This is a genomic window from Methylobacterium sp. Leaf108, from assembly GCF_001423265.1.
Lineage (GTDB): Bacteria > Pseudomonadota > Alphaproteobacteria > Rhizobiales > Beijerinckiaceae > Methylobacterium.
This window is the reverse complement of the sequence record NZ_LMND01000005.1, coordinates 1-56142: the sequence shown is the minus strand read 5'-3', so window position 1 is coordinate 56142 and position 56142 is coordinate 1. Positions and strand designations below refer to the sequence as shown.

Genomic DNA, 56142 nt, shown 5'->3' with positions numbered 1-56142 from the left:
TCTCGGAATGGAACCGCTCTATCGCAAGTTTAAAGGCTTGTCGACTGGGCGGGTTCGTCGAACGCACCGGAGCCGGGATCTGGTCGGATCATCCCGTGTGGTGGTCGACGCGGCACGTGACGGTGCCGAACTGGCAGGAGTGGAGGGACTCGAACCCGCAACCTCCGGTTTTGGAGACCGGCGCTCTGACCAGTTGAGCTACACTCCTACGCGGCACGCTCCATGCCTCAACATCGCGCCCGACGCAAGGGAGCCGGGCCCCGCTCGTGCAGATTCACCGCCCGATGCGCGTTCGAGTTTGCGCCTGACGATCCGCTCGACGGTCGCAGGATGGCGGCGTGGCGCTGTGCATCCTTCTGACCGGCGACGCTCCGGCGGATGTTGCCGAGGAGGTCCGCGAACCGACCGAGGACGATGTGCTCGGGATCGTCATCGTCGAATGTGACGGCGGCGGCCGGTACGTCGCTGCACAGGATCGAGAGGACGTCCTCCCGAAACGCCGGAACGGTCGCGCGACCCTGGGACGAGCGCGCGTTGCCCGATGAGCTTTGCGCGCCCGCCGGTGCTGCCAGGGTCGATAAGGCTGCCGCCGGGATGGCGCGCCCGGAGGGCCCATCGGCCACCGGTCGCGACGAGATCGACGCCATGAGACGGCCTCGCGGCCTGCAATCCAGGGTCCGAGAACAACGACGCCGACGACCCGTCAAGGCGGGTCGCCGGCGCGATCGTGGACAACCGAAGGTGGATCCGGTTGGCTCCGGCCTCAGTCGTTGATGGCGGCGACGACGCCGGCGCCGACGGTGCGACCGCCCTCGCGGATGGCGAAGCGCAGCTTCTCTTCCATGGCCACCGGCACGATCAGGGTGACGTCCATGGTCACGCTGTCACCCGGCATCACCATCTCAGGGTGCGGGACGCGGATTCANGCGGGTCGCCGGCGCGATCGTGGACAACCGAAGGTGGATCCGGTTGGCTCCGGCCTTAGTCGTTGATGGCGGCGACGACGCCGGCGCCGACGGTGCGACCGCCCTCGCGGATGGCGAAGCGCAGCTTCTCTTCCATGGCCACCGGCACGATCAGGGTGACGTCCATGGTCACGCTGTCACCCGGCATCACCATCTCGGTGCCCTCGGGCAGCTCGCACACGCCGGTCACGTCCGTGGTGCGGAAGTAGAACTGCGGACGGTAGTTGGTGAAGAACGGCGTGTGGCGGCCGCCCTCCTCCTTAGTCAGGATGTAGGCCTCGGCCTTGAACTTGGTGTGGGGCTTGACCGAGCCCGGCTTGCACACGACCTGGCCGCGCTCGACGTCCTCGCGCTTGGTGCCGCGCAGGAGCACGCCGACGTTGTCGCCGGCCTGGCCCTGGTCGAGCAGCTTGCGGAACATCTCGACGCCCGTGACCGTGGTGGTCTGGGTGTCGCGGATCCCGACGATCTCCACGGTCTCGCCGACCTTGACGATGCCGCGCTCGACGCGACCGGTCACCACCGTGCCGCGGCCCGAGATCGAGAACACGTCCTCGATCGGCATCAGGAACGGCTTGTCGATCGGACGCTCCGGCTGCGGGATGTACTCGTCGACCGTCTTCATCAGCGCGATGACGGCGTCGTGGCCGACGGCCTTGTCGCCGTTGTCGAGCGCCACCTTGGCCGAACCCTTGGTGATCGGGATGTCGTCGCCGGGGAAGTCGTACTTCGAGAGGAGCTCGCGCACCTCCATCTCSACGAGCTCGAGGAGCTCGGCGTCGTCGACRAGGTCGACCTTGTTGAGGAACACCACGAGTGCGGGCACGCCGACCTGGCGGGCGAGCAGGATGTGCTCGCGGGTCTGGGGCATCGGGCCGTCGGCCGCCGAYACMACCAGGATSGCGCCGTCCATCTGCGCCGCACCCGTGATCATGTTCTTCACGTAATCCGCGTGGCCGGGGCAATCGACGTGGGCGTAGTGCCGGTTGGCGGTCTCGTACTCGACGTGGGCCGTCGAGATCGTGATRCCGCGCGCCTTCTCCTCGGGCGCCTTGTCGATCTGGTCGTAGGCCGTGAACGTCGCCCCGCCCGACTCGGCCAGGACCTTCGTGATCGCCGCCGTCAGCGACGTCTTGCCGTGGTCCACGTGACCGATCGTGCCGATGTTGCAATGCGGCTTCGTGCGAGCAAACTNGGGCGCCTTGTCGATCTGGTCGTAGGCCGTGAACGTCGCCCCGCCCGACTCGGCCAGGACCTTCGTGATCGCCGCCGTCAGCGACGTCTTGCCGTGGTCGACGTGACCGATCGTGCCGATGTTGCAATGCGGCTTCGTGCGAGCAAACTTCTCTTTGGCCATTGCCGAGATACACCTGTTCCAGGTCGAAATTCGGCGCCCGCTTACGATTCTTCGCCCGGTTCCGCAAGGGCCACGTCGGCGGGTCGCTCGACCGGAGCGATGTCGGACCGCCGCGGTCGCTACGATCGCGCGTGACGGTGGTATCGTGTCGGGGTTCGACGAGCGGTTCGGCCCGGTGGTCGCGCCGCGTCGAACGTCCGGGGACCGAGACCTGCCGATGGAGACCCTCACCTACGCCGTCGGCGACATCCACGGCTGCCGCGATGCCCTCGACCGGCTCCTGGCCGCGATCGGGCGACACGCCGCCGGGCGTTGCCGCCGGCTCGTCTTTCTCGGCGACTACGTCGATCGCGGGCCCGATAGCGCCGGGGTGGTCTCGGCCCTGAGAGCCCTGCAGGCGCGCGAGCCCGGTGCCGTCACCTGCCTCATGGGCAACCACGAGGCCCTGATGGCCGAAGCCTACCGCACCGGGCTGGGGACCACGACGTGGCTCGAGAATGGCGGCATCGCCACCCTCGCCTCGTTCGGCATCGACGATCCGGAGGCGTTGCCTCACGACGTCCTCGGTTGGATCGCCCGGTTGCCCACCGTCCACGAGGATGCCCGGCGTTATTTCGTTCACGCCGGCTTCCGGCCGGAGCGCCCCGGCATCGACCCCGACGTCCGCACCCGCCTCTGGATCCGCGAGCCCTTCCTCGGGACCGATTTCGACTTCGGCAAGCACGTGGTCCACGGCCACAGCCCGCAGAAGTCCGGCCGACCGGATTTGCGCCGCAACCGCAGCAACCTCGACACCGCCTGCGTGTTCGGGCGGACCCTGACGGCGGCGGTCTTCACCGATGCCGAGCCGGCGCCGGTGGACATCCTGCAGGTCGACGCGCGGCTTTGACCGCCCGTCCCGATCGACCCCGCATGGCGCCTGTGCCGGCCGTTCCGCGAACCGTTGCCGGCGGTCGCGATCACGACGGCCCTCGGAACAGTTCCTCTCATCCCGAGGTAACCCTTTCACGGGACCAGTCTCGTTGTGAAAGGTCATAACCTATGTTTATGCGCGTCGATCGCCTACAGGCCGAGCTACCCGAGCCGAAGAGAGCCGATCCCAATGCGGCCGCAGCCTTGCAGGAACTGCTCGGAGGCAAGTACGGGGAGATGTCGACACTTGGGAACTACATGTTCCAGAGTTTCAACTTCCGCAACAAGACCAAGCTGCGCCCATTCTATAGCCTCGTATCGAGCATCTTCGCCGAGGAGCTGGGGCACGTCGAACTCGTGTCGACCGGCGTGTCGATGCTCAATTGCGGGCCTGGCGACGATACCAAGGACGTCGATATCTCCAAGGCGCCGTTCAAGGACATGCAGGACATCCGGCTGGCCGGAAGCTTCCTCAGCAACGGCGGCGGCGCGATGCCGATGAACAGCAACGCCGCGTCCTGGAACATGGACATGGTCACCACCACCGGTAACCTGATCATCGACCTGCTGCACAACTTCCATCTCGAATGCGGCGCCCGCCTCCACAAGCTGCGCGTCTACGAGACGCTGACCGATCCCACCGGCCGCGAGGTCTGCGGCTATCTCCTCGTCCGTGGCGGTGTCCACGCCCACGCCTACGCGCTGGCCATCAAGAAGCTCACCGGCGTCGAGATCGAGAAGATGTTGCCGACGCCCAACATCAACCTCAGCCGCATTCCCGAGTGCCAGAAGTATCTCGACGAGGGCAGCCACCGTCGGCTCTACCATTTCAGCCCCGACGACTACCGCGAGGCCGCCGGCGTTTGGTCCAACGACGAGGTGGCGCTTCCGGGCGATCCGCCGGGCAACCTCGAGATCGTCGACGGCCACCCCGAGGGCGGCAAGATCCCGGAACTGGACGGCAACTACGGTGCCTTCGCACCCGATTACGCGCCCGAGGAAATCTTCGAGATCGCGAGCAAGCTCTACAAGAAGGGCCGCTGAGGCGGCGCACCGACGATTTGGCGCAGGCTGAGAAGCCCGCGTGACCACATCCCGGCGTATCGGACCCGATCCGATGCGCCGGCATTTCGTCTGGCAGGATCGAGGATCGGTTGAGGCGCTTGGTGGGGGAAGTAGGACTCGAACCTACGAAGCTTACGCAGCGGATTTACAGTCCGCCCCCTTTGCCGCTCGGGACATTCCCCCAAACGCGTGTCCTGGTGTCTGTCGAGACCCCGGTCCGCGGCGGTCCTTATGGTGAGGGCACGGGCGGGTGTCAACCGTATCGGTTGGCGTCCGCGGCAGGCGAGAGATCGCAGATCCGGACCTGGGCCCGCTCCGTGCCACGCCAACGGTCGCAGCTCAGCGTGCCGGCGACGTGGAATTCCTGGCCGATCCCCTGGAGGATCGCCTGCCCCAGGGGGCCCTGCGCCGCCCGGAACGAGATGGCGCCGATGGTCTGGCCGTCGCGGCTGCGCAGGCGCGACCGGACATGGCCGGTGCCGACGATGCCGGCGTCGACGATCCTGTGCCGGGGCAGCGCGAAGACCGGCTCGGGCGCACCCTGCCCGAACGGCCCGGCCCGCTGGATCGTTCGGACCATCTCGGCGGTGGCGCCCCCGGCACTGACGGTCCCGTCGAGGAGCAGCGCGTCCACGGTCCGCGCCTGCGCCACGGCCGTGCCGAGGCGGTCGCGGAGATGGTCGCGCAGCCGCGCGAGATCCGTCCCGGCCATGGTAACCCCCGCCGCCATGGCGTGGCCGCCGCCCTTCACGGCGATCTCCGCCGCCACCGCCGTGCGCACCGCCTCGCCGAGGTCGGCCCCGGCGATCGAACGGCCGGACCCGACCGCGCTGCCGTCGGGCCTGAAGGCGAAGGCGAAGGCCGGCCGCCCGAAACGCTCCTTCAGCCGGGCGGCGATGAGGCCAACGATGCCCGGATGCCAATCGGCCGAGCCGGTCACCAGCACCGGCTGGTCGGGATCGAGGCCGAGCGCGCGGTCCATCTCGGCCTCTGCCTCGTCCACGGCCTGCGCCTCGACGACCTGGCGCTCGCGGTTGAGCCGGTCGAGTTCGGCGGCGATGCGCGTCGCCTCGGCGCCATCCCGCGTCAGGAGGAGGCGCGCCCCGAGGGAGGCGTCCCCGATGCGTCCCCCGGCATTAATGCGCGGACCGAGGAGATAGCCGAGATGCCAGGCTTCCGGCGGCTCGGTCAGGGCCGCCGCGTCGAGGAGGGCGGCGAGCCCGAGCCGCCCCCGCGCCCGCATGACGGTGAGCCCCTGCACCACGAAGGCGCGGTTGAGCCCGTGCAGCGGCACCACGTCGGCGACGGTGGCCAAGGCCACGAGGTCGAGCCCGTCCTGGAGGTCGGGCAGCCGGGTCGCCGGCATGCCGGCGCCGCGGAGGAACCGGTTCAGGGCGACCAGGGTCAGGAAGACGACGCCCGCCGCGCAGAGGTGGCCGAGGCCCGAGAGGTCGTCGAGGCGATTGGGGTTCACGATGGCGCGGGCCTGCGGCAGATGCTCGGGCGCGCCGTGGTGGTCGAGCACGACGACGTCGAGGCCGAGCCTCGCCGCGGCCTCGAACGGCGCGTGGCCCGCCGTCCCGCAATCCACGGTGACGAGCAGCGTGGCGCCCGCCTGCGCTAGATCGGTGACGGCGCCGACATTGGGGCCGTAGCCCTCGGTGATCCGGTCGGGGATGTGGATGCGGGCCTCGACGCCGAGATGGCGCAGGTAGCCGGCCAACAGGCTGGCGCTCGCGGCCCCGTCGACATCGTAGTCGCCGAAGATCGCCACGGTCTCGCCGGTCCGGCAGGCCCGGGCGAGGCGCTCGACGGCCGGGCCCATGTCCACGAGGCAGGAGGGGTCGGGCATCAGATCGCGCAGGCGCGGCTGCAGGTGCGCCTGAGCCTGCGCCGGCCGGATGCCGCGACCGGCCAGGACCCTGGCCAGGAGGTCAGGCAGGCCGTGGGCCTGCGTCATGGTGGCGGCATCGGCCTGAAGGGCGGCATCGGCGCAGCGGTCGCGCCAAGTCCGCCCCAGGACCGATGCGGAGACGTCGAGGAAGGCGCGGGGCGGGGCGAGGACGGATGCGGCTGACACGGGCGCCACCCTACCCGCTCGGACCCGTCCGGCGCCACCCGGCCGGTTCCTGTCGCCCATGGCCGGCGGTCGCTCGACACGGTGGGCCGCATCGGCGACCGACGCGGCACCCGAGCCAAGGCCCTATCCGCATCGCGGAGTGACCGACGGCAGACGGCCTGAGCCGTCGACCCCGCCGAACGACGAAGGGGCCGGCATCGGTTGCCGGCCCCTTCTCGTGTTGGAGTCGTCGGGGAGGCCTTCCCCTGGGATCGCTCAGAGGTTCTTGAGGATCGAATCCACGACCTTCTTGGCGTCGCCGAACAGCATCATGGTGTTGTCGCGGAAGAACACCTCGTTCTCGACGCCGGCATAGCCCGAGCCCATGCCGCGCTTGATGAACAGCACGGTCTTGGCCTTCTCCACGTCGAGGATCGGCATGCCGTAGATCGGCGAGGCCTTGTCGGTCTTGGCGGCGGGGTTGGTGACGTCGTTGGCGCCGATCACGAAGGCCACGTCGGCCTGCGGGAACTCGCCGTTGATGTCCTCGAGTTCGAACACCTCGTCGTAGGGCACGTTGGCTTCGGCGAGCAGCACGTTCATGTGGCCGGGCATGCGGCCGGCGACGGGGTGGATCGCGTATTTCACGTCCACGCCCTCTTTCTTGAGCATGTCCGCCATCTCGCGCAGGCTGTGCTGGGCCTGGGCCACCGCCATGCCGTAGCCCGGGACGATGATGACCCGCTCGGCGTTCTTCATGATGTAGGCGGCGTCGTCCGCCGAACCCTGCTTGACCGGGCGCGTCTCGACGGCGCCACCGGCGCCGGCCGCCACGGCGTCACCGCCGAAGCCGCCGAGGATCACCGAGATGAACGACCGGTTCATCGCCTTGCACATGATGTAGGACAGGATCGCACCCGAGGAGCCCACCAGCGCGCCGGTGATGATCAGCGCGAGGTTGCCCAGCGTGAAGCCGATGCCGGCCGCCGCCCAACCCGAGTAGGAGTTGAGCATCGACACGACCACCGGCATGTCGGCGCCGCCGATCGGGATGATCAGGAGTCCGCCGAGCACGAAGGACACCATCACGATGAGCCAGAACAGGAGCTTGCTCTCGGTGCCGATGAACATCGCGATCATCGCCACCAGGACGATCGCCAGCACGATGTTGATGGCATGGCGCTGGGGCAGGATGATCGGCTTGCCCGACATCCGCCCGGAGAGCTTGGCGAAGGCGATGACCGAGCCCGTGAAGGTGATGGCGCCGATGGCGACACCGAGCGCCATCTCGAACAGCGACTCCTTGTGGATGTGGCCGTTCTCGAGGATGCCGACCGCCTGGGGCGCGTAGAGGGTGCCCGCCGCGCCGGCCACCGCCGCGAGGCCGACCAGGGAGTGGAAGGCCGCCACGAGCTCGGGCATCGCCGTCATCGGCACGCGCTTGGCGATGAGGGCGCCCGCACCGCCACCGATGGCGAGGCCGAGGAGCACGATCAGCCAGGCACCCGCACCCGAGGGCGGATGGCCGACGAGGGTGGTGAGCACGGCGAGGCCCATGCCCACCATGCCGTAGAGGTTGCCTTGCCGGGAGGTGGTCGGGTGCGAGAGCCCCCGCAGCGCCATGATGAACAGGATGCCGGCGACGATGTAGAGCAGGCTGGAGACGTTCTGGGACATCGTCTCAGGCCTTCTTCTTGTACATGGCGAGCATGCGTTGGGTGACGAGGAACCCGCCGAAGATGTTCACGCTGGCGAAGACGATGCCGAGAAACCCGAAGAAGCGGGCCCAGCCGGTTCCATGCTCGATGAGCGGCACGCCGGCGGCCAGGATGGCGCCGACGATGATCACGGAGGAGATGGCGTTGGTCACCGACATCAGCGGCGTATGCAGGGCCGGGGTCACCGACCAGACCACGTAGTAGCCGACGAAGATCGCCAACACGAAGGTCGCCAGCTGGAAGACGAAGGGGTCGACGGCCCCGTGGGTCACGGCTGAGAGGCCGTGGCCGATGCTGTCGGCGATGCTCTGCGCCTGATCGGCGTTCTGGCGGGCGATGTCGGCGGCGGTGCGCGCGGCGGCGGCGGCGGCGCGCGCCTGTTCGGCCGCCAGGTCTGGTGGAAGCGTGGCCATCTAGGGTCCTCCGACGGGATCAGGCTTTGGGCTGGAAGGCGGCGTGGACCACCTGGCCGTCGCGGGTCAGGTTCGTGGCCTTGACGAGTTCATCGTCCCACTTGACGGCCAGGGTCTTGGCTTCCTTGTCCACCAGCGTCTCGACGAAGGCGTAGAGGTTGCGCGCGTAGAGGCTCGAAGCGGTGGCCGCGAGCCGGCCGGGCACGTTGAGGTGACCGACGATCTTGGCGCCGTTGCCCGTCACCACGATCTCGCCCGCCTTGGCGCCCTCGACGTTGCCGCCGCGCTCCACCGCGAGATCGATCAGGACCGAGCCCGGCTTCATCGAGGCGACCATCGCCTCGGAGACGAGTTTGGGGGCGGGCCGACCCGGGATGAGTGCGGTGGTGATGACGATGTCCTGCTTGGCGATGTGGGTCGCCACGAGGTCGGCCTGCTTCTTCTGGTATTCGGCCGACATCTCCTTGGCGTAGCCGCCCGACGTCTCGGCCTGCTTGAACTCGTCGTCCTCGACGGCGACGAACTTGGCGCCCAGCGACTCGACCTGCTCCTTGGTGGCCGGACGCACGTCGGTGGCGGTGACGACGGCACCCATGCGGCGGGCGGTGGCGATGGCCTGCAGGCCGGCGACGCCGACGCCCATCACGAAGACGCGGGCGGCGGGCACGGTGCCGGCGGCCGTCATCATCATCGGCATCGCGCGGCCGTATTCCGAGGCACCGTCGACCACGGCGCGGTAGCCGGCGAGGTTGGCCTGGCTCGACAGGACGTCCATCACCTGGGCGCGGGTGATGCGGGGCATCAGCTCCATCGCGAAGGTGGACAGACCGGTCTCGGCCATCGCCTTGAGGGCGTCCTCGTTGCCGTAGGGGTCCATGATCGCCACGACGGTGGTGCCGCTCTTGTAGAGCGCCAGCTCGTCGGTGGCTGGGCGGCGCACCTTCAGGACGAGGTCGGCGTCGCGGGCGGCGTCTTCGGCCGAACCGGCGATGCTGGCGCCGGCCGCCTCGTAGTCGCCGTCGGGAACGCCGGCTTTGGTGCCGGCCCCCGACTGGACCACGACGGTAGCACCGAGGGCCGTGAATTTCTTCACCGTTTCGGGGACCGCCGCGACCCGCGGCTCCGCGGGATCCGTCTCACACAGGACAGCGACGCGCATTCAACGATTCCCTCGGGATGAAGACCGTGATCGTGGCCGGGTAGCGGCGGCGTCAGGCGAAGGCGAGATACAGGGCGAGCAGGATGCCGACCGCGAGGGGTCCCTTCCAGCCGACCGCCGGGGACAGGGCGCCCAAAGCACCGGCCGCGCCCGACAGGAAGACGCCGAAGATGGCCATCAGCCAGGCTTCACGGATGCCGCCGACGGCCAGGGCGAGGACCCAGCAGAGTACGACGCCGGTGCCGATTTCCACGAAGCGGACGAAGCCACGATAGGTCTGTTCGTGCGTTTTGTCGTCCATCGCCGGGCTGTAGGTGAAACCGGACGTGGTCTTCGTATCGGCCATCTGATGGTCGTCCCCGTGGCGTCGTCTTGATTGGTTCCAAGGGGATTTAGCGCAAGCCTAGGCGGCCCGCAATCGAGTTGCGGACGGCTTGGAATACCAGGCCGCGGTTTTTGTGGGGATTCGCAGTGAGCGGGTCGGGTCTCAGAGTGGGTCGGGCAGGCCGGCGACGGCCAGGGCCTCGCTCTGGCGGACCGCCAGCTCGTCGAGGCTGAAGCGGTCGATCTCCGCCTCGAACAGCCTGTGGTAGTTCAGTTCCGAGCGCAGGTGCAGGAAGACCGCGCCGAGGCCGACGGCGGCCCGGTCCATGAAGACGAATTCCTGCGGGACCGTGACCGGGCCGCGCTCCTTGAGCGCCTGGTGCACGGCGAAGGCCTGGCGGCGGCCGTATTCGCCGGGCTTGACGCCATCGGCCACCGTGCGCGTCCGGTCTTCCAGGAGCGGGCCGTAGATGAAACGGGCCCAGATGTTGAGGATGTCGATGAGTTCGCGGTTGAGGTTCTTGAATCCCCAGGTCTCGTAGGCGTGGACGATGCGGGAATGGTCGTCGGTGAGGAGGCCGCGATAGAGGTCGACCACGCCGCCGACGAAGCGGGGGTGGAAGATCCGTACGCAACCGTAGTCGAGCAGGTTGATGCCGCCGGGCCGTCCGTCCTCGGAGAAGACGGTGTAATTGCCCAGATGCGGGTCGCCGTGGATGACGGCGGCCCGGCTGAAGGGATGCCACCACGCTTTGAACATCGACTGGGCGAGGTGATTACGCGTCTCGATCGGCCCATCGGCGAAGTTGAGGATCTTCTCGCCCTCCAGCCAACCGAGGGTGAGAAGCCGCTTGGTGGAGAGGTCGTGGTGGATGGCGGGCACCCGCACCACCTCGATGTCGCGCAGCACGTTGCCGTAGAGGACCGCGTGCTTGGCCTCGCGCTCGTAGTCGAGCTCCTCGCGCACCCGGGCACCGATTTCCTTGGCGATCTCGCGGGTGTCGAGCCACGAACTCAGGCGGCGATGCAGGGCGAAGGCGACCTCCAGCTGCTTGAGGTCGGCCTCCACCGCCGACTGCATGTCGGGATACTGGAGCTTGCAGGCGAAGGGCGTGCCGTCGAGGCCGACCGCCTTGTGGACCTGGCCCAGGGAGGCCGCCGCGGCGGGCTTGAGGTCGAAGCTGGCGAACCGCTTCTGCCAGTCGGGGCCGAGCTCGGCCATCATCCGGCGCTTGACGAAGGCCGCGCCCATGGGCGGCGCATCGGCCTGCAGCTTCTGCAATTCGGCGGCGTATTCGGGGGGCAGGAGGTCGGGCACGGTGGCCAGCAGCTGCGCCACCTTCATGATCGGCCCCTTGAGCCCGCCCAGGGCCTGGGCCAGGGCGGCGGCGTTGCTCGGCGTCTCGCCGCCCTTCGCACCGAACAGCTTGGCCCCGGCCATGCGCGCGGCGACGCCGCCGACATTGGCGCCGACGCGGGCATAGCGGCTGGCGCGGGCGGAGAAGCGATTGGCTTCGCTGTCGTGGTCGGCCATCGACGGGTGTCCGCTCTAAGGAATGACGCTTCGCACATAAGCCGTCCGCCCGCCGATGTCAGGGCGCTGAGGCGGCGGGTCGCGGCCGTTCAGGCGGCGGGCCAGTTGTCCCTGATCCAGCGCGTGAGGCCGGTTTCGTCGACGTCGCCGGCGGCGAGGCCACGGATCATCAACACCGCCTCGGCCTCATCGGCCAGAAAGTCGATACCGTTGAGGCCAAGGAAGGTGACGAGGGAGAGGAGCGCCGCCCGCTTGTTGCCGTCGACGGAGGGATGGTTCTTGGCGATGCCGAAGGCGTAGGCCGCCGCAAGTTCGGCGAGATCCACCTCGCCATAGGCGGCTCGGTTGAGCGGACGACCGAGGGCGGATTCCAAGGCTCCGATATCCCGTAGGCCAGCAGGCCCGCCGAACATCTTAAGCTGCCGCGCATGTATGGCTTGGACCAGATCGCTCGTCAGCCAGACAACTTCGCTCATTTCGCAAGCTCGGACAGAGCGTTGCGATAGGTCTTCATCGCCTTCTCGGCGATCTCCATCCCCTGCTCGAAAGTCGGGTCGAGGGGTGAAAGCCGCACGGAGCCGTCCGCGTTCTCGGTGACGTAGAGCCAATCCCCCTGCGCGAGATTGAGCTTTCCCATCAATTCGCGCGGCAGGATGAGTCCGGTGGAATTGCCGATCTTCTTGACTTCGAGCTTCATGGCCGGGACCCTTTCCGTTGTACGCGATGTACAACGGAAAGGGTCGGCGGCACAATCGAAGCCTCAGCCCTCCATCGCCTCAAGCTCCGCGATCATCCCCTCGATCATCCCCAGGCCGATCTGCCAGAAGCCCGGGTCGCGGGCGTCGAGGCCGAAGGGAGCCAGCAATTCGCCGTAGGGTTTCGAGCCGCCCGCCGAGAGCAGGCTGAAATACCGGTCCACGAAACCGCCCTCGGCCCTGGCGTAGACGCCGTAGAGCGAGTTCACGAGGCAGTCGCCGAAGGCGTAGGCGTAGACGTAGAACGGCGAGTGGATGAAGTGCGGGATGTAGGCCCAGAACGGCTCGTAGCCCACGTCGAGGGCGATGGCCGGTCCGAGGCTCTCCGCCTGCACCGACATCCACAGGGCGTTGATGGCTTCCGCGGTGAGCTCGCCCTGGCTCCGAGCAAGGTGGACCTTGCGCTCGAAGGCGTAGAACGCGATCTGGCGCACCACCGTGTTGATCATGTCCTCGACCTTGGCCGCCAGCATCGCGCGGCGTTGCGCCGGTGCGGTGATGCCCGAGAGCAGGCGACGGAAGGTCAGCATCTCGCCGAACACGCTCGCGGTCTCGGCCAGCGTCAGGGGCGTCGGCGCCATCAGGGCGCCGTTGGGCGAGGCCAGCACCTGGTGGACGCCGTGGCCGAGCTCGTGCGCCAACGTCATCACGTCGCGCGGCTTACCCTGGTAGTTCACCAGCACATAGGGATGCGCCGAAGGCACGGTGGGATGGGCGAAAGCGCCCGGCGCCTTGCCCGGCCGGGTCGGCGCGTCGATCCAGCGCCGGTCGAAGAACGTCCTGGCGATGTCGGCCATGCGCGGCGAGAACGCGCCGTAGGCGTCGAGCACCGTGTCGCGGGCCTCCGCCCAGGGAATGGTGCGCTGCTCGACCCGCGGCAGCGGCGCGTTGCGGTCCCAGTAGGGGAGCGCGTCGACGCCGAACCACTTGGCCTTCAGGCGATAGTAGCGGTGCGACAGGCGCGGATAGGCGGCCTGCACCGCCTCGACCATGGCCGCCACCACCTCCGGCTCGACGCGGTTGGCGAGGTGGCGCGCGTCGGCGACGTCCGAGAACCCGCGCCAGCGATCGGCGATCTCCTTGTCCTTGGCCAGGGTGTTGGTGATCAGCGTGAAGGTGCGCAGGTTCGCCCGGAACACCTCGCTGAGGGCCCCGGCGGCGGCCTTGCGGACGGAGCCGTCCGAATCCTGGAGCTTGTTGAGCGTCGGTTCGAGGGTGAGCTGCTCGCCCTGCACCGTGAACCGCAGGGAGGCGATGGTGCCGTCGAACAGCCGGTTCCAGGCGGCCCGGCCGGTGACGGATTTCTCGAGGAACAGCTTTTCGAGGCGGTCGTCGAGCTGGAACGGCTTTTCGCGGCGGAGGTCCTCGACCCACGGGCGGTAATGCGCGAGCGGCCCCGCCGCCATCGCTCCATCCATCACCGCGTCCTCGACCCGGTTGAGTTCGAGGGTGAAGAACAGGAGGTCGCCGGCGGCCTTGGTCAGGCGCTCCTGGGTGTCGCCGTAGAACTTTTCCCGGCGCTCGTCGGTGGTGTCGCCGGAATAGACGAGGCCGGCGAACGACATCAGGCGGCCGAGCAGATCCTCGACCCCCTCGTATTCGGCCACCGCCTCGCCCAGCAGAACCGAGGCATCCGGAGTGCCCGCCAGGACCGCGATCTTGCCGGCATAGCGCTCCAAAAAGGCCTTGCACCGCGCCTCGGCCCTGGCGAGGTCGGCCCGGAAATCGTCCGACTCGATGCCCGCGTAGAGATCGGACAGGTCCCATTCCGGCAGGGCGCCCAGGTCCACCGCCAGGGCGGCCGCCCGCGCGGCGTGCGCTCCCTCGGATTGCCGCACCGGGGCCGGCGGCGTGGCGTTGGCGACGGATCGGCTCGACATGCTGACCTACTTTTCCCTGGCGGCACCCGGGCGCCGCGACGTCGTTCCGGCGATCGAGCGCCGCGCGCGATCATATCGAACGCCGGCGGTCCGCGATCAACCGATCGGGCAGCCCCAATCGCCAGGGGCAACCGGTCGCAGGCATCGGCGAGGGTCGGCGAGGGGCGGGCACGACCGCCATTCGTCGTTAAGGCCAGCTTTACGGTCTTGCGCCACGGTACGCTTCGAAACGAAACAGCGGCCGGCCGGTGTCACGCGGAGGTTCCTCCTCGCGCTCACCGCTGCGCCCGAGCGGACCCGGGGCTTCACCGCATGTCGACAACCGTCCTCATCGTCGACGACGACCCGGTGCAGCGGCGCCTCGCCGAGGCGATGGTGCGCCGCCTCGGTTTCGAGGCCAGGGTCGCCGAGGGCGGCGAGCAGGCCATCGAGATGCTGAAGACCGGCGAGCCCATCGACGTGGTGCTGCTCGACCTCGTGATGCCCGGCGGCCTCGACGGCCTCGGCGTCATGGCCGAGCTGCGCAAGTCCGGAATCGACACCCCGGTCATCGTCCAGACCGCCAACGGCTCCATCGATGCCGTGGTCACGGCGATGCGCGCCGGTGCCATCGACTTCGTCGTCAAGCCGGCGGGCGCCGAGCGCCTCCAGGTCTCGATCAAGAACGCGCTGAAGGTCGATCAGCTCGAAGAGGAGGTGCGGCGCATGCGCCGGCGGGCCTCCGGCTCGCTGACCTTCAAGGACCTCGCCTCCAAGAGCCCCGACATGGATCGGGTCATGCGGCTGGCCGAGCGGTCCGCCAAGTCCAACATCCCGGTGCTGATCGAGGGCGAATCCGGCGTCGGCAAGGAGGTGCTGGCGCGCGCGATCCAGGGCTCGGGCGACCGGCGCGGCAAGGCCTTCGTCACCGTCAACTGCGGCGCCATCCCCGACAACCTCGTGGAATCGACCCTGTTCGGCCACGAGAAGGGGGCCTTCACCGGCGCCACCGAGCGCCACACCGGCAAGTTCGTGGAGGCCTCGGGCGGCACGCTGTTCCTCGACGAGATCGGCGAGCTTCCCCTCGACGCACAGGTCAAGCTCCTGCGCGCCCTGCAGGAGGGCGAGGTCGATCCGGTCGGCGCCAAGCGCAGCGTGCGGGTCGACATCCGCCTGATCTCGGCGACGAACCGCTCCCTCCTCGACCTCGTCAAGCAGGGGCGCTTTCGCGAAGACCTCTACTACCGCCTCAACGTCTTCCCGATGACCCTGCCGCCCCTGCGGGCCCGGCGCGAGGACATCCCGGATCTCGTGCGCTCGTTCTGCGCGCGCTTCGCCGCCGAGGAAGGCAAGCGGGTGCGGGCGGTGACCCCCGAGGCGATGGCGCTCCTGACCCGGTACGGCTGGCCCGGCAACGTCCGTCAGCTCGAGAACGCCCTGTTCCGTGCGGTGGTGCTCGCCGACAGCGACGAACTGACGGTGGCCGAATTCCCGCAGATCGCGGCGCAGGTGGCAGGGTTCGACGTGCGCATCCCGGCCGCACCCAGCCAGCCGATGGTGCAGCCCGGCATGCCCGACCCCGTCCGCGAGATCGTCCGGGTGGAGGTGCGCGATCCCCACGCCCTCTCGCTGGTGGTCGAGGAGACCGGCGAGATGAAGACGATGGACGTCGTCGAGAGCGAGACCATCCGTTTCGCGTTGCAATTCTATCGCGGTCGCATGTCGGAGGTGTCGAGGCGGCTCGGCATCGGGCGCTCGACGCTGTATCGCAAGCTCAAGGACCTCGGCCTCGACGCCGAGGACAAGCCCGACGAGGCCGCGGCCTGAGGACTCCCGCGATGGTCGGACCCGCGAGGGCCTGCCGCTGCCGTGCCGCGGTCGTGCGTTTAACGTGTGGTTGCGCACGGCCGAGATTGATATGATGGTCTCTAACCTGGAACGGGCCGGCTGGCCGGATTCCGAGGAGCTTTGGTCATGGGCGCATCCGTCACCGGCGCTTCGCGTCCCGCCGCCGTGGTTCTGGCCGTTGCCCTGAGCGCCTGCATCGGTCAGGCGGTGATCGCCCAGGTCGCCCAAGCCCAGGTCGCCCAAGCCCAGATCACCCAAGCCCAGATCACCGGGACCCAATCGACCGATCCTCAGCCGGTCGGGGTTTCGCAGGGCACAGCGCCCGCCGAGCCCTCGACGGAGCCGCTGCGCCCGTCCCTCCCCCTCCCGGCCGATGGCGCGGCGTCCGCCTCGCCGCCGGCGCCCGACGCGCCCGCCCAGGTGACGGCCGTTCCGCCGCCGCCCTCGGATCCCCTCGCCGCCGCTGTCGCCGCCCGCCTCGCCGATCCGGCGCCGCTCCTCGCACGCCTGACCACCAAGGAGCGCGAGGCGATCCAGGCGTTCTATGCGCTCGGCGCCTTCAAGCCGGCCTGGATCGTCGACGGCGCCTTCTCGGCGGCGGCCAAGGCGGTCATGGGGCGCCTGGCGCAGGCCGGCGAGGACGGCCTCGACCCCCTCGCCTATCCGGCCCCGGTGCTCGGCACCGCCAAGCTCACCGAGGCCGAGGTGGCCCAGGCCGACCTGAAGCTGTCCTCGGCCGTCGTCCTCTACGCCCGCGACGCCCGCGGCGGCCGCATCTCCCTTACCAACCTGTCCCGCCTCATCACGCCGACCCTCGACCTGCCCGCGCCCGACGCTGTGCTGGGGCGCCTCGCCACCGCCGGCACCGAGGCCGGGGCGCTGCTGCAGCGGTTCAATCCCGACCAGCCGGGTTACCGTGCCCTCAAGGCTCGCCTCGCCGCGGGCCGCGGCCACAGCCAGCCGCCCGTCTCCGGGACGCTGCGGCTGCCGGCGGGGCCGGTGCTCAAGCTCGGCATGCGCGATCCGCGGGTGCCGGCCATCCGCACGCATTTCGACCTGGAGACCCGGACCGCCGGAACCCTCGATGCCGCTCCGGGCGAGCCCGATGCCTACGACCAGGCCGTGGTCGCCGCCGTCGGCGCGTTCCAGAAGCGCCGCGGCCTGCCGGCCAACGGGCACCTCACCGCCCAGACGGTGGCCGCCCTGGCGTCGTCAGAGGGGGCAGCCCCCACCGGAACCGCCGACGAGGCCGCGCTCATCGTCAACATGGAACGCTGGCGCTGGCTGCCGTCGGACCTCGGTCCCGACTACGTCATGGTCAACATCCCCGAGTTCCGCCTGCGCGTGGTGCGCGACGGGCGCCAGCGCGACGAGGCGCGGGTGATCGTCGGCAAGACCGAGTCGCCGACCCCGATCTTCTCGGGCGCGATGGAATACGCGGTGGTCAATCCGTCCTGGCACGTGCCGCCCTCGATCCTCAAGAACGAGTTCCTGCCCGGTCTCGCCCGCGACCCCAACTACGCCGCCCGGCGCGGCTATCAGGTCGTCTACAGCGGCAAGACCGTGTCGGTGCGCCAGCCTCCGGGCGAGCGCAACGCGCTGGGCTTCATCAAGTTCATGTTCCCCAACAATCATGCCGTCTACCTGCACGACACGCCCAACCGCTCCCTGTTCGCCGCCTCGCAGCGGGCGTTGAGCCACGGCTGCGTGCGGGTCGACGATCCCTTCCGGTTCGCCGATTCCGTACTGCCGGAGGAATGGTCGAGTTCGCGGCTGAAGGGCCTGATCGGCAAGGGCGAGCGCACGATCCGGCTGACGCAGAAGCTGCCGGTCCACCTGGCGTATTTCACCGCCTACGTCGACGACGGCGGCGCCTACCGCACCCTGCCCGACCTCTACGGCCACGATGCCCGCATGAAGGCCGCCCTCGGCCTCGGCGGTGCCGGGCCGGCGATGGTCAAGCTCTCGCCCGAGCCGCGCCGACGCCCGGCCCAGGTGGCTCCTACTCAGGTCGCTCCTACTCAGGTGGCGCGGCCGGTCGCCGACCCGGCTCCCGCCTCCGTCCCGCGCCGCTCGACCCGGGCCGCCACCGCCGAGCGCCCGTCCAACGACCTCGGCGAGCCCGGCCTGTGGACGCCGGCACCGAGCCGTCCGCGCTCCTGGTGGTGACTGGCACACGGAGGGGTCCCCCCCCTCCGGTCCGTATGTATGGTCTGCATCTCGGTCGGAAGCGTGCGACAGGGCCTTCTCCGCCCGCTCGCATGTCCCGACAGACGGAAGTCTGGAGTTGAGGGCAACTTCTGTCGTCTACAGGGATGGGCGTCGAGGCTTGGGGTCCGCTCCGGCGCATTCTGGCAACGACAACGACCGGCCATGGCAACGGCCGCTATCCCTCGCGGCGGCCGGCGATTCCCGTCCTGACAACCCTTCGCCCGCCCCATCGGGGCGGGCGAAGGGCCGCCCGGCCCAATCGGCCTCAGTTGTCGAGGAAGCTGCGCAGCTTCCGGCTACGGCTCGGGTGCTTGAGCTTGCGCAACGCCTTCGCCTCGATCTGCCGGATGCGCTCGCGGGTCACGGAGAACTGCTGGCCGACCTCTTCGAGGGTGTGGTCGGTGTTCATCCCGATGCCGAAGCGCATCCGCAGCACCCGCTCTTCGCGGGGCGTGAGCGAGGCGAGCACGCGGGTCGTGGTCTCGCGCAGGTTCGACTGGATCGCCGCGTCGATGGGGAGGACGACGTTCTTGTCCTCGATGAAGTCGCCGAGATGCGAGTCTTCCTCGTCGCCGATGGGCGTCTCCAGGGAGATCGGCTCCTTGGCGATCTTGAGAACCTTGCGGACCTTCTCCAGGGGCATGGCCAGCTTCTCGGCCAATTCCTCCGGGGTCGGCTCGCGGCCGATCTCGTGCAGCATCTGGCGCGAGGTCCGGACGATCTTGTTGATCGTCTCGATCATGTGCACCGGGATGCGGATCGTCCTGGCCTGGTCCGCGATCGAGCGGGTGATGGCCTGCCGGATCCACCAGGTGGCGTAGGTCGAGAACTTGTAGCCGCGGCGGTACTCGAACTTGTCGACCGCCTTCATCAGGCCGATGTTGCCCTCCTGGATCAGGTCCAGGAACTGCAGGCCGCGGTTGGTGTACTTCTTGGCGATGGAGATCACGAGGCGCAGGTTCGCCTCGATCATCTCCTTCTTGGCCTGGCGGGCTTCGCGCTCGCCCTTCTGGACCATGTTGACGATCTTGCGGTACTCGCCGATCTCGAGGCCGGTCTCGGAGGCCAGGGTCAGGATCTGCTCGCGTAGGTCGCCGACCTGCTTAGCGCCCTTCTCGACGAGGTTCTTCCAGCCCTTGCCGCCGAGTTTGCCGACCCGCTCCATCCAGTTCGGGTCGAGCTCCCAGCCCTGGTAGTGGCGCAGGAACTCGTCGCGGGCGACGCCGTGGGTCTCGGCGTAGCGCATCAGGCGGCCCTCATGGCTGATGAGGCGCTTGTTGATGTCGTAGAGCTGCTCGACCAGGGCCTCGATGCGGTTGGCATTGAGGGACAGGGACTTCACGTCGGCGACGACGGTGTCCTTGAGCTCGGACTGCTTCTTGCCCTGGGCCGCCGTCTGGGTTCCGCCGCCGGCCTTGATCTCGCCGTGCTCGTTCTGGAGCTTGCGCAGCTTCTTGTAGTTGTTGGCGATGTTGTCGAACGTCTCGAGCACGCGCGGCTTGATCTCGGCTTCCATCGCCGCGAGCGAGACGTTGTTCTCCATGTCGTCGTCGTCGTCGCTGCCCTCGGCGGGGATCGGCGCCTCGGCCTCGGCTTCCTCGCCCTCCTCACCCTCGGCGATCTGCGGCGCGTTCTTGGCGTCCGGCCCGGCGTAGGTGGCCTCGAGGTCGATGATGTCGCGCAGGAGCACCCGGCCGTCGACGAGTTCGTCGCGCCAGATGATGATCGCCTGGAACGTCAGCGGGCTTTCGCACAGGCCCGCGATCATCGCCTCGCGACCGGCCTCGATCCGCTTGGCGATGGCGATTTCGCCCTCGCGGGAGAGCAGCTCCACCGAGCCCATCTCGCGCAGGTACATGCGCACGGGATCGTCCGTGCGGTCGGTGGGCTCCTTGGTGGTGGTCTCGCGCAGGGCCACGGCCTTGGCCGGCGCGATCTCGGCGACCTCGGTCCCCTCGGCGGCCTCCTCGTCGTCGGAAGCCTCGCCGTTGGCGGGCTTCTCGGTCGCGGCGTCCTCGGTCTCCTCGGCCTCGACGACGTTGATGCCCATCTCGGAGAGCTGGGACAGGACATCCTCGATCTGGTCGGGGTCGGATTGCCCGTCGGGCAAGACCTCGTTGATCTCCTCATAGGTGATGTAGCCGCGCTTCTTGGCGAGCTTCACCATCCGCTTGACGGAGGCATCCGTCAGGTCGAGGAGCGGTCCGTCGGTCTGTTGCTCGGGGGCAGCATCCGTCTCGTCCCGTTCCGTTGCCTTGGTTGCCATGATCAGCCTATTGTTGCCGCACGTACATCGAGCGGGAGCGAGAACGCCCCACGCGGTCGATGCCGCACTTTCATATTGGTCTGCGGAGGCTCGGATGCGACCGCGTCGATGTCAGATCCCGGTATGCAAGCAAGACGCTTGACCGATTGTTAACTATGGCCCGCGATCGGGCGGCCGCCACGGCGTTCGCCGAAGGCTCAAAGCCTGGGCGGATCGCCCTCCTCCGGCACATCCGCTTCCGCCTCGGCCCCGGCGATCACCGCCAGACGGTCCTTCACGTCGCATAGCCAAGCAAAATTGGCCTCGGTCGGGTCTTCGGCCAGGGCCCGCTCGGCTTGGCGGAGTTCGCTATTTAGCGCGCCTGACTTGCAGTGCAAGATCACGGCCTGACGCAATGCGTCTTCGAGCCGCACGGAATCCGCGTGCGGATCGAGGGCCCAGCGGTCTCCGGGCCTGACGTGGGAGGATAGCCGGGTCACGGCGGCCTGCAAACCCGCCCGCTCGATGCGGTTGGCCAGAACCTCCACCTCCGGTTGGTGCGCCTCGGCATGGGCGTCGAGCAGGAGCGAGCGCAGGGCCTGGGCGTCCGGATCGTCGAGGACCAGTGCGGAGAGGTCCTCGGCCTCGATGCCGAGCAGTTCCGGGTGGACGAGCAGGCTCGCCACGATCATGGCCTCGCGGTCGCGGAAGGCGGCATGGCCCGAGGCGCCGGTGGCCCCGGCAAAGAGCGGGTTGAAGGTGGTGGTGATCCGCGGCGAGGGCGCGGGCTCGTCCATGCGCCCGCGCCGCGGGCCGCCGCGCGGCTGATACGGCGCCCGCCCGTCGTCGCGGCGCCGGGCCGGGCCGCCCTGCGGCGAGAGACTGCGCAGGCGATCCTCGATCTCGTCGCGATAGAACCGCCGCACGGTCTCGTCGCGGATGCCGGCCACCATCGCCCGCACCGCCTTGGCGAGGCCCGCCCGGCGCTCGGGCGTGTCGACGGGGCCGGCTTCGAGGGCGCGCGACCACAGCACCTCGACGAGGGGGCGGGCGCCGGCGAGCACCGTGTCGATCGCGGACGGGCCGCCCGACCGCAACAGGTCGTCGGGGTCCTGGCCCTCGGGCAGGAGCGCGAACCGCAGCGACTTGCCCGGCTCCAGGGACGGCAGGGCGGTCTCGATCGCCCTGAGCGCGGCGCGCTGGCCGGCGGCATCGCCGTCGAAGCACAGGATCGGCTCGTCGGCATGGCGCCAGAGCAGGGCGAGCTGCTCCTCGGTCAGGGCCGTCCCCATCGGGGCCACGGCGTTGGCGTGGCCGGCCATGGTCATGGCGATGACGTCGACATAGCCCTCCACGGCGACGATGGTGCCGCGGTCGTGGGCGCTCTTGCGGGCGCCGTGCAGGTTGTAGAGCACCTGCCCCTTGTGGAAGAGCGGCGTCTCCGGCGAGTTCAGGTACTTGGCCTTGGCCTCGGCCTGCATCGCCCGGCCGCCGAAGGCGATGACCCGGCCGCGGCTGTCGGTGATCGGGAAGATGATGCGGTCGCGGAACTTGTCGAAGGGGACGGCGATGTCGTCGCCCGAGACCAGCAGCCCGAGTTCGGCCATCAGCTCCTTCTCGACGTCCTTGGCCGCGAGGTGGTCGCGCAGGCCGTAGCGGTCACCGGTGGCGTAGCCGAGCCGGAAGCGGGCGCGGATCTCGGGCGTGAGGCCGCGGCCGTCGAGGTAGGCGCGGGCCGAGGCGCCGGGGCGCCCGCGCAGTTGCTCCTCGAAGAAGGCGGCGGCGAGTTCCATCACCTCGAAGGCGCCCTTGCGCTTGGTCTCCATCGCCCGGGTGTCGGCGCTGGGGCTGGGCAGTGCGACGCCGGCCTCCGAGGCCAGCCGCTCCACCGCTTCGGGGAAGCTCAGGCCTTCCGTCTCCATCAGGAAGGTGAACACGTCGCCGTGCTTGCCCGACGAGAAGCAATGGTAGAACTGCTTCTGGTCGTTGACGTAGAAGGACGGCGACTTTTCCGCGTTGAACGGCGACAGCCCGCGCCACTCGCGCCCGGCCTTCTTCAGCCGCACCCGCCGCCCGACCACGTCGGAGGCGGGCAACCGCGCTCGGATCTCTTCGAGGATGTGGGGCGGGTAGCGCATGGGCCTTCGAGATGGTCGACGGTGGGCGTCCACCGACCCAACCCTTATCGCATGGACCGTTCCCAAGTCGTAAGCTGGCCCTCCAGATCGGTCCACGATCGCGGGTCGGTGCGACCCCGTCGGACGTCTTGCTCTCCGAACTCAACCGGTGTATATACGTTTGTATTGATTGTCTCGGCCTTGTGAGAGATCGAGCATCATACAGTTTGGTGTCGATTGATCGCGTAATCAAACTCTATTTTTATGAAACAATTGCGAGTTTTTCCATGGTATACTGATTTCATCATCGATCGAACGGCATCGGGAAATTCTTAAATGGAAGATATTTCCTACGAATGGAATGAAGAAAAACGAAACGGTAACCTCATAAAGCACGGTATCGATTTTAGAGATGTGATCTCTGTATTCAGCCGCCCGCATTTGACCTTTCCCTCGATGCGTGGCGACGGGAATAGGAATGTCACCCTTGGGGTGCTTGGGCTTGGCGCACCCGGGTCGGGCGTCATCGCCGTGGTCTGGACGGATCGCGGCGGTGTGAAGCGAATCATCTCTGCGAGAAGGGCAAGGCGAAATGAGCGAGACATCTATCACGCGGGTCGGTCCGCTTGACGAGCGCCCCGTGGGCCTGACCGACCTGGCACGGTTGGAGGCCTTGTCGGACGAGGATATCGCGGCTGCGGTCGCGTCCGATCCCGACGCGGCGCCCCTCGACATCGACTGGTCGCGGGCGCAGCTGGTGATCCCGCAGCGCAAGGCTCCGATCTCGATCCGGCTGGACGAGGACGTGCTCGATTTTTTCAAACGCGGCGGAGCCGGCTACCAGAGCCGGATCAACGCCGTGTTGCGCAGCTACATGCGTGCGAAGGAAAGCGAGCCCGGCCCGGCGGCATGAGGACGATCCTCACCCCTTGGCGTTCAACGCCTCCTTCACCAGCCCGCTCGCCCGCCCGAAATCCATCCGGCCGGCGAACTGGCCCTTCAGGGCGGCGATGACCTTGCCCATGTCCTTGGGGCCGGCGGCACCGGTCTCGGCGATGGCCGCGTCGATGGCGGCCCTGGTCTCGGCCTCGTCCATCTGCTGGGGCAGGTAGGCGGCGATGATCGCGGCCTCGGCCCGCTCGGCCTCGGCGAGTTCGGGGCGGCCGCCCTGGTCGTAGACGCCGGCCGATTCGTTGCGCTGCTTGATCATCTTCTGGAGCAGCGCCAGGATCTCCTCCTCCGAGGCCGGCTCCTTGCCGAGCCCGCGCGCCTCGATGTCCTTGTCCTTGAGGGCGGCCTGGATCATCCGCACGGTGGCGAGCTTGGCCTTGTCGCCGGCCTTCATGGCCTCCTTCATCTCGGTGGTCAGGCGGGCACGCAGCATGGTCGTCTCCTGTCGGGCGTCGACATCGGGGGTGGTGTGCGAATCGGGGCGGTTGAGCCGGGCGGCGGCCGGGGCCACATTGACCCCGTCGACGCCCGCTCGGTATGAGCACGGCACGACGATGCCACCCGCACGCGCCGTCTTCGACGGCGCCGGGAATGGCCGGACATAAGCGAGATCGAGCCGATGCTGCAAGACGACGGCGCCACCGCCCGCGCACCCGCTCCCTGGGCCGAGCCGGTGCCCACCGCCCTCCTCGTCCTCGCCGACGGGATGGTGATCGAGGGCTTCGGCATCGGCCAGACCGGGATCGCCGATGGCGAGGTCTGCTTCAACACCGCCATGACGGGCTACCAGGAGATCCTGACCGACCCGTCCTATTCCGGGCAGATCGTCACCTTCACCTTCCCGCACATCGGCAACACCGGCACCAACGACGAGGACCTCGAGAGCCTGGCCGATGCCCCGGCCTCCGGGGTGCGCGGCACCGTGGTGGCCTCGGCGGTGACCAACCCGTCGAACTGGCGTTCGTCGCGCCATCTCGACGCCTGGCTGAAGGCCCGCGGCATCGTCGGCATCACCGGCGTCGACACCCGGGCCCTGACCGCGCTGATCCGCGACAACGGCATGATCAACGCCGTGATCGCCAACGACCCGGACGGGTCGTTCGACCGCGATGCGCTCAAGGCCCGTGCCGCCGCCCTCGCCCCGATGGAGGGCCTCGACCTCGTGCCGCCGGTCACCAGCACGCAGGCGAGCGACTGGTCGCAGACCGCATGGGACGTGAAAGCCGGCTACGGCAGCCGCGCCGCCGGGCGGGGCCTGAAGGTCGTGGCCATCGACTACGGCGTGAAGCGCAACATCCTGCGCCTGCTCGCCGAGGCCGGCTGCGACGTCACCGTGGTCCCGGCCACCACCTCCGCCGAAGCGATCATGGCGATGAAGCCGGACGGCGTGTTCCTGTCCAACGGCCCGGGCGACCCGGCCGCGACCGGGCACTACGCGGTGCCGGTGATCCGCGCGCTCCTCGACGAGAGGGTGCCGACCTTCGGCATCTGCCTCGGGCACCAGCTCATGGGCCTGGCGCTCGGCGGTCGCACCGTGAAGATGGCGCAGGGCCACCACGGCGCGAACCACCCGGTGAAGGACAAGACCACCGGCAAGGTCGAGATCGTCTCGATGAACCACGGCTTCGCGGTCGATCCCGCGAGCCTGCCGGCCACGGCGGTGGAGACCCACGTCTCCCTGTTCGACGGCTCGAACTGCGGCCTCACCCTCACCGATCGGCCCGCCTTCTCGGTGCAGCACCACCCCGAGGCCTCGCCCGGCCCGCGCGACAGCCACTACCTGTTCGAGCGGTTCGTGGCGCTGATGCGGGCGGGCAAGCCGGAAACCGTCTCGCCCCCCTCCCCGTGAGCGCGGCGAGTCACAAAAAATCCCGTTTTTCCCGCCATTAGGCGGCCCGTTAACGAAGCGATAACGGTGTCGGACGAAAGCTCCCACACCACGCTCGGACGGTGCCGCTCAGGGGTTGACGATGACGGTGGATGACGTGCGCGACGACTTCTCGCGCCTGCATGGGATCTTCACGTTCCATTTCGGGGTCGCGGTCGGCCTCTCCTGGATGACGTCGCTGTATTCGGCCTGCTACGCACCGTGGGTCCGCAACATCCGCGCCCTGATCGATCCGACGGCGGGCCTCGACCGGATCGAGAGCACCTGGTCGTTCCTGTTCGCGATGCCGGTGGTCCTCACCGTCGCCTGGGTCAGCTTCCACTTCGGGCGCGAGATCATGCGCCGGTCGCAGGCGCTGCCGAACGTCGCCGTGGAGTTCGCGGCCGCCGCCCTCGTCGCCTTCGGCGTGTTCTACCTGTCCATCGACCGGGCCGTCTCCGCCCTCTACCTCGGCCTCTGACGGGCGACCGCGCGCAGCCGCCCCCGCAAAGACCGGGATCGGATCGCGCGGCGGGCGCCATCGCCCGGACGGCACTCCCGCCCCTTCCCGGGTCGCGCGCCCTTCCAAACCGCGCGTCCGCCGTGTAAGGCCAAATTCCAACGACAATCCCGGCCGCCAGCGCCCCTTTGCCCGTGCCGCGTATCGGCGCCCGGCGAGGTCGGGTGCGCGCGCCCGCATCCAAGGCGTCCGATGCCGAAGCGCACCGACCTCTCCACGATCCTGATCATCGGCGCCGGGCCCATCGTGATCGGGCAGGCCTGCGAGTTCGACTACTCCGGCACCCAGGCCTGCAAGGCCCTGCGCGAAGAGGGCTACCGGATCGTCCTGGTCAATTCGAACCCGGCCACGATCATGACCGACCCGGACATGGCCGACGCCACCTACGTCGAGCCGATCACGCCGGAGATCGTCGCCAAGATCATCGAGAAGGAGCGCAACGTGCTCCCCGGGGGCTTCGCGCTGCTGCCGACCATGGGCGGCCAGACCGCACTCAATTGCGCGCTCTCGCTCAAGAAGATGGGCACCCTCGAGAAATACGACGTCCAGATGATCGGTGCCACCGCCGAGGCCATCGACAAGGCCGAGGACCGCCACCTCTTCCGCGACGCCATGACGAAGATCGGGCTGGAGACGCCGAAGTCGGCGCTCGCCAACGCCTCCGCCGCCAAGAAGGCCGACCGCGAGCGCTACCTCGGCGAGATCGCCAGGATCGAGGCGACCACCCCCGAGGACGAGCGCGCGGGTGCCCTTAGCGCCTTCGAGAAGAAATGGCGGTCCACCGAATCAGAACGGCGCAAGCGCTACGGCGAACACGCCATCGGCCAGGCGTTGATCGCGCTGGCCGAGGTCGGCCTGCCGGCCATCATCCGGCCGTCCTTCACCATGGGCGGCACCGGCGGCGGAATCGCCTACAACCGGGAGGAATTCCTCGACATCGTCGAGCGCGGCATCGACGCCTCGCCCACCAACGAGGTCCTGATCGAGGAATCGGTCCTCGGCTGGAAGGAATACGAGATGGAGGTCGTCCGCGACAGGAACGACAACTGCATCATCGTCTGCTCCATCGAGAACATCGACCCGATGGGCGTCCACACCGGCGATTCCATCACCGTCGCGCCGGCCCTGACGCTGACCGACAAGGAATACCAGGTGATGCGCGACGCATCCCTCGCTGTCCTGCGCGAGATCGGCGTCGAGACCGGCGGCTCGAACGTGCAGTTCGCCATCGACCCGGCCACCGGCCGGATGATCGTCATCGAGATGAACCCGCGCGTCTCGCGCTCGTCGGCGCTGGCGTCCAAGGCCACCGGCTTTCCCATCGCCAAGGTCGCGGCCAAGCTCGCGGTCGGCTACACGCTGGACGAGATCGCCAACGACATCACCGGCGGCGCGACCCCGGCTTCCTTCGAGCCCACGATCGATTACGTGGTGACGAAGATTCCCCGCTTCGCCTTCGAGAAATTCCCCGGCGCCGAGCCGACGCTCACCACCGCCATGAAGTCGGTGGGCGAGGCCATGGCCATCGGCCGCTGCTTCGCCGAATCCCTGCAGAAGGCCCTGCGCTCCCTGGAGACGGGTCTCACCGGCCTCGACGACATCGAGATCGAGGGGCTGGGCAAGGGTGACGACCACAACGCCATCAAGGCCGCCCTCGGCACGCCGACGCCCGACCGGCTGCTCAAGGTCGCCCAGGCCCTGCGCCTCGGCGTCAGCCAGGAGGAGGTCTACGCCTCCTGCAAGATCGATCCGTGGTTCCTCGAACAGCTCCAGGGCATCATCGATCTCGAGAACCGGGTGCGGGCGCACGGCATCCCGACGACGCCGGGCGCCCTGCGCCAGCTCAAGGCCGCAGGTTTCTCCGACGCCCGCCTCGCGGTGCTCGCCAGGACCGACGAGGACGAGGTCCGCCGCCAGCGCCGCGCCCTGGACGTCCGTCCCGTCTTCAAGCGCATCGACACCTGCGCGGCCGAGTTCAAGGCGCCCACCGCCTACATGTACTCGACCTACGTCGCCCCCTTCGCCGGCGCCGTGGCCGACGAGGCGCGCCCTACCGACGCGAAAAAGGTCATCATCCTCGGCGGCGGCCCCAACCGGATCGGCCAGGGCATCGAGTTCGACTACTGCTGCTGCCATGCCTGCTTCGCGCTGACGGAGGCCGGCTACGAGACCATTATGGTCAACTGCAACCCCGAGACCGTCTCCACCGACTACGACACCTCCGACCGGCTGTACTTCGAGCCGCTGACCGAGGAGGACGTCCTCGAGATCATCGCGACCGAGCGCCAGGCCGGCACGCTGCACGGGGTCATCGTGCAGTTCGGTGGCCAGACGCCGCTCAAGCTCGCGCGCGCCCTGGAAGCCGCCGGGGTCCCGATCCTGGGTACCTCGCCGGACGCCATCGACCTCGCCGAGGATCGCGACCAGTTCAAGCGCCTGCTCGACAAGCTCGGGATGAAGCAACCCAAGAACGGCATCGCCTATTCCGTCGAGCAGAGCCGGCTGGTGGCGGCCGACCTCGGCCTGCCCTTCGTGGTGCGCCCGAGCTACGTCCTCGGCGGGCGCGCCATGGCGATCATCCGCGACGAGGCCCAGTTCGCCGACTACCTCCTCGACACCCTGCCGAGCCTGATCCCGTCCGACGTCAAGTCGCGCTATCCCAACGACAAGACCGGACAGATCAACACGGTGCTGGGCAAGAACCCGCTTCTGTTCGACCGCTACCTGTCGGACGCCACCGAGATCGACGTCGACGCCATCTGCGACGGCACCGACGTGTTCATCGCCGGCATCATGGAGCACATCGAGGAGGCGGGCATCCACTCGGGCGATTCCGCCTGCTCCCTGCCGTCGCGGTCTCTCTCGCCCGAGACCATCGCCGAGCTGGAGCGCCAGACCAAGGCGATGGCGCTGGCCCTGCGGGTCGGCGGCCTGATGAACGTGCAATACGCGATCAAGGACGGCGCGATCTACGTGCTCGAGGTCAACCCGCGCGCCTCGCGCACCGTGCCGTTCGTGGCCAAGGTGATCGGCGAGCCCATCGCCAAGATCGCCGCCCGGGTGATGGCCGGCGAGAGCCTGGCGAGCTTCGCGCTCAAGCCGAAGGTGCTGGACCACATCGCGGTCAAGGAGGCGGTGTTCCCCTTCGCCCGTTTCCCCGGCGTCGACGTGCTGCTCGGCCCCGAGATGCGCTCCACCGGCGAGGTCATCGGCCTCGATGCCGGCTTCGGCGTCGCCTTCGCCAAGAGCCAGCTCGGTTCGGGCACGAACGTGCCCCGGAGCGGACGGGTGTTCGTGTCGGTGCGCGATGCCGACAAGGTGCGCATCCTGCCGGCGATCAAGCTCCTGTCCGGGCTCGGCTTCGAGATCGTGGCCACGAGCGGCACCCAGCGCTACCTGGTGGAGAACGGCGTGCCCTGCGACCGCATCAACAAGGTGCTGGAGGGCCGGCCGCACGTGGTCGACTCGATCAAGAACGGCGACATCCAGCTCGTCCTCAACACCACCGAGGGCGCCGGCGCCCTGTCGGACTCGCGGTCCCTGCGCCGGGCGGCCCTCTTGCATAAAGTGCCGTACTACACCACTCTAGCCGGAGCCATGGCGGCGGCCGAGGGCATCGAGGCCTATCTCGAAGGCGATCTTCAGGTCCGCGCCTTGCAGGAATACTTCGCGGCTTGAAATAGTGCGCGCAGGCCGTCCTAGCATCGCCCTTCCAGGGGCGGCGAACGGGACATGTTTCATTTGGCCCGGAGGGAGCGGCAGCGTTCCCGACCGGGCCTATTCATTGTGGCGCGAGACGATGACGATAGACAAGGTTCCGATGACGGTGCGGGGCTTCGCGGCCCTGGAGGCCGAGCTCAAGCATCGCCAGCAGGTGGAGCGCCAGCGCATCATCCAGGCCATCTCGGAGGCCCGCGCCCTGGGGGATCTCTCGGAGAACGCCGAGTATCACGCCGCCAAGGAGGCGCAGTCCCACAACGAGGGCCGCGTCCTCGAATTGGAGAGCATGATCTCCCGCGCCGAGGTCATCGACGTCACCAAGCTCTCGGGCACCAAGATCAAGTTCGGCGCCACCGTGAAGCTCGTCGACGAGGATACCGAGGAAGAGAAGACCTATCAGCTCGTCGGCGAGCCGGAGGCGGACGTGCGCTCGGGGCTGGTCTCGATCACCTCGCCGATCGCCCGCGCCCTGATCGGCAAGGGCGTGGGCGACACCGTCGAGGTGACGACGCCCGGCGGCGGCAAGTCCTACGAAGTCGTCGCCGTCCAGTATGGTGGCTGAGGCCTTCGCAGGCCTTGGCCGGATCGGCGTGTCGCGGATCGCGCTGACGCTCGCCGTCCTTCTGGCTGGCGGGATCGGCCTCCGTGCCGAGGGCCTCGCCGCCCTCGCAGGCGGTCGGGTCTCGGCGATCCGCGTCGACGTCCGCCCCTTCCTGGCGAAGGGCGGCGGCGCCGAGGCGGAGGCCCTGCAGGCGGATCTCCTGGCGGCGTTGCGCAGGAGCTTCGCCGACCGCCTCGGCGGCCAGGGGCCTGCCCTCGTCGTGGTGGTCCGCAGCCTGTCGCTGACCGCCTATGTCGGTTCCGAGGGACGCCGCTTCGGCGGCGGCGGCCATACCGACTACCTCGACGGCGAGGCCCTGCTCCTGGGCCCTCGCGGCGAGGTCATCGCCCGGCATCCCCAGCTGTCCGCCCTGCCGGCGAGTTCGGGCGGCGCCTGGTACGATCCCGAATCCGAGCGCCGCCGGGTCACGGCCATCGCCGAGCATTACGCGCAATGGCTGCGCCGCGCGCTGCCCGACGGGTGAAGGCCGGTTCCGCGGCCCCGCCGCCGGACATCGCCCGCGCCCGGGCCTGGGTGATCACCGACGGCAAGGCCGGCGACGAGACCCAGTGCCTCGGCCTCGTCGAGACCCTCGGCCTCCGGGCCGACGTCCGTCGCATCTCGGGCCGTGCGCCGTTCTCGTGGCTGGCTCCATGGGGGCCCGTCGACCCCCGCCATGCCCCCGGCCGGTCCGGCGGCGCGCTGGCCGGTCCCCTCCCCGACCTTCTCCTCGCCTCCGGCCGGCAGGCGGTGCCCTACCTGCGGGCCATCCGCCGGGCGAGCGCCGGCCGCACCTTCACCGCCTTTCTCAAGGACCCCCGCACCGGTCCGGCCAGCGCCGACTTCATCTGGGTGCCGGATTACGACGACCTGCGCGGTGCGAACGTTCTGACCACGCCGACGCCGCCGCATCGCGTGACGCCGGCGCGCCTGGCCGCCGCCCGCGCCGCGCCCGACCCGCGCCTTGCCGCCCTCCCCCGTCCGCGCGTCGCCGTCCTGGTGGGAGGCGACAGCCGGCACCTGCGATTTTCCGCGGCGGACACCGCCCGCCTGCTGGCGGAGCTGTCGGCCCTGAGCGAGGCGGGGGCCTCCCTCATGCTCACGGTCTCCCGGCGCACGCCTCCGGCACTCCGCGCGGCGCTGGCCGCCCTCGCGAAGGACAGGCCCGCCTTCTTCTGGGACGGGAGCGGCGAGAACCCCTACGTGCCGATGCTGGCGCTGGCCGAGGCGGTGGTCGTGACCTCCGATTCCGCCAACATGGTCGGCGAGGCGGTGAGCACCGGCGTCGCCGTGCTGCTGTTCGAACTCCCCGGGACCTATGTCCGGCATCGCCGCTTCTTTGCGGGATTGCAGGCGGCCGGCGCCCTGGCGCCGTTTACGGGCCAGCTCGACATGTTGCATTACGCACCCATCGACGCGACACCGGAGATCGCGCGACGCCTCGCCGATGCCTACATGCGTCATCAGGCAGGGATCGCGCTCTCCCGTTGATCGCCACCAGGAGTCGTTCGCCATGGCCCACCGTCACGCCCGCCTCGTCATCGTCGGCTCGGGTCCGGCCGGCTACACGGCGGCGATCTATGCCGCCCGCGCCATGGTCGCGCCGCTGATGATCTCCGGCTTCCAGCCCGGCGGCCAGCTCATGATCACCACCGACGTCGAGAACTATCCGGGTTTCGCGCAAGCCATCCAGGGCCCGTGGCTGATGGAGCAGATGCGGCAGCAGGCCGAGCACGTCGGCACCGAGGTGCTGGCCGAGTACATCACCAAGGTCGACCTCAAGAGCCGGCCGTTCCGGCTCGAGGCGGATTCCGGCGAGACCTACTCCTGCGACGCGCTGATCATCGCCACCGGCGCCCAGGCGAAGTGGCTCGGCCTGCCCTCGGAGGCGGCGTTCCAGGGCTTCGGCGTCTCGGCCTGCGCCACCTGCGACGGCTTTTTCTTCCGCGGCAAGGAGGTCGCCGTGGTGGGCGGCGGCAATACCGCCGTCGAGGAGGCCCTCTATCTCGCCAACATCGCCGCCAAGGTCACCGTGGTCCACCGCCGGGGCGAGTTCCGGGCCGAGCGCATCCTGCAGGAGCGGTTGTTCAAGCACGCCAACGTCGAGGTGCTCTGGCACCACGCGGTGGAGGAGATCTGCGGCACGCAGAAGCCGCCTTCGGTCACGCACCTGCGGCTCAAGGACGTGCGCAGCGGCGAGATCGTCGAGCGCAAGGCCGACGGCGTCTTCGTGGCGATCGGTCACCAGCCCGCCACCGGCCTGTTCGAAGGCCAGCTCGACCTGCGCCAGGGCGGCTACATCACGGTGCGGCCCGGCACGACGGAGACGGCGATCCCCGGCGTCTATGCCGCCGGCGACGTCACCGACGACGTCTACCGCCAGGCCATCACCGCCGCCGGCATGGGCTGCATGGCGGCCCTGGAGGCGGAGAAGTTCCTCGCCGCCCTCGACGTCGGCGAGACGCCGCAGCAGGCGGCGGCGGAATAGCGGCCGGCCCTCGTCGTGGCGTCGTGGTTGCCCCGAAAGCCGGTATCCCCCTTTCGGTCCGACGCTCCAGCGTTTTCCCGTGTGTCGCGCTTGCACAGGAGTGCAACACAATCGCAAGATCGACGCCGTAGTTTAGGGCGGATGCCGCCAAAGGCGGCAAGGTCTTTCCGCACGAAACGGGTCGGCGACGGATTGCGTTCGGGAGTGCTTCGGCCTTGGACTGGGATAAGATCCGCATCTTCCTCAATGTCGCAGAGGCCGGGAGCTTCACGCGGGCGGGCGACGACATCGGCTTGAGCCAGTCGGCGGTCAGCCGCCAGATCAGCGCGCTGGAGCGCGAGCTCAAGGCGCCGCTGTTCCACCGCCACGCCCGCGGCCTGATCCTCACCGAGCAGGGCGACCTCCTGTTTCGCGCCGCCCGCGACATGAAACTACGCCTGGAGAACACCCGCGCCCGCCTCGTGGAGACGAGCGAGCGGCCGTCGGGCGACCTCAAGGTGACCACCACCACAGGCCTCGGCACCTCCTGGCTGTCGCAACGGGTGGCCGAGTTCCTCGACCTCTATCCGGACGTGCGCGTCGAGCTCATCCTCACCAACGAGGAACTCGACCTCGCCATGCGCGAGGCCGACGTGGCCATCCGCATGCGCCGCCCGGCCCAGCCGGACCTGATCCAGCGCCGGCTGTTCACGGTCCACTACCATGCGTTCGCCAGCCAGGATTACGTCAAGCGCTTCGGCGAACCCAAATCCATCGCCGACCTCGACGAGCACCGCCTGGTCTCGTTCGGCGGCAACGAGCCGTCCTACCTGCTGGCCACCCACTGGCTCGCCACGGTGGGCCGCGAGGGGCTGGAGCGCCGGACCATCCACTTCACGGTCAACAACATCGCCGCCCTGCAGAAGGCGATCGAGACCGGAGCCGGCATCGGCATCCTTCCCGATTACGCCGTCGACGGGCAGGACGGGATCGTCCAGGTCATGCGCGACAGCGAGATGCCGCACATGGAAAGCTACCTCGTCTACGCCGAGGAGATGCGCACCGTCGCCCGCGTCCAGGCGTTTCGCGATTTTCTCGTCGCGAAGGCGCAGCGCTGGATTTATTGAGCGGGGGCGGACGCCCCTGGCCGGTCGAGTCCGAGCCAACGGGCCGGAAGGTCATCTAGATACCGCCCATCGATGATCACGGTCGATCCGTCGAAGCGTGATAGGACCTTGATCGAACGAGGCCTCGATTTTCGGGCGGCGGAACCCGTCTTCGCGGGCCCGGTCTATGAATTCGAAGATCTGCGGGCCGCATACGGCGACACTCGTATCGTCACGGTTGGGCGCCTCGCCGGCCGGATGGTCGTCGTCGGTTGGACCTCACGTGGCGAGAGCCGTCCCGTCTTCTCGATGAGGATGGCCAACGCTTGCCGTCCGCCTGATCGACGGCGAGCCTGTTCCCGATGGCCACGATGAAACCGGGTCGAAGTAGCCGGTTACCCTGCGCCTCGATGCGGACGTCATCGCGCGCTTTCGTGCGTCGGCTCCCGGCTGGCAGGACCGTGTGAACGCCATCCTCCGCCGCGCCTTGGGGTGAGCTCCATCCGGGCTGACGTCCCTCATACCATTTCCACATCACTTCGTGATGTGGAAATGGGCTTCGCTCAGGCGCCGCGCGGGCTCGGTGATACGGTTCCCGCTTGATTCAAGCGCAAACCGTATCACACGAACAACCGTTCCTTCTCCAGACCCTTGTAGAGCCCGGCCACCTGCTCGCCGTAGCCGTTGTAGATCAGGGTCGGCACGCGCTGGTCGGTGCCCAGGACCCGCTCGCTGGCCTGGCTCCAGCGCGGGTGCGGCACTGCGGGGTTCACGTTGGCCCAGAAACCGTACTCCTGCGCCTGCAGCCCCTCCCAGAAGGTCTTCGGGCGGGCTTCGACGAAGGACAGCTTCACGATCGATTTGACCGACTTGAAGCCGTACTTCCACGGCACCGCCAGGCGGATCGGGGCACCGAACTGGTTGGCGAGCGGCTTGCCGTAGACGCCGGTGGCGATGAAGGCGAGGTCGTTGGCGGCCTCCTCCATCGTCAGCCCTTCCGTGTAGGGCCAGGGATAGATGAACTGGCGCTGGCCCGGGGCCACGGCCTTGTCCATGAAGGTCTGCATCTGCACGTATTTCGCGCCCGACAGGGGCTTGGCGAGCGCCACGAGCTTGGAGAGGGGAAAGCCCGTCCAGGGCACCGACATCGACCATGCCTCGACGCAGCGGTGGCGATAGAGGCGTTCCTCGAGGCCGATCTTGCTGATCAGGTCCTCGACCGCGATCTCGAACGGCTTCTCGACGAGACCGTCGATCTTGATGGTCCAGGGCTTCGTCTTGAGGGCATTGGCCTCGGGCAGCACGGTCTTGGACGTGCTGAACTCGTAGAAATTGTTGTAGTTCGCGCTGTATTTCTCGGCCGTCACCGGCCGGTCGAGGGTGTAGGCCTCGTTGCGCGGTGCCGGATAGCCGCCGTCTGCGGCGAAGGCCGCCGGACCGCCGAACGCCGATCCGGCCGCGAGGCCGGCGGCACCGCCGAGCAGGGCGCGTCGGTTGAGGAAGACGCTCTCCGGGGTGGCCTGGGTCTCGGGGATCTCCCATCCGCGGCGGCGCTTGACGTACATCGTGACTCCTCGGGGCTTCCTGCGGTGCGGGCCTGGCGGCGCGCTTGCCGACGAACATCGGCACGCCACCGTCCCTCGGCAAGCGCGCTCGTCTCCATTCGGCGCGACCGCCGCCGCGGTTACGGCCGCTCGGACAGCCCCGACGGCCTCACACCATTTCCGGGTGATCACTTCGTGATGCGAACATGGGCTTCGCTCAGGCGCCGCGCGGGCTCGGTGATACGGTTCCCGCTTGATCCAAGCGGAAACCGTATCACACCGGGCCGGTTTCGTCCCTGAGGGCGCGGCGCAGCACCTTGCCGACGTTGGTCTTGGGCAGAGTGTCGCGGAAGACGATGCGCCGCGGCACCTTGTAGCCGGTCAGCTGCGAACGGGCGTAGGTCCGCAACGCCTCGGCGGTGAGGGCCTCGTCCTTGCGCACGACATGGGCGACCACCGTCTCCCCGGTCTCCTCGGATTCGGCGCCCACGACGGCGCATTCGAGCACGCCGGGATGGCCCGCCAGGACATCCTCGATCTCGTTGGGATAGACGTTGAACCCCGAGACCAGAATCATGTCCTTCATCCGGTCGACGATCCGCACCTGGCCGTCGGCCCCGAGGACCGCGACGTCGCCGGTGCGGAAGAAGCCGTCGGCGGTGGTGGCCCGGGCGGTCTCGTCGGGCCGCTTCCAGTACCCGGCCATGACCTGGGGGCCGCGCACGCAGAGTTCGCCCGGTTCGCCGAACGGCAACTCGCGCCCGTCGAGGTCTCGGATGACCAGGTCCGTCGACGAGAGCGGATAGCCGATCGTGCCGGACCATTGCGCGAGGCCGGGCGGGTTGACGCAGACCACCGGCGAGGTCTCCGAGAGGCCGTAGCCCTCGATGATGGCGTGGCCCGTCACCGCCTGCCAGCGGGCGGCGACCGGGGCCTGCACCGCCATGCCGCCCGCGATCGTGAACTCGACCCGGGAGAAATCGACCTGATCGAACCCCGGCGTGTTCAGGAGCAGGTTGAACAGCGTGTTGACCCCCGACAGGTGGGTGAAGCGGGTGCCCTTGAGCGTCTTGACGAAACCCGCCGCATCGCGCGGGTTGGGGATCAGCAGGCAGCAGCCGCCGACCTTGAAGAAGAAGAAGAAACAGGCCGTCAGGGCGAAGATGTGATAGAGCGGCAGCGCCGTGACCATGACCTTGCGGCCGGCCTTGCTCCGGGCCACCCCGAGCCAGACCTCCGACTGCGTGACATTGGCGACGATGTTGCGATGGGTCAGCATCGCGGCCTTGGCGATGCCGGTCGTCCCGCCGGTGTATTGCAGGAAGGCGAGGTCGTCGGGCGAGACCGCGACCTCGGGCGGCTTGCGGCCGTGGCCGTCCTTCAACGCCGCCTCGAACCGGATCGCCAGGCCGGCCGGGAAGGAATAGGCCGGCACCGCCTTTTTGATATGGCGCGAGGCCAGCCCGATCAGGCGCCCCTTCAGCCCGAGCCCGTCGCCGGGACCGGCCACCACGACCCGGTCGAGGGCGATCTCGGGCAGGGCATCCGCCACGGTGTGGGCGAAGTTCTCGAGGACCACGAGAATCCTCGCGCCCGAGTCGTTGAGCTGGGCGGTGAGTTCCCGGGGCGTGTAGAGCGGGTTGACGTTGACGACGGTGCAGCCGGCCAGGAGCACCCCGAAGATCGCCACCGGGTAGGCCGGGACGTTGGGCATCATCAGGGCGACGCGGTCGCCCTTGCCGAGGCCCTGCGCCGCCAGCCAGGACGCGAGGTCCCGGGCCGATTGCCCGACCGCCGCGTAGCTCATCTGGGCCCCGAAGCACTGGACGGCCGGACGGTCCGCGAACTGCGACAGGCTGGCCTCGAACAGGTCGACGAGGGTGCCAAGGCGGTCGACCTCGATCTCGGCCGGCACATGCGGCGGATAGGACGACAGCCACGGTCGCGCGGGTGTCCGGTCGGTCAGCATGGCGTCCTCCCTGTGGTGACGCGGCGTCTTTTGTCAGTCGCCTTCGTTCACATCTGAACCATCTAGCGACATCCCGCCGCGCCGATCAAGCCGGTGCGCCCTCCGCCGCCGGTCGAAACGGCCGTCATGTCACGACACCGGCGGGGCGGACCTCTTCCGCCCCGGTCCGCCACGCCACCAGCAGCGCGTGCGGCAGGAAGGCGACGACGACGAGCCCCGCGGCGATGAGGGCATCGCCGGCCGTCAGCGCTCGCCGCGGCCACGGCCCCAGGCCGGCCGCGTGGGCGAGGCCGAGGACGGCGAAGGCGAACCAGAGGGCGAGGAAGGCCGCCAGGGCGGCCGGGAGGGTCCGCCTCGCGAACCGCCGCAGGGAGACGCGCCGGGCCGTCATCGCGATCACGCCGAGGCCCATCGCCGTCCCGAACAGGGCGGCGCCCAGGGCCGAACCCAGCGCGTACGCCATCCCCATCGGCTGCTGGTTCAGGAAGGCCATGCTGCCGCTGCCGAAGGCGCCCCGCAGAATGAGGCCGCCGAAGGTCGGATAGAGGCTCAATGCGAGCAGCGTCGCGGCCCCGACGGCGAGGCCCGCCGCGCGACGAGGAAATCCGGCGGGTCCGGGTGCCGTCGCGGCGGCGATCAGCCGGGCGAGCCCGTAGACGATGGCCACCGCGAACAGCGGATAGCGATCGAGGAAGAAGCCGTAGGCGTAGGGCGCCAGCCCCGGCGGCAACGCGCTGTTCTGGTCGAGCCCGCCAAGGGTCGCGGCGAGGATGCAAGCCAGCGCCGCCGCGAGGGGAAGCCCGGCGGCGGCGAAGGAATTCATGATTCGTAGTTGTCGCGCACGAGGCGGTCGAGGAGCCGCACGCCCCAGCCCGCCCCCCAGGAGCGGTTGATCTCGCTGCTGCTCGACGACATCGCGACGCCGGCGATGTCGAGGTGGGCCCACGGCACGTCGTTGACGTAGCGCTTGATGAAGGAGGCGGCCGTGGCGGCGCCGCCGTGCCGGCCACCGGTGTTCTTCATGTCGGCGAACTTCGAGTCGATCGCCTTGTCGTAGGCCGGGATCAGCGGCATCCGCCACACCGTTTCGCCGGTGGCCTCCCCGGCCGCGGTGAGCTTGGCCGCGAGGGCGTCGTCGTTGGAGAACAGCCCGGCGATGTCCTGCCCCAGGGCCACGATGATGGCGCCCGTGAGGGTGGCCAGATCGACCATGATCTTGGGCTTGTAGGTGCCCTGGACGTGCCAGATCACGTCGGCCAGCACGAGGCGGCCTTCCGCGTCGGTGTTGATGACCTCGATGGTCTGTCCCGACATCGAGGTGACGATGTCGCCGGGGCGGTAGGCGTTGCCGTCGGGCATGTTCTCGACGAGGCCGATGGCGCCGACCACGTTGACCTTCGCCTTCCTGGCGGCGAGCGCATGCAGGGTGCCGACGACGCAGGCCGCGCCGCCCATGTCGCCCTTCATGTCCTCCATGCCGCCGGCCGACTTGATCGAGATGCCGCCCGAATCGAAGCACACGCCCTTGCCGATGAAGGCGATCGGCGGCTCGGTGGAATCGGGTGCGCCGTTCCAGCGCATGAGCACCACGCGCGGGTGCCGGGTGGAGCCCTTCGCCACCGCCAGCAGCGCGCCCATCCCGAGTTCGGTGAGTTCCTCGAGGCCCAGCACCTCGACCTCGACGCCGAGCTTGGTCAGGGCCTCGGCACGGTTGGCGAACTCCTCCGGATAGAGGACGTTGGGCGGCTCGTTGACGAGTTCGCGGGCGAGGAGGACGCCCTCGGCGACGGCCTCCGTCGCGGCGGCGGCCGCTCGCGCGGCGGCGGGATCCTCGACCATCACGGTCAGGGTGGTGCCCCTGGGCTCCTCGCCCTCGGGCTTCTTCTTGGTCTTGTAGCGGTCGAAGCTGTAGTGCCGCAGGCGCGCGCCCAGCGCGACCTCGGCGGCGTTCGCGGCTGTGACACCCGGCCACGACAGGGCGAGATGGGCGGTGCGGCCCGAAACCTTGGAGGCGGTAAAACCGCCGAGCGCCGGCCAGTCGGTCTTGGCCCGGTCCTTCTCGGAGCCGAGGCCGACCACGACGAGACGGTCCGCGGTCAGGCCGGCGGGCGCCGGCAGGACGAGGGCGGAGAGGGACTTGCCCTTGAACCGCTCGCTGGCGGCGGCCCGCGCCACCAGGTCGGCGGCGCCCTGCCCCACGGCCTCGATCACGGCGGGCGACAGCACGAGGTCGTCGCCGACGAACACGATGAGATCGCCTTGCAGATCTCCCTGGCCCACCGGGCCGAGCGGCCCGAACGCGATCGTGATACCGTCCGCCATGACGTTCGCTTTCCACTCTGTCCGGATGTGTGCCGCGGCACGCACCGTTCAGGGCGTGCTCGCGCATCCTGTGTACTGATCGGGCTTCAGAACGCAACGTGACCGCGGTGCCGCGAAACGGCCCCGATTGGCGCGCGCAACCGCCACCGGCAGGCCGCCGGCCACTGCCCCCGACGCCGCATCGATCCGGCGCGACCCGCGAGAGACGATGACGCAGATCCAGCGGTACATCTTCAGGATCGCGCTGTCGGCCTTCCTGGCCTGTCTCGTCGGTCTCACCGGCACGATCTGGGTGACGCAGGCCCTGCGCGAGCTCGACCTCATCACCGCCAAGGGCCAGACCCTGGTGATCTTCTTCCTGATCACCGGCCTGTCGCTGCCGACCCTGATCACGGTGATCGCCCCGGTGGCGCTGTTCATCGCCATCGTCTACGCGCTCAACCGGCTCAACGGCGATTCCGAGCTGATCGTGATGTCGGCCGCCGGCATGGAGCCGCGGCGCATCCTACGGCCGTTCCTCACCCTCGGGCTGGCGGTGAGCCTGGCGGTGGCGTTCCTGACGATCCAGGTGATGCCGTCGAGCTTCCAGGAGCTGCGCGACGTGGTCACCCGGGTGCGCGGCGACTTCATCGCCAACGTCGTCAAGGAAGGCCAGTTCACCAGCCTGGAGAACGGCATCACCTTTCACTTCCGCGAGCGCGGCCCCGGCGGCACGCTGCTCGGCCTGTTCATCCAGGACAAGCGCGAGGCGGGAAAGACCGTGGTCTACCTCGCCGAGCGCGGCCAGGCGGTGGACTACGACGGGCAGAGCTACCTCGCCCTCGAGAAGGGCAGCATCCACCGTCAGCAGAAGGACACGCGGGACGCCTCGATCATCACCTTCGAGCGCTACACCGTCGATCTGGCCGCCTTCACGCCGCCGGACGCGGAGGTGGTGTTCAAGCCCCGCGAGCGTTCCACCAGCCAGCTGCTGTTCCCCGACCGGAGCGAGGGCTACTACACCCTTCAGAAGGGGCGGTTCCGGGCGGAGCTGCACGATCGGCTCTCGGCCTGGCTCTACCCCCTGGCGATCGCCCTCATCGCCTTCGCCGCCCTGGGCGACCCGCGCACCACCCGGCAGGGCCGGGGCCTGGCCGTGGCCGGCGCCGTGATCGCGGTGGTTCTCCTGCGCATCGCGGGCTTCACCGCCACCAGTGCCGCCGTCCGCAGCCAGGGTGCCGTGGTGGCGGTCTATGCGGTACCCCTCGTCGCGATGGCGCTCTCCGCCTTGATGATCTTCCACGGGCCGGCGCTGCGCGACGCGGCGGCGCGGCTCGGGCACGGCCTGCGGGGCGTCCTCGCCCCGCGCCGCACCCGGCTCGGTTGAGGGCGCCGCCATGCTGATCGGCGCCACCCTCGGCCGCTACTTCGCCGCCCGCTTCCTGCGCACGATCCTGGGGGTGTTCCTCACGGTGTTCGCGCTGGTCTACACCCTCGATTTCGTCGAGCTGCTGCGGCGCGCGGGCGACACCGCCGGCGCCTCGGCCGGGCTGATGGCGCAGCTCTCGCTCTATCGCACCCCCGCCGTGGCGGAGGGGGTGCTGCCCTTCGCGATCCTGTTCGGCTCCATGGCCGCCCTGCTCCAGCTCTCCCGCAAGCTCGAACTCGTGGTGGCCCGTGCCGCCGGCATCTCGGCCTGGCAGTTCCTGCAGCCGGGCCTGTTCGTGGCGCTCGGCATCGGCATCTTCACGGTGGCGGTCTACAACCCGGCCTCGGCCCTCATGAAGCAGCGCTCCACCGAGATCGAGGCCAAGATCTTCGCGCGCTCCACCAAGGCGACCTCCGGCAAGGACCTGTGGATCCGCCAGCGCAGCCTCGACGGGCAGGCGATCATCCGGGCCGAGACGGCGGTGGAGGGGACGACCTCCCTGGCCGGCGTCTCGGTGTTCAATTTCGACGGGTCCGGCCGCTTCGTCTCGCAGATCGAGGCGGCGCGGGCCAACCTCCACGACGGCTACTGGGAACTCACCGAGGCCCGGCTCATGAGCGAGGGCGCGGCACCCGAGACCTTCGACACCTACCTCGTCGCCTCGACCCTGGACCCGGCCCAGATCCGGCAGCGCTTCACGCCCGCGGAATCTGTGCCTTTCTGGCAACTGCCGGACACCATCTCGCGGACCGAGCGGGCCGGCCTGGATGCCACCCGCTACCGGCTCCAGTACGGTGTCCTGATGGCGAGACCGCTCCTCTTCGTGGCCATGGTTCTGGTCGCGGCCAGCGTTTCCTTAAGGTTCTTCCGCTTTGGTGGTGTGGGCCGGCTGGTGCTCGGCGGCGTGGCGGCGGGGTTCCTGCTTTACGTCGCCCGCCAGGTCATGGAGGGCTTGGGCGCGTCGGGGATCGTCGCGCCGACGGTGGCGGCATGGTTCCCCGCCGTGGTAGGGAGTTTGTTGGGTACGCTCACGCTTCTCCATCAGGAGGACGGCTGATGCCGGGCCCGGATGGTCGTGACGGGAGCGTCGGTTGGCATGGGTCGTTGCGTCACGTCCGGTTGCGGCGGGAGTTGAGACAAGCGTTGCGTAAGGTCGCTGCCATCGCGATCGCGGCCGGTGTTCCGGCGCTGCTGACCGTCGCCCTGCCCCTGGCAGCGGCGGGTTCCGCTGCTGCCCAGACCCAACGGTCGGGAGCCGCCAAGTCGATGCCGGGCAAGCCGATTCCGGGCAAGCCGGCGGCGCCGAAGGCCGGCGAGCGCCTGCTCGTGGAGGCGGCCGAGCTCGTCTACGACAACGACAAGAACACCGTGATGGCGCGCGGCAACGCCGAGCTGAACTACGGCCCGCGCACCCTGCAGGCGGACCGGGTCCTCTACGACCGCACCACCAGCCGCGTCTTCGCCGAAGGCAACGTGCGTCTCACCGACGAGACCGGCGCGGTGCTGACGGCCGAGAAGATGGAGCTGACCGACGACTTCAAGAACGGCTTCATCGACGCCCTGCGCATCCAGCAGACCGTCGAGACCAAGGGGCAGGTCGTGCGCGCCCGGTTCTCGGCGCCGCGCGCCGAGCGCATCGAGGGCGAGCAGACGAGCTTCGACTACGGCACCTACACCGCCTGCGAGCCGTGCAAGAACCGCCCCGAGACGCCGCCGCTCTGGCAGATCCGCGCCACCAAGATCGTCCACAACAACGAGACGCACACGATCGCCTTCGAGGAATCGACCCTGGAGCTCGCCGGCCTCCCGGTGGCCTACCTGCCGTATTTCGAGGCCGCCGACCCGACCGTGAGGCGCAAGTCCGGCTTCCTCACGCCGCGCTTCATCTCGTCGACGGCGCTCGGCAGCGGTATCGCGGTCCCCTATTTCTTCAACCTGGCGCCCAACTACGACCTGACCCTCTCGCCCGCCTTCCTGAGCAACCAGGGCGTGCTGGGCCAGGGCGAGTTCCGCCACCGCCTCGACAACGGCTCCTACAGCGTCCGCCTCAGCGGCATCTTCCAGACGACCCCGAGCGCGTTCCTGCCGGGCCCGCTGGGCGCCGGCGACCGCGACTTTCGCGGCGCGGTGGAAGCCAAGGGCCAGTTCTACATCAACGACCGCTGGCGGGCGGGCTGGGACGTGGTCGGCGTCACCGACAAGTGGTTCCTCGACAACTACCGCATCCGCAACCAGAGCATCACCACCGACTACTTTCGCGAAGCGGTCTCCACCGCCTACCTGATCGGCCAGGGCGACCGCTCGTGGTTCGAGGCGCGGGCCTATTACTTCAAGGGCCTGTCGAGCTTCGACTGGCAGAAGGAACAGCCGATCGTCGCGCCGGTGATCGACTACGACAAGCGCATCAACGGCCCCAAGCCGCTGGGCGGCGAGGTCCGGTTCGAGACCAACATCACCCACCTGAGCCGGGAAGCCACCGACTTCCAGGGCATCCCGCGCACCGGCAGCTACCTGTTCAGCCCGAGCGCCAACGGCATCAGCTACCCGCTCTACGAGACCTGCACGACCTTCAACCGGGCCAATTGCCTGATCAGGGGCCTGGCCGGCGAGCAGACCCGCGTCTCGGCCCAGGCCTCGTGGCGCCGCACCTTCATCGACGACATCGGCCAGTCGATCACGCCGTTCGCCTACCTGCGCACCGACGCCTTCTTCGTCGATCCGAGCCGCACCGGCTTCCAGAACAACCTCGTCCAGAACATCACGACGCAGGACAACGACTTCTCCGGCCGGGTGATGCCGGCCATCGGCATCGACTACCGCTACCCCTTCGTCGGCAACTTCGGAGGCCTGGGCGTCCACACCATCGAGCCCATCGTCCAGGTGATCGCGCGGCCGAGCGAGACCAAGATCGGGCGCCTGCCCAACGAGGACGCCCAGAGCCTGGTGTTCGACGACACCTCCCTGTTCGAATGGGACAAGTTCTCCGGCTACGACCGGGTCGAGGGCGGCCTGCGGGCCAACGTCGGCGCCCAGTACTCGGTGGTGACGCCGTCGGGCTGGTACGCCAACATCCTGTTCGGGGAGTCGATCCAGATCGCGGGCGTCAACTCGTTCCGTCGTGGCGACATCGCCAACGTCGGCCTCGACTCCGGGTTGGAGCGGCGGGCGTCCGACTACGTCGGCCGGTTCCAGGTCTCGCCCAACCAGAACATCAGCATGATCGCCCGGGCGCGGTTCGACCAGCAGGACTTCAAGGTCAACCGCTTCGAGACCGGCGTGATCGCGCGTCTGGCGCCCTTCGCTCCGGTCGACCTGTCGCTGTTCTATTCCTACTACGAGGCGCAGCCGTCGCTCGGCTTCAACCACCGCCGCGAGGGCGTCTCGGCGGCGGCCACCTACCACGTCACCCCGAACTGGTTCCTCACCGGATCGGCCATCGTCGACCTGACCCACTACCTCGACGTGCGCGACACCTACGCCGACGCCCTGACCAACTACATCGCCAACCCGGTCGGCTCGGCGCCGATCTACGACCGCTCCGGCCGGTTCTTCGTCTCCGGCATGAGCCTCGGCGGCGGCTACCAGGACGAATGCACCACCGTCTCGCTCAATTACATCGTGGCGCCCACGGCCACCGCGCTCGGCACGCGCGAGCGTAACCAGACGGTGCTGCTGCGGGTCGAGCTGAAGACGCTCGGCGAGGCGGACCTGCGCCAGAACGTCAGCTCCGTCACGGCGGCTGACGGCATCGCCGCCGTGCGCTAGGGCTTGCCGGCGATCGTCGCCCTGCGGCGGCGATCGACCGGAGCCGTCATGACACCCCATGTTCCCCTCGCCCTGACGCTGGGCGACCCCGCCGGGATCGGGCCCGAGATCGCCCTGTCGGCCTGGCTGGCGCGGGACGACGGCCCCGGCCTGCCGCCCTTCTTCCTCGTCGGCGACCCCGATTTCGTCGAGCGGCGGGCGAGCGAACTCGGCCTTCAGGTGCCGGTGGCGGAGGTGGGGCCGGAGCTCGCCGTCGAGGTGTTTCCCCGCGCGCTTCCCGTGGTGGCGCTGCCGAGCGGTGCCCGCATCCTGGCCATCGCCGGCTCGCCCGATCCGGCCAACGCCGGCGCCACCCTCGAATCGATCACCGCCGCCCTCGGCTTCGTGCGCGCCGGGTCGGCCGGCGCCCTCGTCACCAACCCCATCGCGAAATACGTCCTGACCCAGGTCGGCTTCGCGCATCCCGGCCACACCGAGTTCCTCGCCGCCCTCTGCGTCGCGCCGGGCGAGACCCCGCCGCTGCCCGTCATGATGCTGTGGAGCGAGACGCTGGCGGTGGTGCCGGTGACGATCCACGTCGCCCTGCGCCGCGTGCCCGACCTGCTGACGCAGGACCTCGTCGTGCGCACCGCCCGCATCGTCGCGGCCGACCTGCGCAGCCGCTTCGGCATCGCGCGGCCCCGCCTCGTCCTGGCGGGGCTCAATCCCCACGCCGGCGAGGCCGGGACCATGGGCACCGAGGACCGCGACGTGCTCGAGCCGGCGGTGGCGATCCTCCGGGCCGAGGGCATCGACATCCGCGGCCCGCTCTCGGCCGACACCCTGTTCCACCCCCGCGCCAGGGCGGGCTACGACGTGGCGCTGACCCCCACCCACGACCAGGCCCTGATCCCGATCAAGACCATCGCCTTCGACGAGGGCGTCAACGTCACCCTGGGCCTGCCGTTCGTGCGCACCTCGCCCGACCACGGCACCGCCTTCGACATCGCCGGGCGCGGGCTGGCGCGTCCCGACAGCCTGATGGCGGCCCTGCGGCTGGCCGCGCGCCTGATCCGGAGCGTGCCGTGAGCGACGACGGGCTCCCCCCCTTACGCGACGTCGTCCGCCGGCACGGGCTGGAACCGAAGAAGGCGCTCGGGCAGAACTTCCTGTTCGACCTCAACCTGACGGGGCGGATCGCCCGGGCGGCCGGCCCGCTGGACGGCGTCACCGTGGTCGAGGTCGGGCCGGGTCCGGGCGGGTTGACCCGCGCCCTCCTCGCCGCCGGTGCCGCCCGCGTCGTCGCCGTCGAGCGCGATGCGCGGGCGCTGCCGGCGCTCGCCGAGATCGCGGCGCATTACCCCGGCCGCCTCGACGTGGTCGAGGCCGACGCCCTGCGGTTCGACCCACGCGGGCTGGCCGGTGCGGGGCCGGTCCGGGTCGTCGCTAACCTCCCCTACAACGTCGGCACGCCGCTGCTGACGGGCTGGCTCACCGCGCCCGAATGGCCGCCGTGGTGGGAGTCGCTGACCCTGATGTTCCAGCGCGAGGTCGCCGAGCGCATCGTCGCCGACGAGGGCGACCGGGCCAACTACGGTCGGCTCGGCGTGCTCTGCGGCTGGCGCTGCGAGGCCGAGATCCTGTTCGACGTGGCGCCCTCCGCCTTCGTGCCGCCGCCCAAGGTGACCTCGAGCGTGGTGCAGCTCCGACCCCGCGCCGAGCCCCTGCCCTGCTCCGTGGCGGCTTTGGAGACGGTGACGCGGGCGGCCTTCGGCCAGCGCCGCAAGATGCTGCGCCAGAGCCTGAAGGGCGCCACACCGGACCCGTCCCGCCTGCTCGAAGCGGCCGGTATCCCCGAGACGGCCCGGGCGGAGGAGGCCACCGTGGCGCAGTTCGTGGCGATGGCGCGGGCACTGGCCGGATAGGCTCGCCAAAGATCCTTCATCGAGGGCACGAAAAAAGCCGCCGGGTTTCCCCGGCGGCCTTCGTTCTCACGGCGCCCGGCGTGTCAGCGACCCTGCTGGATCGCCGAGACCAGCCAGCGTCCGCCGCGCTGGCGCACGAACGTCCACAGCTCCACCGCTTCCGGCTCGCCGGTCTCGACTACCGCGTTGCTGCGCTTGTCGAGGGTGACGTCCTTGATGGCGTAGCGCATGGCGACCGTGGCGTATTCGGTCTGGCCTTCGCTCCAGGATTCCGACAGGTCGCCCTGCAGGAGCTTCACGTCGGAGATCCGGTTGACGACGCCGCGCTGGGCGTTCGCGCGCAGCTCCTCTTCGAAGTAACCCGCCATCTCCGGTGTCGCGACGGTGCGAAGCCGGGCGACGTCCTCGCGGCCGTAGGCCTCCTGGACGTCGTTGAGGGCGAGCTCGAAGCTCTGGAAGTCGCCGGGGCCGATGGCCACCTTGCCGGTCGCCACGGGAGCGGGACCGCCCATCGCGGGGCCGGCCATGCCGGAACCACCCACGGGCGAGCCGCCCATGCCGAGGCCACGGCTGTTGCCGAGGCCGCCCCCGTTCATGCCGCCGGGGGCGCCGCCCGAGCCCATCTCGGTGCGGGCATGACCGGCCGCGGCCGGGGTGCCCTGGCGACGACGGAACCAGCGTACCGCGAAGGTCACGATCAGCACGACGAGACCGACCTGGAGCAGCAGGCCGAGGATCGAGGCGATGCCGCCGAGGCCACCGAAGAAGCCACCGCCGAGCAGCGCGCCGAGCAGGCCCGCTCCGAGCAGGCCGGCCATGAAGCCGCCGCCGAAGCGCGGACGCTGGGCCGCGGCCGGGTTCATGCCGGGGTTGCCCATGGCGGGACCGGGCTGGGTCTGGGTCCGCTGGATCGGCGCGGCGGCGCCGGGTGCGGTCGGCGTGGCCGAGGGGGCCGTATAGGTCTTCGAGCCGCGCGAGCCCATTCCCCCGCTGCTGCCCGGACGGGCCTCCACGATCGGCGCGGCCATGGCCAGCGATACGACGAGGGTCAGTAGGGTGGCCGCGCGCTTGAAGCGCGTGGTTGAGGTGAGCATGGTTTCGCCTCTGCGAAGATCGAATGAGTCCCGGCGGAAATGCCGAACCTTATATGGTGACGGGCGAGGCGGAGTTTTAGTCCATCGCGACCGGCCGCAATCGCGCGACGGCGGCCATCCCTAAGCCTTCGTTACGGCACGCCCGTGGCCGGGAAGATCAGCCTCACCACCGTCCCCTCTCCCGGCCGGCTCTCCACCGAGACCGTTCCGCCCTGGCGCTTCATCAGGCCGTGGACGATGGCCAGACCCGTCCCCCGCCCGGCCTCGCGGCTGGTGGCGAAGGGAGCGAGCGCCCGGGCCGCCATTTCCGGCGCCATGCCCGGGCCGGTATCGGCCACCGCGATGCCCACCGCCCCGTCCGAGGGGCGGGCCATGCCGTGGTCGTGCGGGGCCACCGCGAAGGTGGAGATGGTGATGGTGCCGCCCTTCGGCATCGCCTCGCAGGCGTTGGTCAGGATCTGGGCGAGGGCGAAGGAAATCTGCGTCGGGTTGCTCATGGCGCAGGCGAGGCCCGGCCTGCACTCCACGGCCAGGGTCACCCGGGGGGGCAGGGTCGGGCGGAAGACCGCGACGAAATCGCCGACCACCGCCCCCAGGTCCACCGGCCGCACGTCTGGGGCGATCCGCCGGGAAAACGCCAGCAGCTGCCGGGTCAGAATGGTGGCGCGCTCGGCCGCGTCGGTGGAGCGCAGGATCGCCCGCTGGATGAACGGCTCCTCCCGGTCGCCGAGGCGGCGCTTGAGGCCGTCGATGTAGCCGATCAGGATCTGGAGGAAGTTGTTGAACTCGTGCGCGACGCTGTTGGTGAGCAGGCCCAGGGCCTCGCGCTGGCGCGACAGGGCGAGGGCGGCCTCGGCGTCGCGGCGCCGGGTGACGTCCACCACCTCGACCAGGCGGTAGCGGCCCGCCGTCGCCGCGTGGCACTCCACCCAGAGGGTCGCGCCGTCCTTGCGGGCCGCCAGGACCTCGATGGTGCCGCCGTCGGCCACCACGGTCGCGAGGGCGGCCTTCGCGTCACGCTCTGTCCTGGCACCGAGCAGGAGCTGCGGCGACCGGCCCAGGACCTCGTTCCCGGCATGATGCGTCAGGGCGAGGAAGGCGGGGTTGGCCGCCACGATCCGCATCTCGGGGTCGGCTGGATTGCACAGGATGGCCGGCACCGCTGAGGCCTCGAACAGGGCGGCGGCTTCGGCACCGAGCGGCGCCGCTGCCGCGGGTACGTCTGCTGCCGCCACCTCTGCCGTGTCCGGTTCGGCCGGCATCGGTCGGGTCTCCTCGCCAGCGCGACAGGCCATGTGGTCGATCCGAGGTGCCGGGGGTGCTCCCCTTCGCCGTCATCGATACCCCCGACGGCGTGTCCGGCCAAATCGGGTCGAGCGAACCGCCGGTTCGCCGAAGCGGCGGTCTGCTCTCTCCCACCGCTGTCGCGTGACGATGCCGGAAGAGCGGCTTCCCCTCGTCCGCATCGTGCCCTACTGGCGCACCCACATCACCCGCGCCATCCAGGCGATCTCGCCGAGGTTGACGGTCCGGTCGGGATGGGCCGCGTTGAGCGAGGCGAGCTCGATGGTCCGCGCGGTCTTGCGCTTGAGCTCCTTGGCCAGGACCTCGCCCGCCTCCAGGCGAACGACGACCCTGTCGCCCTTGCGGATGTCGGCGGTGGTCGAGACGATGAGGACGTCGCCGTCGCGGTAGAGCGGCTCCATCGAATCGCCCTGAACCTCCAGCGCGAAGGCCCGGTCCTCGCCGAGATCGGGAAAGTCGATCTCCTCCCAGCCGGGCCCGCCGGTGGGGATGCCCTCGTCGGTGAAGAGACGGCCCGAGCCGGCCTGGGTCATGCCGATGAGGGGCACGGTGGTGCGCGGCGGGCCCGACCGCGCCTCGATCAGGCGCAGGAAGTCGTCGAGGCTGGCGCCGGTGGCGGTAAGAACCTTGGAGACCGATTCGGTCGAGGGCCAGCGCTTGCGGCCGTCCGGCCCGATCCGCTTCGAGCGGTTGAAGCTGGTGGCGTCGAGGCCGGCCCGACGGGCGAGGCCGGAGGCGGACAGGCCGTAGCGTTCGGCCAGCCTGTCGATGGCGGTCCAGATCTGCTCGTGGGACAGCATGGCGGCCTCGGCCGAAGCAGCGAATAAGACATACAGCCTAGGTCTAGGAAATTAGAACTTGCCGCGGCGAAAGGCAACAGCGGTTGCCGCCATCGGCGCCGCCCTCTATCGCCAACCCTGCGCGGCCGGCCCCTTCCAACGTGCCGCGAGGACCCTTGCGATGGCGCTCATCTACAAGATCTGTCCGCGCGACCTGTGGCGCGCGGCGCAAGCCGAGGGCCGCTTCCGGGGCGCGCCCGTCGACTTGGCCGACGGCTACATCCATTTCTCGACCGCCGCGCAGGCCGTCGAGACGGCGGCACGGCACTTTTCCGGGATCGACGACCTGCTCCTGCTCAGCGTGGACGCCGATGCCCTGGGGGCGGGCCTGCGCTACGAGCCCTCCCGCGGCGGCGACCTGTTTCCGCATCTCTACGGCGACCTGCCGCTCTCGGCCGTGGTCGCGGTGGCCGACCTGCCCCTCGATGCCGCCGGCCGCCACGTCTTTCCGGTGGAGGTCTTTCCGGCGGGCTTGGGAGGACCCTCGGCATGATCGGGGCCCTGTTCCCCCTGGCGCGGCCGCTCCTCCACGGCCTCGATGCCGAGACCGCCCACAACCTGACCCTGCGCGGCTTGAGCCTGATGCCGGCCCTGGCGCCGGCCGCCGACGATCCCGTCCTGGCGGTGGCGTGCCTCGGGCGGCGCTTCCCCAACCCGGTGGGGCTCGCCGCCGGCTTCGACAAGGGCGCGCAGGCGCCCGACGCCCTCCTCGGCCTCGGGTTCGGCTTCGTGGAGGTCGGCGGCGTCGTGCCTAAGCCCCAGCCGGGCAACCCGCGCCCGCGGGTGTTCCGCCTTCCCGCCGACGGGGCCGTCATCAACCGCTTCGGCCTCAACAGCGAAGGCCTCGCGGTGGTCGCCGGGCGCCTGGCCGCCCGCCGCGGCCGGCCGGGCCTCGTCGGGGTCAACATCGGCGCCAACAAGGAGGCGACCGACCGGCTCGCCGACTACGTCGCCTGCACCACGGCCCTGGCGCCGCTGGTGGACTTCGTGACCGTCAACGTGTCCTCGCCCAACACCCCGGGACTGCGCGACCTTCAGGGCGAAGCCTTCCTCGACGAACTCCTGGCCCGTGTGGTGGCCGCCCGCGACGACGTCCAGCCGACCACCGCGATCCTCCTGAAGATCGCCCCGGACATCACCCTCGACGCCCTCGACGCCATCACCGCCACGGCGGTCCGGCGCGGCGTCTCGGCCTTGGTCGTCTCGAACACCACCGTCGCCCGTCCCGCGAGCCTGACCGAAACCGGCCTCGCCGGGGAGACCGGCGGCCTCTCGGGCCGGCCCTTGTTCGGCCCCGCCACCCGGCTCCTGGCCGAGACCTATCTGCGCGTGGGTGCCACGCTGCCGCTGATCGGCGTCGGCGGCATCGATTCGGCGGACGCCGCCTGGACCAAGGTCAGGGCCGGCGCCTCCCTCCTCCAGCTCTATTCGGCGTTGGTCTACGCCGGTCCGGGCCTCGTCGGCGCGATCAAGGCGGGCCTTGCCAAACGCATCCGCGCCGAGGGCGGGGACAGCCTCGCGGCGGTGGTCGGCCGCGATGCGGCGGCCCTGGCGAAGCTGCCGCGCTGAGGCGGAGCCTACGGTCGAGGGACGGTCCGGCCCCGCTCAGTCGAACAGCGCGTCGATGTCGCCCTGGTCGACGTGGCCCGGATCGTCTCCGAGCCGCGGCCCGTTGAGCAGCGAGCTCTCGTCGTCGACGTCCGGCTTGATGGGGCCGACCCCGAGCACGTCCTTGAAGCTGTCGAGGCCGCCCCAGGCCTCGATCATCCGGTCGAGGTGCTCCTCCACGAACTTCAGGACGCCGACGATCTTGCTGATGCGCTGGCCGGTGAGGTCCTGGAAGTTGCAGGCCTCGTAGGCGACGACGACGCGCTCGAGGATGGCATCGACGTTCTCGCGGCCCGCCGCCGAGGTGCTCATGGCCCGCAGCATGCCGGCGTTGGTCTCGATCTCCTCGATGGCCCCGAGGATCGTGCTGGTCGCCCGCTCGGTGGAATCGACCACCGCGTCGAGTTCGCCCGCGACCCGGCGCATGCCCTTGCCGGTGCTCTCCGAGCGGTAGAGCGTCGCGATCTCCGTCTTGGTCCGGGTGATCGCGTCCTTCATGATGTCGAGTTCGGAGCGCATGGAGAGGGCGTCGGTCAGTTCGCGCCGGCAGGCTTCCACCGTCTCGATCGTGCTCGTCTGCGTCATCTTCCGCAGATCCTGGATCGCGGACAGGATTTCGGTGAGGCGGGCGGCGTTCAGGTCCGAGGTTTCGGCAGACGCCACCGGCGCCATCGCCGGCTGAACACTCGCCAGACCGAGGCTGTCTTCGATGCGATAGCGCTTCATGGTCATGGTGGGGGATCAGCCGGCTATGAGGTCACCGCCGGGACGGTGAACGAAAGGGGTTGCCATTTGCTGAATGGGATCGGTCTTTGCCCGTGGTGACCGAATCTTTACGCTGACTCGCTCCCGCACCGCTGTGCGATCGGATTTCCGGAGGATTCACCACGTTCCTTCATCGGGCGATCCCGGCCCCCTCCGCATCATCGCGCCCGACGAGGCCGGCGGACGGGGGAACGGGCGATGCGCGCAGGGTGGTGTTTGGCGGTGGCGGGGGCGATGGCGATGGCGCTCACGGCCGGCGCGGAAGCGCAGGCGCAGGGAAGCCGCTACGGCGGCGGCTTCATCGAGTTCCTGGTGACGGGCAACGGTCGCCCCGCTCCCGTGGGTCCGGCCCGGTCCGGCGCACGGATCGGTGCCGATTGGGCGGTGCCCGACCATGCCGCCGCCTACGGCCACGGCGGCGTGGTGGCCCCCGCCCCCCGCCGCCTGTTCTCTGGCGACCGCGTCCCCGACGAGCCGATGCCGGCGGCCGTGCTGCGCGCACCGACCCGCCTCGCCGCCCTGCCGCAGGCGACGCCGTTGCGGGATCCCGACCAGGGCGTCATCGCCCGAGCCCCCGATCCGCGCTTCAGCCGCCAGGTGGTGGATTTCGACGGCCGCCAGGCACCGGGCACCATCGTGGTCGATACGCCCTCGAAGTTCCTCTACCTGGTCCAGCCCGGCGGCAAGGCCCTGCGCTACGGCATCGGAGTCGGCCGGCCCGGATTCACTTGGGCGGGCACGAAGACCGTCAGCCAGAAGAAGGAATGGCCGGATTGGACGCCGCCGGCCGAGATGCTGCGCCGCCGTCCCGACCTGCCACGCCACATGGCCGGCGGCCCGGAGAATCCCCTGGGCGCGCGGGCCCTCTATCTCGGCTCGTCCCTCTACCGCATCCACGGCACCAACGAGCCGCACACCATCGGGCAGTCGGTCTCGTCGGGCTGCATCCGGATGATGAACGAGGACGTCATCGACCTCTACGAGCGGGCCGGGGTCGGCACCCGCGTCGACGTGATCTGACGACGAAAAACGCCCGGCACCGAGAACCGGTGCCGGGCGTACGTCGAAGAACGCGCGATCCTTCGAGATCGGCCCCGTACGACAGGGCCGATCGGGCTCACACCCAGTCGTCGTCGCCGCCGCCGCCGAGGTCGCCGCCGAAATCACCGCCGGCATCGTTGTCGAACGAGGCGCCCTGGAGATCGTTGCCGCCGCCGAGCGCCGATCCGAGGTCCTGGGTGCCGCCGCTCAGGCCCGCCGCTTCCGCACCGGTGCCGCCGAGGCCCGCCGCCGCGGCGCTGCCGAGGCTCGAATGACCGCCGGCGAACGCGTTCGACAGCGCGCTTCCCAGGAGCATGCCGCCGGCCGCACCGGCGGCCATGGGCAGGGCCGTGGCCATGAAGCCGCCGCCGCGCGCCGGAGCCTGCTGCTGGCCGGCCCAGGGACCGCCCTGCTGGGGGCCGCCCTGCGGGCCGCCGTAGCCGGGCTGCTGGCCGTAGCCGGGCTGGGGCTGACCGTATCCGGGCTGCCCGCCCTGGCCGCCCCAGGGCTGGCCCGCGGGACGCTGCGGCTCCTGGCGGGAACCGCCGCCGAAGATGCTCGACAGGAAACCGCCGCCGCCCTGCGGCTGCTGCTGGGCGTGCGAGGCCGCCTCGCGGGCCTGCTCGAGTTGCTGGTTGAGGCTCTTGATCGCCTCTTCCTGCACATAGATCAATTGCGCCATCGCGTAGGGGGCGTAGGGCTGGCTCCGAAGCTTGTCGGCAATGAAACGCTCGGCGTCCGCGTCGCGGGGCTGGCTTCCCGCCTGCTCGAGACGCTGGAAGATGCCGTTGATGACGTCACGTTCTTCGCTGTTCATGGAGTCGTCCTCCTGGGGCAAGCCGGCGGGTTTGCTCCGCTCAGGCGTGCTTGAGATGGGTGCGTCGATCGGGTTTTGTCAGGGGGCCGCCGCGAACTTCGCGTTATCCGGCCGTTCGACCGTTTCACATCGATCACGCGCATCGGAGGCCGCATGAACGCGCGGGTGAGAGCCTGGCTGGAGATCCTCGGGGACCAGTTCTGGCTACGGCCGGCGTCGATCGTGCTCGCCTGCCTCGCCCTGGGGCAGATCGCGGTCTGGCTCGAGACCGCGCGCGTCGCCGGCTACGACGCCTCCTCGCCCGACGCGAACTGGGGGTATTCCGGCGGGGCCGAGGGCGCCCGCGCGCTTCTGAGTGCGGTGGCGTCGTCGGTGATCGGGGTCGCCGGCACCACCTTTTCCATCACCATCGCGGCGCTGTCCCTCGCCTCCGGCCAGATGGGGCCGAGACTCCTGCGCAACTTCACCCGCGACGCCCGCAACCAGATCGTGCTCGGCATCTTCCTCGGGACGTTCGCCTACGCCCTGATCGTCCTGCGCACGGTCCGGACCGTGGAGGAGACCTCCTTCGTCCCGCACCTTGCGGTCACCGGAGCCATCGTGCTCGCGATGCTGAGCGTCGCGACCCTGGTCTGGTTCGTCCATCACATCGCGACGAGCATCAACGTCGAGACCGTGGTCGATGCCGTCCATCGCGACCTGTGCGAGGCCGTCGCGGACCGGTCGCTGGTCGCACCCGGCCTGCCGGTTCCGGCGCAGGGCCCGCCCGGGCTCGCCGTCGCCACGCCGGCGAGCGGCTATCTCCAGGCCGTGAACGCCGAGCGCCTCGCCGATTGGGCCCACCGACGCGGGGTCGTCGTGCGCCTCAGGGTCCGCCCGGGCGACTACGTCCCGACCGGTCTGCCCCTCGCTGAGGTCTCCGCGTCCGTCGAGGGCATCGAGCAGGCGCTCGCGCGCGCCCTCACCTTCGGCCGGCGGCCGGCGGCGCTGCAGGACCTGGAATTCTCCGTGCGGCAGCTTTCGGAGATCGCCGTCCGGGCCCTGTCGCCCGGCATCAACGATCCCTTCACCGCCGTCAGCGTCGTCGCCCACATGGGCGACGCCCTCTGTCGCCTCGCCTCGCGCCATCTTCCCACCGGCGTCCTCGCCCGTCAGGGCCGGATCGCCCTGATCCATCCCGTGACCAATTACGCCGGCCTGTGCGATGCCATGTTCCACCTGATCCGCCAGAACGCGGCCGGGTCGCCCTACGTGCTCGGATACATGCTCGACGTCCTCGGTCGGGTGGCACACGTCGAGCGTTCGCCGAGCCGCGTGAAGGAACTTTTGCGCCACGCGGACCTCGTCATCGCGGCGGCACGGCGCGACGTGGCGGAACCCGCAGACCTCGCCGACCTGGAGCAGCGTCGTCGTTTCTGAAGCCGGCGTGGAGTGCCGCCCGGCAGCTGCGGCTGACATCCGTCGGAACCGGCGCCCGACGCCGACGCTTGGCTTCCCGGATCGTCGTCCAACCGGACCAGGAGGAACCGCCATGTCGAGCGATATCGAGACACACCGCGCGCTGATCGCCGGGCTCAAGGCCGCCATGGGCAAGGCGGACGGAACCTTCGAACAGGCGGTCACTAGCGCTTTCGAGCACGTCTTCGAACACCTGGAGCGCCTCGACGCACGCGGTGCCGATAGCGGGCCGGAGGGCAAGGATCGCCCCCTCAAGCCCGGCGAGCCGTCGACCCTGAGGTAGGCCCGGACAGAAGCGGCGACGGGGTTTCCCGTCGGCGGTTGGGCCGAACAGGGCCAATGACGCGAAAGAGGCCGCCCCGGCGACGGGGCGGCCTCTTTCTCATGCGGATCAAGCCGGAACCGGCCGAAAGGCGGTCCCGGTCGGAACGGTCGGATCCTAGTAGGAGCCGAACTTGTAGTTCAGGCCGGCGCGGACGGCGACGAACTCGGTGCCGTTGCTGCGGTTGGAGAAGCCGGGCTGGCGGTAG

The 56142-nt window shown here is 69.5% G+C and carries 49 protein-coding genes, 2 tRNA genes and 2 pseudogenes; 26 read left to right on the top strand and 27 right to left on the bottom strand.

Translation table 11 applies throughout. The features are described from left to right. Positions 1-131 precede the first annotated feature (131 nt). The 5 genes and pseudogenes from ASF39_RS05515 to ASF39_RS21075 all read right to left on the bottom strand — a co-directional run. Positions 132-208: transfer RNA gene (locus ASF39_RS05515), tRNA-Trp, on the bottom strand. Positions 209-227: 19 nt separating this feature from the next. Next, positions 228-647 carry a hypothetical protein gene (locus tag ASF39_RS21080; RefSeq protein WP_156648410.1) on the bottom strand — a complete coding sequence of 140 codons (420 nt, stop codon included), beginning with the start codon at positions 645-647 and terminating at the stop codon, positions 228-230. Between the two features lie 116 nt (positions 648-763). Beyond that, a pseudogene (gene tuf, locus ASF39_RS20275) lies at positions 764-904 on the bottom strand (elongation factor Tu); the annotation flags it as partial. Between the two features lie 77 nt (positions 905-981). Beyond that, positions 982-2159, bottom strand: a pseudogene (gene tuf, locus ASF39_RS05510) (elongation factor Tu); the annotation flags it as partial. Between the two features lies 1 nt (position 2160). Further along, positions 2161-2322: GTP-binding protein (locus ASF39_RS21075; protein ID WP_244472289.1), on the bottom strand; the 162-nt coding region annotated here is incomplete at its 3' end. 211 nt (positions 2323-2533) lie between these two features. Between ASF39_RS21075 and ASF39_RS05505 the strand changes: the two genes are divergently transcribed. Both ASF39_RS05505 and ASF39_RS05500 read left to right on the top strand, forming a co-directional pair. After that, complete coding sequence (locus ASF39_RS05505) at positions 2534-3211, top strand: metallophosphoesterase family protein (protein WP_156648414.1); 678 nt, start codon at positions 2534-2536, stop codon at positions 3209-3211. Positions 3212-3363: 152 nt separating this feature from the next. Beyond that, positions 3364-4278, top strand: coding sequence for a manganese catalase family protein (locus tag ASF39_RS05500; protein WP_055883317.1), 915 nt, complete (start codon positions 3364-3366; stop codon positions 4276-4278). Positions 4279-4398: 120 nt separating this feature from the next. Here the strand turns inward: ASF39_RS05500 and ASF39_RS05495 are convergent. The 10 genes from ASF39_RS05495 to ASF39_RS05450 all read right to left on the bottom strand — a co-directional run bounded on the left by ASF39_RS05495 (position 4399) and on the right by ASF39_RS05450 (position 14141). Then, a tRNA-Tyr gene (locus tag ASF39_RS05495) sits at positions 4399-4482 on the bottom strand. 70 nt (positions 4483-4552) lie between these two features. Then, positions 4553-6439, bottom strand: coding sequence for a single-stranded-DNA-specific exonuclease RecJ (gene recJ, locus ASF39_RS05490; RefSeq protein ID WP_056281749.1), 1887 nt, complete (start codon positions 6437-6439; stop codon positions 4553-4555). 195 nt (positions 6440-6634) lie between these two features. Continuing rightward, positions 6635-8035 carry an NAD(P)(+) transhydrogenase (Re/Si-specific) subunit beta gene (locus ASF39_RS05485; protein ID WP_056281746.1) on the bottom strand — a complete coding sequence of 467 codons (1401 nt, stop codon included), beginning with the start codon at positions 8033-8035 and terminating at the stop codon, positions 6635-6637. A gap of 4 nt (positions 8036-8039) precedes the next feature. Beyond that, positions 8040-8489, bottom strand: coding sequence for a proton-translocating transhydrogenase family protein (locus ASF39_RS05480; RefSeq protein WP_055883312.1), 450 nt, complete (start codon positions 8487-8489; stop codon positions 8040-8042). Between the two features lie 19 nt (positions 8490-8508). Continuing rightward, positions 8509-9648 carry a Re/Si-specific NAD(P)(+) transhydrogenase subunit alpha gene (locus ASF39_RS05475; protein ID WP_056281743.1) on the bottom strand — a complete coding sequence of 380 codons (1140 nt, stop codon included), beginning with the start codon at positions 9646-9648 and terminating at the stop codon, positions 8509-8511. Between the two features lie 52 nt (positions 9649-9700). Then, positions 9701-9994 carry an aa3-type cytochrome c oxidase subunit IV gene (locus ASF39_RS05470; protein WP_055883309.1) on the bottom strand — a complete coding sequence of 98 codons (294 nt, stop codon included), beginning with the start codon at positions 9992-9994 and terminating at the stop codon, positions 9701-9703. Positions 9995-10135: 141 nt separating this feature from the next. Next, a complete protein-coding gene (locus tag ASF39_RS05465; protein ID WP_055883307.1) occupies positions 10136-11506 on the bottom strand; it encodes an AarF/ABC1/UbiB kinase family protein in 1371 nt (456 codons plus the stop codon). A gap of 89 nt (positions 11507-11595) precedes the next feature. Beyond that, on the bottom strand, positions 11596-11982 hold the full coding sequence (locus ASF39_RS05460) for a type II toxin-antitoxin system death-on-curing family toxin (protein WP_056281740.1): 387 nt from the start codon (positions 11980-11982) through the stop codon (positions 11596-11598). Continuing rightward, the gene (locus tag ASF39_RS05455; protein WP_056281739.1) at positions 11979-12203 is read right to left on the bottom strand and encodes an AbrB family transcriptional regulator; all 225 of its coding nucleotides are present in this window, start codon (positions 12201-12203) and stop codon (positions 11979-11981) included. The genes ASF39_RS05460 and ASF39_RS05455 overlap by 4 nt, the downstream gene beginning before the upstream one ends. 63 nt (positions 12204-12266) lie before the next feature. Further along, positions 12267-14141 (bottom strand): M3 family oligoendopeptidase, encoded by a 1875-nt coding sequence (locus tag ASF39_RS05450; protein WP_056281735.1) that lies wholly within the window; start codon positions 14139-14141, stop codon positions 12267-12269. 312 nt (positions 14142-14453) lie between these two features. On the opposite strand from ASF39_RS05450, the gene ASF39_RS05445 reads away from it, so the two are divergent. Together ASF39_RS05445 and ASF39_RS05440 are read left to right on the top strand one after the other, a co-directional pair. Beyond that, complete coding sequence (locus tag ASF39_RS05445; protein ID WP_055883298.1) at positions 14454-15947, top strand: sigma-54 dependent transcriptional regulator; 1494 nt, start codon at positions 14454-14456, stop codon at positions 15945-15947. 147 nt (positions 15948-16094) lie between these two features. Next, positions 16095-18137, top strand: coding sequence for a L,D-transpeptidase family protein (locus tag ASF39_RS05440; protein WP_056281734.1), 2043 nt, complete (start codon positions 16095-16097; stop codon positions 18135-18137). Between the two features lie 307 nt (positions 18138-18444). Here the strand turns inward: ASF39_RS05440 and rpoD are convergent, their stop codons facing one another. Both rpoD and dnaG read right to left on the bottom strand, forming a co-directional pair. Then, entirely contained in the window at positions 18445-20445 is a 2001-nt protein-coding gene (rpoD, locus tag ASF39_RS05435) for an RNA polymerase sigma factor RpoD (protein ID WP_056281731.1), read from the bottom strand. A gap of 197 nt (positions 20446-20642) precedes the next feature. Further along, positions 20643-22562 carry a DNA primase gene (gene dnaG / locus ASF39_RS05430; protein ID WP_055883291.1) on the bottom strand — a complete coding sequence of 640 codons (1920 nt, stop codon included), beginning with the start codon at positions 22560-22562 and terminating at the stop codon, positions 20643-20645. Between the two features lie 315 nt (positions 22563-22877). On the opposite strand from dnaG, the gene ASF39_RS20270 reads away from it, so the two are divergent. Then, positions 22878-23171, top strand: coding sequence for a BrnT family toxin (locus tag ASF39_RS20270; protein ID WP_200938165.1), 294 nt, complete (start codon positions 22878-22880; stop codon positions 23169-23171). A 10-nt stretch (positions 23172-23181) separates the two neighbouring features. Further along, entirely contained in the window at positions 23182-23454 is a 273-nt protein-coding gene (locus ASF39_RS05425) for a BrnA antitoxin family protein (protein WP_244472285.1), read from the top strand. Between the two features lie 9 nt (positions 23455-23463). On the opposite strand, the gene ASF39_RS05420 is transcribed toward ASF39_RS05425, so the two are convergent. Beyond that, positions 23464-23925 carry a GatB/YqeY domain-containing protein gene (locus tag ASF39_RS05420; RefSeq protein WP_055883326.1) on the bottom strand — a complete coding sequence of 154 codons (462 nt, stop codon included), beginning with the start codon at positions 23923-23925 and terminating at the stop codon, positions 23464-23466. A gap of 186 nt (positions 23926-24111) precedes the next feature. Here ASF39_RS05420 and carA point away from each other — a divergent pair, with 186 nt between their 5' ends. The 10 genes from carA (at position 24112) to ASF39_RS21070 (ending at position 34269) form a co-directional block, all read left to right on the top strand. After that, positions 24112-25341 carry a glutamine-hydrolyzing carbamoyl-phosphate synthase small subunit gene (carA, locus tag ASF39_RS05415; RefSeq protein WP_056281728.1) on the top strand — a complete coding sequence of 410 codons (1230 nt, stop codon included), beginning with the start codon at positions 24112-24114 and terminating at the stop codon, positions 25339-25341. 121 nt (positions 25342-25462) lie between these two features. After that, positions 25463-25840 (top strand): hypothetical protein, encoded by a 378-nt coding sequence (locus ASF39_RS05410; protein WP_055883285.1) that lies wholly within the window; start codon positions 25463-25465, stop codon positions 25838-25840. A gap of 231 nt (positions 25841-26071) precedes the next feature. Next, the gene (gene carB / locus ASF39_RS05405) at positions 26072-29557 is read left to right on the top strand and encodes a carbamoyl-phosphate synthase large subunit (RefSeq protein WP_055883280.1); all 3486 of its coding nucleotides are present in this window, start codon (positions 26072-26074) and stop codon (positions 29555-29557) included. A gap of 127 nt (positions 29558-29684) precedes the next feature. After that, positions 29685-30161, top strand: coding sequence for a transcription elongation factor GreA (gene greA / locus ASF39_RS05400; protein WP_200938171.1), 477 nt, complete (start codon positions 29685-29687; stop codon positions 30159-30161). Between the two features lie 28 nt (positions 30162-30189). Then, positions 30190-30684: a hypothetical protein gene (locus ASF39_RS05395; protein WP_244472284.1), complete on the top strand. Its 495-nt coding sequence runs from the start codon at positions 30190-30192 to the stop codon at positions 30682-30684. Beyond that, positions 30681-31691, top strand: a complete 1011-nt coding sequence (locus tag ASF39_RS05390) for a mitochondrial fission ELM1 family protein (protein WP_244472283.1) — start codon at positions 30681-30683, stop codon at positions 31689-31691. Before ASF39_RS05395 ends, ASF39_RS05390 begins: the two co-directional genes overlap by 4 nt. Positions 31692-31713: 22 nt before the next feature. Next, positions 31714-32688 carry a thioredoxin-disulfide reductase gene (gene trxB, locus ASF39_RS05385; RefSeq protein ID WP_055883275.1) on the top strand — a complete coding sequence of 325 codons (975 nt, stop codon included), beginning with the start codon at positions 31714-31716 and terminating at the stop codon, positions 32686-32688. A 215-nt stretch (positions 32689-32903) separates the two neighbouring features. Next, complete coding sequence (locus ASF39_RS05380) at positions 32904-33794, top strand: LysR family transcriptional regulator (RefSeq protein ID WP_055883273.1); 891 nt, start codon at positions 32904-32906, stop codon at positions 33792-33794. A gap of 72 nt (positions 33795-33866) precedes the next feature. Next, positions 33867-34148, top strand: coding sequence for a BrnT family toxin (locus ASF39_RS20265; RefSeq protein WP_082494388.1), 282 nt, complete (start codon positions 33867-33869; stop codon positions 34146-34148). 25 nt (positions 34149-34173) lie between these two features. Further along, on the top strand, positions 34174-34269 hold the full coding sequence (locus tag ASF39_RS21070; protein WP_156648413.1) for a BrnA antitoxin family protein: 96 nt from the start codon (positions 34174-34176) through the stop codon (positions 34267-34269). A gap of 124 nt (positions 34270-34393) precedes the next feature. Here the strand turns inward: ASF39_RS21070 and msrP are convergent, their stop codons facing one another. The 4 genes from msrP to ASF39_RS05360 form a co-directional block, all read right to left on the bottom strand. Then, positions 34394-35338 (bottom strand): protein-methionine-sulfoxide reductase catalytic subunit MsrP, encoded by a 945-nt coding sequence (gene msrP / locus ASF39_RS05375; RefSeq protein ID WP_055883272.1) that lies wholly within the window; start codon positions 35336-35338, stop codon positions 34394-34396. Positions 35339-35591: 253 nt separating this feature from the next. After that, on the bottom strand, positions 35592-37286 hold the full coding sequence (locus ASF39_RS05370) for an AMP-binding protein (RefSeq protein ID WP_056281722.1): 1695 nt from the start codon (positions 37284-37286) through the stop codon (positions 35592-35594). A 124-nt stretch (positions 37287-37410) separates the two neighbouring features. Then, positions 37411-38109, bottom strand: a complete 699-nt coding sequence (locus tag ASF39_RS05365) for a hypothetical protein (protein WP_055883268.1) — start codon at positions 38107-38109, stop codon at positions 37411-37413. Beyond that, complete coding sequence (locus ASF39_RS05360; protein WP_056281719.1) at positions 38106-39608, bottom strand: leucyl aminopeptidase; 1503 nt, start codon at positions 39606-39608, stop codon at positions 38106-38108. Before ASF39_RS05360 ends, ASF39_RS05365 begins: the two co-directional genes overlap by 4 nt. Before the next feature lie 208 nt (positions 39609-39816). Here ASF39_RS05360 and lptF point away from each other — a divergent pair, with 208 nt between their 5' ends. From lptF to rsmA, 5 genes are all read left to right on the top strand, one after another. Beyond that, complete coding sequence (lptF, locus tag ASF39_RS05355; protein ID WP_055883264.1) at positions 39817-40974, top strand: LPS export ABC transporter permease LptF; 1158 nt, start codon at positions 39817-39819, stop codon at positions 40972-40974. 10 nt (positions 40975-40984) lie between these two features. Beyond that, entirely contained in the window at positions 40985-42073 is a 1089-nt protein-coding gene (gene lptG / locus ASF39_RS05350; RefSeq protein ID WP_055883262.1) for an LPS export ABC transporter permease LptG, read from the top strand. Between the two features lie 86 nt (positions 42074-42159). Then, the gene (locus ASF39_RS05345; RefSeq protein ID WP_056281716.1) at positions 42160-44781 is read left to right on the top strand and encodes an LPS-assembly protein LptD; all 2622 of its coding nucleotides are present in this window, start codon (positions 42160-42162) and stop codon (positions 44779-44781) included. A 48-nt stretch (positions 44782-44829) separates the two neighbouring features. Next, positions 44830-45849: a 4-hydroxythreonine-4-phosphate dehydrogenase PdxA gene (gene pdxA, locus ASF39_RS05340; protein ID WP_056281713.1), complete on the top strand. Its 1020-nt coding sequence runs from the start codon at positions 44830-44832 to the stop codon at positions 45847-45849. After that, positions 45846-46685: a 16S rRNA (adenine(1518)-N(6)/adenine(1519)-N(6))-dimethyltransferase RsmA gene (gene rsmA / locus ASF39_RS05335; protein ID WP_056281710.1), complete on the top strand. Its 840-nt coding sequence runs from the start codon at positions 45846-45848 to the stop codon at positions 46683-46685. The genes pdxA and rsmA overlap by 4 nt, the downstream gene beginning before the upstream one ends. An 83-nt stretch (positions 46686-46768) precedes the next feature. Here rsmA and ASF39_RS05330 read toward each other — a convergent pair whose 3' ends face one another. The 3 genes from ASF39_RS05330 to ASF39_RS05320 form a co-directional block, all read right to left on the bottom strand. Further along, on the bottom strand, positions 46769-47779 hold the full coding sequence (locus ASF39_RS05330; protein WP_055883253.1) for a TIM44-like domain-containing protein: 1011 nt from the start codon (positions 47777-47779) through the stop codon (positions 46769-46771). A 131-nt stretch (positions 47780-47910) separates the two neighbouring features. Beyond that, a complete protein-coding gene (locus ASF39_RS05325) occupies positions 47911-49041 on the bottom strand; it encodes an ATP-binding protein (protein WP_082494386.1) in 1131 nt (376 codons plus the stop codon). A 210-nt stretch (positions 49042-49251) separates the two neighbouring features. Continuing rightward, the gene (locus tag ASF39_RS05320; protein ID WP_055883251.1) at positions 49252-49884 is read right to left on the bottom strand and encodes a helix-turn-helix transcriptional regulator; all 633 of its coding nucleotides are present in this window, start codon (positions 49882-49884) and stop codon (positions 49252-49254) included. A gap of 160 nt (positions 49885-50044) precedes the next feature. Between ASF39_RS05320 and ASF39_RS05315 the strand changes: the two genes are divergently transcribed. Together ASF39_RS05315 and ASF39_RS05310 are read left to right on the top strand one after the other, a co-directional pair. Then, positions 50045-50416 carry a DUF952 domain-containing protein gene (locus ASF39_RS05315; RefSeq protein ID WP_056281708.1) on the top strand — a complete coding sequence of 124 codons (372 nt, stop codon included), beginning with the start codon at positions 50045-50047 and terminating at the stop codon, positions 50414-50416. Further along, positions 50413-51492 (top strand): quinone-dependent dihydroorotate dehydrogenase, encoded by a 1080-nt coding sequence (locus ASF39_RS05310; protein ID WP_056281706.1) that lies wholly within the window; start codon positions 50413-50415, stop codon positions 51490-51492. The genes ASF39_RS05315 and ASF39_RS05310 overlap by 4 nt, the downstream gene beginning before the upstream one ends. Before the next feature lie 36 nt (positions 51493-51528). On the opposite strand, the gene ASF39_RS05305 is transcribed toward ASF39_RS05310, so the two are convergent. After that, complete coding sequence (locus tag ASF39_RS05305) at positions 51529-52263, bottom strand: hypothetical protein (protein WP_055883242.1); 735 nt, start codon at positions 52261-52263, stop codon at positions 51529-51531. Between the two features lie 231 nt (positions 52264-52494). On the opposite strand from ASF39_RS05305, the gene ASF39_RS05300 reads away from it, so the two are divergent. Then, the gene (locus ASF39_RS05300) at positions 52495-53316 is read left to right on the top strand and encodes a L,D-transpeptidase (protein ID WP_056281703.1); all 822 of its coding nucleotides are present in this window, start codon (positions 52495-52497) and stop codon (positions 53314-53316) included. 97 nt (positions 53317-53413) lie between these two features. Here ASF39_RS05300 and ASF39_RS05295 read toward each other — a convergent pair whose 3' ends face one another. Next, positions 53414-54154 (bottom strand): DUF2076 domain-containing protein, encoded by a 741-nt coding sequence (locus ASF39_RS05295; RefSeq protein WP_055883238.1) that lies wholly within the window; start codon positions 54152-54154, stop codon positions 53414-53416. A gap of 153 nt (positions 54155-54307) precedes the next feature. Between ASF39_RS05295 and ASF39_RS05290 the strand changes: the two genes are divergently transcribed. Then, entirely contained in the window at positions 54308-55573 is a 1266-nt protein-coding gene (locus ASF39_RS05290; protein ID WP_056281700.1) for a DUF2254 domain-containing protein, read from the top strand. A 112-nt stretch (positions 55574-55685) separates the two neighbouring features. Next, entirely contained in the window at positions 55686-55895 is a 210-nt protein-coding gene (locus tag ASF39_RS05285) for a hypothetical protein (RefSeq protein ID WP_055883234.1), read from the top strand. Positions 55896-56142 lie beyond the last annotated feature (247 nt).

Excerpts from the sequence above, each read along its gene's own strand:
- ASF39_RS21080 (WP_156648410.1), bottom strand. The coding sequence starts at position 647 with ATGGCGTCGATCTCGTCGCGACCGGTGGCCGATGGGCCCTCCGGGCGC.
- ASF39_RS05500 (WP_055883317.1), top strand. The coding sequence starts at position 3,364 with ATGTTTATGCGCGTCGATCGCCTACAGGCCGAGCTACCCGAGCCGAAG.
- recJ (WP_056281749.1), bottom strand. The coding sequence starts at position 6,439 with ATGGGCGACAGGAACCGGCCGGGTGGCGCCGGACGGGTCCGAGCGGGT.
- ASF39_RS05485 (WP_056281746.1), bottom strand. The coding sequence starts at position 8,035 with ATGTCCCAGAACGTCTCCAGCCTGCTCTACATCGTCGCCGGCATCCTG.
- ASF39_RS05480 (WP_055883312.1), bottom strand. The coding sequence starts at position 8,489 with ATGGCCACGCTTCCACCAGACCTGGCGGCCGAACAGGCGCGCGCCGCC.
- ASF39_RS05475 (WP_056281743.1), bottom strand. The coding sequence starts at position 9,648 with ATGCGCGTCGCTGTCCTGTGTGAGACGGATCCCGCGGAGCCGCGGGTC.
- ASF39_RS05470 (WP_055883309.1), bottom strand. The coding sequence starts at position 9,994 with ATGGCCGATACGAAGACCACGTCCGGTTTCACCTACAGCCCGGCGATG.
- ASF39_RS05465 (WP_055883307.1), bottom strand. The coding sequence starts at position 11,506 with ATGGCCGACCACGACAGCGAAGCCAATCGCTTCTCCGCCCGCGCCAGC.
- ASF39_RS05460 (WP_056281740.1), bottom strand. The coding sequence starts at position 11,982 with ATGAGCGAAGTTGTCTGGCTGACGAGCGATCTGGTCCAAGCCATACAT.
- ASF39_RS05455 (WP_056281739.1), bottom strand. The coding sequence starts at position 12,203 with ATGAAGCTCGAAGTCAAGAAGATCGGCAATTCCACCGGACTCATCCTG.
- ASF39_RS05450 (WP_056281735.1), bottom strand. The coding sequence starts at position 14,141 with ATGTCGAGCCGATCCGTCGCCAACGCCACGCCGCCGGCCCCGGTGCGG.
- ASF39_RS05445 (WP_055883298.1), top strand. The coding sequence starts at position 14,454 with ATGTCGACAACCGTCCTCATCGTCGACGACGACCCGGTGCAGCGGCGC.
- ASF39_RS05440 (WP_056281734.1), top strand. The coding sequence starts at position 16,095 with ATGGGCGCATCCGTCACCGGCGCTTCGCGTCCCGCCGCCGTGGTTCTG.
- rpoD (WP_056281731.1), bottom strand. The coding sequence starts at position 20,445 with ATGGCAACCAAGGCAACGGAACGGGACGAGACGGATGCTGCCCCCGAG.
- dnaG (WP_055883291.1), bottom strand. The coding sequence starts at position 22,562 with ATGCGCTACCCGCCCCACATCCTCGAAGAGATCCGAGCGCGGTTGCCC.
- ASF39_RS20270 (WP_200938165.1), top strand. The coding sequence starts at position 22,878 with ATGGAAGATATTTCCTACGAATGGAATGAAGAAAAACGAAACGGTAAC.
- ASF39_RS05420 (WP_055883326.1), bottom strand. The coding sequence starts at position 23,925 with ATGCTGCGTGCCCGCCTGACCACCGAGATGAAGGAGGCCATGAAGGCC.
- carA (WP_056281728.1), top strand. The coding sequence starts at position 24,112 with ATGCTGCAAGACGACGGCGCCACCGCCCGCGCACCCGCTCCCTGGGCC.
- ASF39_RS05410 (WP_055883285.1), top strand. The coding sequence starts at position 25,463 with ATGACGGTGGATGACGTGCGCGACGACTTCTCGCGCCTGCATGGGATC.
- carB (WP_055883280.1), top strand. The coding sequence starts at position 26,072 with ATGCCGAAGCGCACCGACCTCTCCACGATCCTGATCATCGGCGCCGGG.
- trxB (WP_055883275.1), top strand. The coding sequence starts at position 31,714 with ATGGCCCACCGTCACGCCCGCCTCGTCATCGTCGGCTCGGGTCCGGCC.
- ASF39_RS20265 (WP_082494388.1), top strand. The coding sequence starts at position 33,867 with ATGATCACGGTCGATCCGTCGAAGCGTGATAGGACCTTGATCGAACGA.
- msrP (WP_055883272.1), bottom strand. The coding sequence starts at position 35,338 with ATGTACGTCAAGCGCCGCCGCGGATGGGAGATCCCCGAGACCCAGGCC.
- ASF39_RS05370 (WP_056281722.1), bottom strand. The coding sequence starts at position 37,286 with ATGCTGACCGACCGGACACCCGCGCGACCGTGGCTGTCGTCCTATCCG.
- ASF39_RS05365 (WP_055883268.1), bottom strand. The coding sequence starts at position 38,109 with ATGAATTCCTTCGCCGCCGCCGGGCTTCCCCTCGCGGCGGCGCTGGCT.
- ASF39_RS05360 (WP_056281719.1), bottom strand. The coding sequence starts at position 39,608 with ATGGCGGACGGTATCACGATCGCGTTCGGGCCGCTCGGCCCGGTGGGC.
- lptF (WP_055883264.1), top strand. The coding sequence starts at position 39,817 with ATGACGCAGATCCAGCGGTACATCTTCAGGATCGCGCTGTCGGCCTTC.
- lptG (WP_055883262.1), top strand. The coding sequence starts at position 40,985 with ATGCTGATCGGCGCCACCCTCGGCCGCTACTTCGCCGCCCGCTTCCTG.
- pdxA (WP_056281713.1), top strand. The coding sequence starts at position 44,830 with ATGACACCCCATGTTCCCCTCGCCCTGACGCTGGGCGACCCCGCCGGG.
- ASF39_RS05330 (WP_055883253.1), bottom strand. The coding sequence starts at position 47,779 with ATGCTCACCTCAACCACGCGCTTCAAGCGCGCGGCCACCCTACTGACC.
- ASF39_RS05325 (WP_082494386.1), bottom strand. The coding sequence starts at position 49,041 with ATGCCGGCCGAACCGGACACGGCAGAGGTGGCGGCAGCAGACGTACCC.
- ASF39_RS05320 (WP_055883251.1), bottom strand. The coding sequence starts at position 49,884 with ATGCTGTCCCACGAGCAGATCTGGACCGCCATCGACAGGCTGGCCGAA.
- ASF39_RS05315 (WP_056281708.1), top strand. The coding sequence starts at position 50,045 with ATGGCGCTCATCTACAAGATCTGTCCGCGCGACCTGTGGCGCGCGGCG.
- ASF39_RS05310 (WP_056281706.1), top strand. The coding sequence starts at position 50,413 with ATGATCGGGGCCCTGTTCCCCCTGGCGCGGCCGCTCCTCCACGGCCTC.
- ASF39_RS05305 (WP_055883242.1), bottom strand. The coding sequence starts at position 52,263 with ATGACCATGAAGCGCTATCGCATCGAAGACAGCCTCGGTCTGGCGAGT.
- ASF39_RS05300 (WP_056281703.1), top strand. The coding sequence starts at position 52,495 with ATGCGCGCAGGGTGGTGTTTGGCGGTGGCGGGGGCGATGGCGATGGCG.
- ASF39_RS05295 (WP_055883238.1), bottom strand. The coding sequence starts at position 54,154 with ATGAACAGCGAAGAACGTGACGTCATCAACGGCATCTTCCAGCGTCTC.
- ASF39_RS05290 (WP_056281700.1), top strand. The coding sequence starts at position 54,308 with ATGAACGCGCGGGTGAGAGCCTGGCTGGAGATCCTCGGGGACCAGTTC.
- ASF39_RS05285 (WP_055883234.1), top strand. The coding sequence starts at position 55,686 with ATGTCGAGCGATATCGAGACACACCGCGCGCTGATCGCCGGGCTCAAG.